The sequence below is a fragment of the Bacillus cereus group sp. BfR-BA-01309 genome, from assembly GCF_022664315.1.
Lineage (GTDB): Bacteria > Bacillota > Bacilli > Bacillales > Bacillaceae_G > Bacillus_A > Bacillus_A mobilis.
The window spans coordinates 57,672-115,342 of the sequence record NZ_JAKUHE010000001.1 but is presented as its reverse complement, the minus strand read 5'-3'; the positions used below and the strand labels follow the sequence as shown (position 1 = coordinate 115,342).

Sequence of the window (57,671 nt, the reverse complement as noted above, 5' to 3'; positions counted from 1 at the left end):
GTCGCATTCACTGCATCAATTGTTTTACGCTGATTTGTTAATGCTAGCTGAATAGCAGCTGAAACTGTTACAACGTTTTGCGTCATTGTAATGGCATTACGAATTGCCTCTGTTAACTTTTCATTATTTTTCTTAATAATATCTACAGATGCGATAGATTGTAATAAAACACTTTTCGCTTGCTGCATATTACGTGTACGCACTAGAATCTTTTCTAATGCATCGTTAATTAATGGAATATCTCTTTGACGTTCTGGATTTTGTTTCTCAGCTTCCAGCATGCCAGCAAGTTTTCTACCTAAGTATACTTGCTTATCTAGAGCGTGAATTTTATCGTGCGATTGCTCTTTAAGCATTTCAAGACCAACTGTATCTTCTTGTAAGTTGTCACGACCAATTAGAAGGGATCTTATAATCTCCTCAATTTGCTTATCTATAGATTGATATTTATGCACGTATGTTTCAAGTGGATTTTTCTTGAATACTTTAAACATAATTTTCTTCATACCACTTGCTTTTAAGGAATTCGGATCAAGTTCTGATACCACTTTTCGTAATTCTAACAATGTATTTGGAATTTCTTCGTTCTTTCCATTCATCATCGCTGTTACAGGACGTTTTAATGCTGACAACGTTTGTCCTGCTGCTTGTTGCTCTTTATCTCCTAAATCTCCTAGCTGAGACAATACTTTTGATAAATCTGTATTTTGCTCGCTATTTAACTTTTGTACATAAAGATCAGCTTCTTTATTCAGTTCCTCTAATTCTGCATCTTTTATAACTGTATCAACCACTACTTCTACATTATTATCTTTCACAATCGATACAGGTTCTTTTTTCTCGAGTTCAGTCAACAAAATCGCTCCTTTATTTATATGTGCGAATTTATATGCACTATATTTCATCTCATTCATCGAATTCCACTTGTTTGAAACCGATTTTTCAAGAAATACCTGCATATGCAGTCATTCCCTGTTTCTTACTATAAGTATACCTGTTCTCAACATTATTTTCCTCAGACTTAAGACCTAGAGAACAACATGCTGAAGGCGGATTCTTCATATATTACGTATATAAATTATGTTCTTCTTATCCTACTGTACGCAATCTTTTGACATACACCCTTTTTCAATGTGATAATTAAATTGCGCTCACTCCTATTTCTTCTTGCGCGCTACGAATGCTCCATTTTGAAATGCTAATAACACCGTTTCAAACATTTCATCTTCTTCAATCATGTTTATAAACTCGGCTAACTCACTCGCATGAGAAGTAGCATTATCAACAACAAGAAAGCCCTTTGGTTGTAAAATTCGTTTTATATGCTCAAGCCACCACATGTATTGCGTACGCTCTGAATCTAGGAAAATAAAATCAAATGAATGATTTAGCTGTGAATCTAAAAATGCCCCTGCTTCTTGATTATGAACATCAATCCTTTGCAAAAGGTTTACCTTTTCAAAATTGACAAGTGCCTCTCCAACTCGTTCCGAAGAAAGCTCTACAGTCGTTACACTTCCATTTGTTTCTTCTACCGCGTTAGCTAACCACAATGTAGAATAGCCATTAGAAGTTCCAATTTCTAAAATGTTTTTTGCACTACATCCTTTTACTAAAATTGATAAAAATTGCCCCATTTCACGAGAAATATTTCGTAATTTTTCTTCCCGTGTTTTTTTATTTCGATCATGCTCTTCTCCATATTGTTCAAGTTGAAATAATAATGAATCTAACGTATCCATTTTTTTCATCGCCTTTCCAAAGCAATATGATGAAAAAGCTCTTGCTGCCCGTCTACTTTCATTATATGCGAAACGAAAATCTTTTTCTCGTTATACGATAAAGATTTAAATTTTTTTATAGCATATTGTTTCGTTTTTTGGTAAAGTTAATTTCTACGTGCAATTATTCCATTCATACTATTTTTAATTCAATTGCAGTTGTTAAATCATATAAACCCCAATTAAATGAATCGGTATTTCAAATTCAATTAAGCGCCCTTTCCGGACGCATTTTCTTTTGTTTATATATTTCTAGAAGAAAGGATGCTTACAATGAACGTGATTAGCTTAGATGCTGCTCGAAAACGAAAACAGCATAAAAAATTAATGATTACTATACCGATTATTTCACGTATTTATGAAGAAGATGGGGAAATTAAATTTGAGGTAGCCGGCGAAAAAGATGTACCTCTTGAAATGTTAGAGAAATAAAAAAAAGACGCACTTCTAAAGAAATGCGTCTTTTTTTATACTGTTGCATTTAAGTGCATAAGTTTTTCAGGATTAACCATCATATAAATGTTTGAGATTTTCTCATTCTCAAATGTAAATGAAAGCACATAAGTCACTTTATTATTTACTTTAACAATAACGCCTGGGGCACCATTTACTATTTTATAATCAACATTATACTCTTCCGGAAACTTTTTCCCAATTCCAAAGAATAAACGTATAATTCTATCTGCAGAATAGATTGGATGGATTGCAGTTGTAGCTTTACCACCACCATCAGCTTTTAGTATCGCATCTGTTTTTAATACTTCTAACATGCCTTGCGCATCCCCACACTGCAATGATGATACAAATTTCTCCACATAAGCAGCTATCTTTTTCGTACTTAATGTTGACTGCTTCGGCTTTTCCGAAATACTTTTTCGTGCACGTTGAAAAATTTTTCGGCAGTTCACACTACTCTTATCAACAATTGAAGCGATTTCTTCGTAAGAATAACTAAAAACCTCTTTTAATATGAAAACAACTCTCTCTACCTCAGTCAGTTGTTGTAAAAGTAATAAATATGCTGTAGAAATTGATTCTTTCATTACAAATGACTCTGATGGATCATTAATCTCTTCCACAAATGGTTCTGGCAACCACATTCCGACATATACGTTACGTTTATGTGCTGCCGAACGTAATTTATCAATTGAGCGGTTTGTTACCATTTTACATAAATAGGCTCTCATATTTTCTATAACTTGAACGTCCTCCATATTATTAAGCGATATAAATACGTCATGGACGATATCTTCGGCATCCATAACACTCCCAAGGATTCTGTATGCTAACGAAAATAATAATGATTGATACGTTTCATATAATTGCTCCGCTTCCATGATGAACTGCCTCACTTTCGAATTGCGTTAAAATGTGTAACGCTGCACGTTTTCCGCTTGCTACCGCAGCATCAGCTAATATTTCATCATGCCCAACCCAATCTCCTGCAACATAAACACCTGGCATTTCAGGTATATTAGGGCCAGGGTTTTCAACACGGTCAATATGAGGAAAATCATGTACTACCGATATTTTCGGTAAATATTGCTGTGCAACAACTTCTCTTTTCCAATTCGGATGTAACAATTCCATTGTATTTTTTAACTGTTCTTTATCTTCTTGAATATGATTCAGCTCTAGCACAGGATTGTGATACTTAATTAGACTCACTGCAATTGATCCATCTTCACTTAATTTAGCTGCTCTCGATTGATTTGTGAAAAATATAGGCTGATCTAATCCCAATGCAAAATGATGTAAAGGATTCGGTAAATGTTTTAAACCAATATCTAATGCTGACGCGGTCACTTGTATAGATTGTTCACTCCATTTTTGCAAACTTGTTCCCTCTGCACCTTTTATAATTTTACAAGCTTCTTTCGGTGGAGTTGTTACAATGACCGCACCTGCTTCAAATACTTCATCGTCAAAACATTGTATTCTTTGTTTCCCTTCACAATACTCTATTTTCAACACATTCTTTTTAGCTAGAAATTGCACACCACTAGTACTTGCAATACCCCTTAAATTTGTTATTATCGTCTCCCAACCACCATCTACATAAAGTACTCCTTCTTTCATTGAAAGCTGTATTTGTTTTAATACTGAAGATGCTAATTGTATTGTAGGAGCATACGTATATGTTGTTGTTCGGCATAATGCATAAAATATATTTCGAACCATTGGATCTTTAATTTCATTTTCTGCCCATGTAGTTAGGCTCATTTTCGGAACTTTTCCTACATCTAATTTTCCTAAATGAATCATAAGACGAGAGAACTGTACTTTTGCAGACCATGAAAGTAACGGTGTTGATAAAATTGAGCGAAAATCTGTTGGGATGGTAAAAATATCCCCTTTCCATATTCCATGTGCTTTTGTAGATGGGGTTCCACCTGGAAGATTTACACCTAGCTCATTAAAAATTATAAACGCTTCTCCACCTCTATATAAAGCATGTGCACCAAGATTCATACAAATGCCATTATTATTTTTAGTCATCCCTCGACCACCGAAGTGACTGGACTTTTCTAATACAATAACTTTCCTTCCAGCTTTCGCTAAATATATAGATGCTGTTAATCCAGCAAGCCCACCACCAACAATTACTACATCCAAATTTTTCATAACAAAATCCCTCCTTATCTGTTCTACATACAAGACGAACGATTAACGAGGGATGTGACATTCAGTGATACATAATTTATTTTCTAATCCATTACATGCTGGTGCCAAATTTCACTTTCTTCTTCACTCATCCCTCCTATTATTTTTGAAAAATCTATTTTCCTATCAAATGAGTCTTTTAACTTATAAAATTGTTCAAACGATCCTGTAAATATTTCTAATGAATGAGAACAACAAATTGTTTCAAGGTTATCAATTGTCGCGCCATCTAATTCCAATTCCTTTAGTCCTTTCATTTTACCTAATGCCGCTCCATCCTTTACCTCTGTATCTGTCAATTTTATATTTTGAATTGACGCATTGTGTTGAAAGCAATATAAATTAGCGATGATGCTATTTTCAAATTCAATTGTGATTAACTTATTTAAATTTTGCAAAACAAGTAAATCCAATTCACTAACATTCTCTAAACCTAAAATGTATAATTGCTTTAAATTATCTACTTTCGAAATCGCATCGAGTTGCTCACGATTTGAAATATGTACAGATAGCGATTCTAATTTTTGAAACTGCGGTAGCAACGAAAAATCTTGAATACCAGTATGTGAAATATCTAATTTTTTTAATGATGACATTTCTACAAGTGCCGATAAATTATTTATCTTCGTATTCTTTATATTCATTTCTTGTAAGTGTTGTAGATGTATGATTGGTATTAAATCTTGGACCGGATTATTAACTAAATATAACTTCTTTAAAGCATTCATTCGTTCTAATCCTGTTAAATCATGAATTTTATTTCCAGATAAAATTAGTTCTCTCACTTCTGTACACATCTGTAATGGACTAATATCTACTAACCCTTTTCCACTTAGATATAATCTCTTCTCTCTAATAAACCTTTCTGCTCGTTCAGATTCACCCACTATATTTCTCCAATTCTCATCTAAACTATCGTACCAATTCTTAACGTTATTTTCAGATTGAAACATAAATTGAGGATGTAAAACAGGTAATTCAATATTAAATAAAGCGTCTAAAAAATGTATATTATCGTTAGCACCATAACTCCAATATACATAGTTTTCTTCTTCGTGAATGGTGAAATTTTTATTTTTTAGCGTTTGTAAAATAAATAGTAACAAGTCTGAAATTCTATTCGCAATTACATATTTTACTTCTTCATCTCGTCCAAAATTAATAACTTGCCCCACTTTTCCCTTTTCATCTGGATCAACATCTATTCCTATATTGTTACCGCCATAATCTTTACTAATAGGTATCCAATTGTGATTCACATATCTTTCCTTTATACATTCTGTTGGTATTGAAAATGCATCAGAATTTAAAAAATCATCCTCTTCAATTCTTTTCCATATTCTCCACTCATCCAAAACTTGATCTAATGAGAGAAATGGCAAACCAAAAAACACCCCTGGTCCTGATTTATCCTCTCCGTTATGCGCAAGATAAAGATTACGTAATTCATCTGGAAACGCAATTCCCATTTCATTTTCAACATCTTGAATTTCTTCTATTGTTGCAGGTGCATTCAAAAACGGTTGAAAGTAATTTTTCAATTCAACTTCCAACTCTTTTAAAATAGTATGATTCATTTTCTGCACTCTCCTTGTAATTCAAATTTAAAGAGCGCCATTATTTACATTAATTGTAATTAACAGCACCTTTTTTCACAATGAAACTATTGTAATTATATTGCGTACAAACGAACAATTTTATCACTTTATAAACCAAGAGCAGCACCGCTTTCACATTTCAATAACTAGACTCATATCCTAAATTCAAATTGCATGAAAATATAAGAAAGGCGGGTAATACAAATGACTTCTAGTATCGACTACACTTCCCCTTCAACTAATTTCACCCATGATTTAAGTAAAAGTAATTTTTTTCAGAAAGATGCCCAAAATTATATAAACGTACTTGGCGTGAAACAATTAAATACGTTAGAAAATTCTTCTTTATTAGATATTTATTTAAGTACAGGAAATGTTATAGAGCCGCATATTCATCAAAATGCAGCTGAACTTGTTTACTGTATTTCAGGATCTGCGGTTGTTTCTTTACTGAATCCTTTTACAAACCAAATATTAAACTTACCGATAAAACCAGGGCAAGTTGCCAACATTCCAAAAGCGTGGTGGCATTATGAAATTGCTACAACAGATAGTACTCATTTATTAGCTATTTTCGACGCCCCAACCCCAGAAGTTATTTTTGGTTCTGATATTTTAAGATTAACTCCCGCTAATATAATGGCTCATACTTACTGTCTCGATGAACAACAATGGAAACAAGCGGTAGCCCCTATTCAATCCACTACAGTAATTGGTCCGTCAGCAAACTGTAATCAAAACCGTGGAATGATAAACCCACCAACTCAGCCTCCTAGTCCACAACAAAATTTATATTACCAAGATTCATATTATTTTCCTCTCTACTGGGGATATTAATCTATATCATGAAGAGACCATCATAATCTCCTCGGAAAATACGTAGGAGATTTTTTATTGTATACCCTCCATTGCTATTTTTTATCGTAACAATTAATAGAGTACATACATATAATATTTATATATTTAATTGGAGGTGATAGTACTATGAGTAATTATAACTATCGAAAAAACTACTCTCATAATAAAAATAGTAGTTCATCAACATCCTCTCAGTCTTCGAATTCTCAATCTTCCAATTCCCAATCACAAAGAGATTTAGCCGAGCAAGGATATGTAAAGAAAAAAGGATGTAACTGCAATAAAAACAAATAGTTTATTACTAATTTGAGCTATAACATTTCAACCCTCACGATAAATATCTTACTTCACTTGTATACCGTTTATGAAATGGATGAATTCTATTTTTAATAGAATTCATCTTTTTTATTTATAGGTAATTTTTCAAACCATAAAACTTATTTCATAAACAATAAAGTGTAAATCATACATTTTGATTTTCCTTTTACCCCAACTTAACAAAGAGGAATTTTCCAATTGATTTATGAGCTATCTTCCCATAAAATATAGCCCACCCTAATAAAATTAGGATGGGCTATATACAAACGCCAGTTCAAATTTCAAACAGACTTTGTAACAAATTAGACGATATTAATACCTGCACTTACAAATCCAGCTACTGCAGCTATTGGACTTGCTGCTGTTAACGAAACATATAATAATATTTTATCCCCAGCTGTTACTGGTATAGCTTCAGCAATGATTCCTGATGATGTAGAACCGATCGCTATTGCGGCAAATGCTGGTGTTAATAATAAAGGTGCTCCCTGTACTGTAAACGTATTACTTGCTGGAGGTGCAGTTAATATTTGTATTTGCACTTGAACAGGTGATAATGGAGCTAATGCAGCTGTTGCACTAAAGAAACCTGCTAATGATGTAATAACTCCATCACGCGGTGCTACAAATGCATAATCACCTATACCTAATGCTAATGTGATACTTGTTCCACCTGTTAATGCTATACCAGGCTGACTAAATCCAAATCCAAGAAGAGTTCCTGTATTAGCTATTAACGCGTTAACTAACGCAGATGGTGTTGTACCTGAAGCAAATGGAATAATAGCTCCGCCACCTGTTGCTCCTGTTGCTCCTGTTAATCCTGTTGCTCCCGTTGCTCCTGTTGGACCTGTGTCTCCCGTTGGACCTGTTGGACCTGTTGGACCTGTTGCTCCTGTTGGGCCTGTGTCTCCTGTTGGGCCTGTCGCTCCTGTTGCTCCTGTGTCTCCCGTTGGACCTGTTGGGCCTGTCGCTCCTGTTGCTCCCGTTGGGCCTGTTACTCCTGCTCCTGTTGCTCCTGTCGGGCCTGTTGCTCCTGTCGCTCCTGTTGCTCCTGTTGCTCCCGTTGCTCCTGTTGCTCCTGTTGCTCCCGCTCCTGGAGTAGCGCCAATTAATTGAGTTAATAAATTTAATAGAAGTTGTAAACTTGCAGGATCAATAATTAAAGAGAAGAAGAATGGTGCAAGAGCACTGTAGAATTGTTGTAATAAAGAAAGCAATTCGCTTATGTCTGGATTAGGAGATTGGAGTACATTGATAATACTTTGAATTAATTGTTTTAAATAATTTCCTTCTGGAGAAGGTGCTAATTCATTTAGTAAGTTCAAGAGCTGAGTAAACAAATTGAGTAAAGCTAATCTGTTTGCATCACTTGGATTTGCAAAAAACGCTGCAATAGCCGAAATTAAAGAGTTTAGTAAAGTAATTAATCTACCTAATTGCTCGCTAGTAATGGGAACTGTTTGTGGATTGTTACAACATTCTGGTGTAAAAACTATCGGATTGCAGTTATTGTGACCAAAACAATTGTTATGTGACATTTATTTCCTCCTGACTTGTCTTATAGTTGAGTGTTTTCCTATTCTAAGAACTATAAAATTTTGCATAGATTTAATTCACTTAAAATAGGAAACATGAATTATAATTAAACTTTAAAACGTTATTTAATTATGTTCATGACTCACATATTAATTATATGTTTTTAATAATTGACTGCTTAGATTAAACACCTAAACTGAAGAGTTTATTTTATTTTTCCACGTTTATCTCTTAGGTCCAAAAGCACATTTTAGTTTAAATATTAAAACTAAGCATTAGAATATAACCAATAACTAACAAGTAATAACACCACCTTTTCAAATAAATAACAATAATACCTTTACTTAAATTGTGTTCCCTCTATTATCATAAAGCCGTTTCTATTATCAAAAGCTCTCATACAATATAGTGGACAAGTTATTGTATACTTCGTTCCAAAAAACAATTTAGGGAGTGAGAATTAATTGCCTATTATTCAGCCATTTATGGCATCTAGAAGATTCACCTCTACGCTAGGAGCTGGAACTGGAACTGGAGCAGCTTTCGCAATTGCTGCTACAGCTTGTTTAAACGATGCTGGTACTACTGCAACCACTTTTCCGACTTTTACGTATTACAACTTATATGTTAATGGCATTCTTCAACCTAGTGTGAACTCCAGTGTTACTACTGGACCTACTGGTGCTATTACAATTCCTGGCGGAGATGCATTAGACGGCGGAATTCCAATTACAATCGAATTTATCGTCACTTAGTGTTATCTACTTTAAAGTAAAACAAAAAGACAGATTCTTTTTATTTAAGAATCTGTCTTTTTTAATTAATAATGATAAATTGCAAAATAATTGATGAACCTTGTGATGGTGGTTGATCATCCAATAAAGTTAACTGACCAGTACTAACCTGATAAAATGGTTGTGGTTGAAGTATTCCATTAATAAACAAGTTAATATATGAAACCTCATCAGCAGCTAATATGTGAGTTGTACCATATTGAGCGATCCCATCTGCATCTGTATATATAAGTTTCTCTCCATCTGAAAAAGTGTAAAATAATAAATTAGTTGTTGTTATGGGACCAATAACTCCAGTTGGACCTGTTGCTCCGGTAGTTCCTGTTAAACCAGTCGGTCCCGTTAATCCCGTTGCTCCTGTTAATCCCGTCGGTCCTGTTAAGCCTGTTGCTCCTGTTAAACCCGTCGGTCCTGTTAAGCCTGTTGCTCCTGTTAAACCCGTCAGTCCTGTTAAACCTGTTGCTCCTGTTAAGCCCGTTGCTCCTGTTAAACCAGTCGGTCCTGTTAAACCAGTCGGTCCTGTTAAACCTGTTGCTCCTGTTAAACCCGTCGGTCCTGTTAAACCTGTTGCTCCTGTTAAACCCGTCGGTCCTGTTAAACCTGTTGCTCCTGTTAAACCCGTCGGTCCTGTTAAGCCTGTTGCTCCTGTTAATCCGGTCGGTCCTGTTAAACCTGTTGCTCCTGTTAATCCGGTCGGTCCTGTTAAACCTGTTGCTCCTGTTAATCCGGTCGATCCCGTTGGAATATAAATTGGTGGAAGAACCGGAAAGGTAGGTCCAATATTTTCAGGTCCTATCATACCTTTATTCAAGGATAATTTATCATTGTGGTTCACTTGAATACCTCATTCCACATGTTTTTTTATTCATTCAAATCATTAAAATCTATTATTAAAGAATAACTTAATAACTATCCTTTTTTTTTCAAATGACTAACCTATTAAACATTTTACCATTGTTATAACTACTACTAAAAACTCTCACTTCCCGGCTTTATTTTTTATTCCACAATATCCACCTCACCGGATCTCCCTCTAACAATTATACAAAATGATTAAAAAATGATTCATACTTTTTATAAGTCACTTTCTTACATACTTAAGTAATAAAGCGAAAGTTTAATCAGTAGGAATTTTATCCGTCCCCACTAATAATTATTTAAACCAATCGGTCGTTTATGTGAAGCCCGAACCCCACTTAAGATCTTTGCTCCAGCTGAAATTTGAGGTGGGAGTTTTACTGCCCGTTAATATGGGATAATAAATACATTACACTATATTCATAGTAGAAATTATCTATACTAAATTTTCCGTATATACATTATCAATTTACACTTCTACCTGCAGATGTTACATTGAATAAGAAGACAGTTTCTCAAATGCGAACCATCTCAATACGTTTTTTGAGAAATATACTCCAATCCTATACGCGAGAGCAATACTATGTTGACACTCAAACGAGTGTCTTTTTTTATGAATTAATAAAATAAAACCATCTCTTATAGATGGTTTATCAACACACATTGCTTTTTATTCTTGATATAATTACAAGTTTATGTAGCTGGATAATAAATGGTCATACTTAACCGAGTTAGCGTACGTCCAGAATTATGATAAGAGTGCTGTCTATCTGCCTTAAAGCGAATTGAATCTCCGCTATTTAATGTATATTGACAATCTTTTATTTCCATTGTCAATTCCCCTTCAAACACCGTTATAAACTCTTCTGTACCTTCTTTATGACCTTCTGAAATTAATTTTCCTTCTGTTTCAATTTCAACAGTATAGATTTCAAAGTTCCTATCACCTTGAAAAGGAAAAGAAGGATACACTTTATATCTCCCACTGTCTTCTGATAATATTTGAACATCATTTCGTAACACAATTTTTGTATCCGGTTGCGGATTATTGATTAAAGTAGTAAAAGACACTTTCAAACCATTAGCAATTTTCCATATCGTAGTTAATGTCGGGCTTGACTCTCCTCTTTCAATTTGTCCAATCATCGTTTTACTCACACCTGTTAATTGAGAGACCTTTTCTAAACTCATTTTCTCTTTTTCACGTATAGTTTTTAAATTTTTTGCTAAAATAAGTTGAATTTCTTCCATAAGAAACACCCCTACACTATATACAATATAACGACCGTTATGTATAATAAAAAGCACACGTTATATTGTTCTTTTCGGTCATTATAACACACACCAAATAATTAGGGGGTTTTGAAATGCCTATATTTTCTTTTTTATTATTTGTTTTTATAAGTAGCTTCACACCCGGACCTAACAATTTTTTAGCTATGACATATGCCAATCAACATGGTTTGAAACGGAGTATGCAATTTTGCTTTGGGGTAGCTTTCGGATTTTTCATCCTCACTTCCTTATGTAGCTTCTTTAATATTGTACTAATTAATATCCTACCTATAATCGAATTCCCTTTAAAAATTTTAGGTGTAATATATATGCTATATTTAGCCTTTAAAATACTCACTAGTAAAACTAGTGCAGATCCAGATGAAAAACATAATAAAAACTTATTTACAGTCGGGATTTTTCTTCAATTTGTTAATCCTAAAGGGATACTATTTGGGCTGACTGTAGTGTCAACTTTTATTCTCCCTTACTATAATTCATATTCAAGTTTTCTATTTTTCTCATTATTTCTAGGTATAGTTGGGTTAATGAGTACATTTAGTTGGAGCTTATTTGGTTCCATGTTCCAAAAACTTTTATTAAAACATACGAAATCATTTAACATCATTATGGCCGTTTTATTAGTTTTCAGTGCTATTTCAATTGTAATTAATTAAATTCAACTTCTAAACTTCTTTTCTTTTTAAAAGTATGTTTTACAAATATAGCTGATATCTTAATGAACCTCCCACTAACATATAGCACTTATTAAGTTTTAAGGCGGGAGTCTCCTGTATCTAATTATATTTATACGAAATAATATTATAAAAAGAGGATTACTCATAATAAGTAATCCTCTTTTTACAGCATATTTTTTAAAAATATGCTGTTCTATTAAACTAATACCTTTACTTAACTTCGTACCACCAACCTTTACGATCAAGGTAATCCGTCATTCCTTTAAGTTGAGCGTCTGAAGTTGGTTCAGAAATAAAATATGTTAGACCATCCGATTGTAAGATAAAGTTAGCTGTCATTTTTAAGGACGTTAGCGCCCCCATAACATCAGGTGTTTCATACGGTGAAAAAGCTCCTGATTGAATGATATTTTGTTTGGCTGGTGGAGTTGTCCCACCAGATTGCCCAGTTAATGCATATACAATTGAATTAGCAATCTTATCTGGATCCCATTTTGCCATATCTGCTTCATTATCGATAAATCCAAGTTCAATTAAGATTGCAGGTGCTTTCGTATTCGATAACACATAAAGGTCTTTTCGTTCCTTCGCACCACGATTTGACCAACCAATATCTTTTGAAAGTTGCGCTGCTATCTTTGCTGATAAAGCTTGTTGGTCATAGTACAGAACTTCAACACCATTAGCTTTCGTATCATATGAGTTTAAGTGAAATGAAACTACTAAATCTACATCATGTGAGTTTGTTTTTGATACAATGTTATTTAAATTTTGTGCTTGCGTTGTCCCTACTTCATCAGTATCATCATAAACTGTATGCCCTAATGCTCTTAATTTAGCAACAACCGCATCCTTAACTTGGCGATCCATAATGTGTTCTTTCCGATTTCCATAATTCGCACCCTGTACAATACTATTGTGCCCTGCATGTAAACTATATCTAGCCATTGTTCCACATCCCTTTTTTATTACTATATTCAAAGCTCGTCTTATTGTCCGGTCAAATATCCTGTACATCTCCAGCAAACAAAATTTAGACACTAATCTAGTTTTAAATTTTTAATTCTAGATTATCTATTTTCTAAAACAAAGGACTCATAAATAAAAACCACAACTAAAATTTTCAAGTTGCGGTTTTTACGCATTTAAACTGTTAATTTCAAAATCTTTTTATTATAATACAAAATACGTTATAATATAAGCTACTGTTCTTTAGGAGGGGTTTAATGGCTGATAAATATAAATTTTTGATTCTCTTTGTTACAGCATTTTTTTCTTTCTTTTCCTTAATAAAAGATTTCCGTAACATTTCAAAAAGTTTCTTTTGGGGGAGCTTTGCAATCCTAACAAGCTTTATATTATTATTAACTCATGTTTTAGAGTTAACTCCAATACTTCTCTATTCAGCTCAGATGGCTCTTGAGATTATTACAATACCACGTAAATTACTTCTTCCATCTGGCACTGAAGTTGCTATTTTTTGCTAACCATTCGCATATCTAAAAATTTCAAGTCTATATTTCTAATTAACTTTATAAATATAAAAATGCGGTTTCTCCTTCCTAGAGAAACCGCACTATATTAAATTTAAAACTGACTAGTATACTAATCTCAAACATCGCTGTTTTTTCGTTCATTGATTCCATTTGTTTTGTGTAAAAGAAAAAGCACCCAAATGGTTACTTTTTACCGAATCATCTATTTCTATATCTTTTTCTTCTGCTTCTTTTTACTTCCTTTATTTCTCCTTGCTTAACTAGTTTTTCAAAGTATAAACGTACTAGCTTATAAATACTCTCTTTCCGCTGATTTCCCTGCCCTTCCTGTTCTTCTTGATTCTTCATACGGGTGCACAATGCTTTGTAGTTTTTCAGCTCTTTCACCACAAGTCATCGTATCTTTTTTTATCGATGTCTTCGAAAAAATGACAATTGATTGATTCATACTATACGGCTCCCCTCCGTTCGATCTGCTCTGCTGAACTTTTACTTCATCCCATTTAGAGAGCAGTTAGCTTTTGCTAGCTGTTTTTTTATTTGTAACCCTGTTAGACAAGCTTTCATATAATATAGTCATTCCTTTCTTAAAAATTAAGCTAGTCACTGTAGTTATGAAAATAGGATTAAATCCTATAACCTTTTCAGAAATCATTCATATTTTATTTCTGAAAAAGTGCTTTGTTTTATAAAAAGGTGGTTGCGGAAACAACCGCCTTCTTGTTTATGAAAAAAAGTTTATTTTGTTGAGTTTTATTTTCATGAATAAATTCACAATATTCATATATTGTTTTAAATTTGTTACCTCCGTCATATAATAAAAGGTGAATTTCATATTTTTCGAATTTGATTAACAGAGCAGGAGGAAAACTCAATGAACAGTCTTTACGACAGAAGACCTATTAGCACTTTAACTGTAATTATTGGTATCTTTTTAATTCTTACTGCTTACGTAGGTTTGGTTTATGCTAGTCTACCATTCAGTTTTACATTTATAGCCCTTGCTGGTGTCATTGCCCTATATTTAAACTATGGTACATACGGAATTAAGTCAGCGTTTAGTCCCCTCCAAAAAGGAGCAATTAAATTTATTTTAATTGGTTATATATGGAATGCAGTCCAAAGCTCACTTGTTGCAGTAGTAATCACATATGGTTTTGACTTTCCGGTTGCTGCTAACGGAGCGACTAATATTTTCGTAGACAACACACCTGCACAATTCATCTATAACGCTATAGATATTATATTTAGTTTAATCGGTGAAGAATGTTTCGTTTTAATTCCATCTATACTAGCGATTTACTTTTTGAAAAAACATAGAGTAAATGAGAAACGATCAATGATTATTGTTACAATTATTGGAGCATTCTTTTTTGGTTTGGCACATTATTCTACATATAACGGTAACCTCGTTCAAATTTTCTTTGTTATTGGTTTAGCTAGATTGCCACTTAACTGGGTTGCATTTAAAGCTAATTCATTATGGGCCAGTTCTATCACACATATCTTATTTGATTTCACACCATTCATAGCAGCATTACTATTTTCCGTCCTACGCTAAAATAATGATTCAGGATCACTTTTCAAAATTGCTCTTTTCACACCCCTATAAAATAACGCTTTTATTCCAAAGTTATATTGTTTTAAATTATCTATTCTACTTCCCTTCTTTTATTCATATACCGAGTTGTTTATTCATAAATTAAAAATAATTGACATAACTGAATGGAGGCTAACTATGTCTTTTGCAAATATTATTAAATACGGACGCGTTCCGCACTTTAACTCTAACTTCCCATTGATTTTATTTTGGAGTCAGAAAAGTGGATGTACTTCACTTGCACATTGGTTTTTTTATCAAATAAATTTATTTAAACAAGCCATAAAATACGATTCCTTCATCCATAATTATGAAAATGAAATATATAAAAACTCCTCCGACTACTTTATTGAACTAGCTGCGGCTTTATATATAAATGGAAAGGATTCCTATAAATTAGTGAGAAACCCTTATACAAGAGCTGTAAGTTCATTCTTTTCACTAATTGCCCCCCCTCACATAGAAAACCCAGCATGGAATCCTATTCGGCATTTTTATTATGGTAATGAATTTTGTAATAAGCCTATTTCATTTAAAATCTTTCTCTACTATTTAAAAGCGCAAATGATAGATTTAGAACAAGTAGATCCACATTTAATGCAGCAATATGAACCAGCTGAAGAGGAGTTTGTCACAAAATATATCTACCTTGAAAATTTCTCTACTGAAATTGTGCGCTTAGAACAAACATATCAATTAAAAACTTCTCCTTTACACATACTAACTAAATCATGGCATCATCAGAAGGACAGGGCGATTTTTAGGGGTGATTTTGCAGATGCTGATATTACCGACCCTTTATTCCCACGTCTCCCAACATACGATAGTTTTTATGATCATGAAACTATCCAATTAGTACAGGATATTTTTAATAAAGATTTTAGCACGTACAATTACCCATTAACTCCTTTAAAAAATAAGTGATTTTCTAATTGTAGTTTCATATATTATAGAGAAACTTAAATTCATCTATTTAAGTTTCCTCATAAAACTCTCGTAGTAAGTTGTGGCACTGGAAACAGTGTCTTTTTTTAATGAAATTCAAATTGTATTATTTATTAAATCATTAAAACGTATAAATATAACATAAAACACTCATTAAGGTTGTCTCCATGCGTTCTATTTGTTCCACTGCCGTTGTATAATCAAAGTTCCATTATTTCACTATTAAATACAAAAACTTCAATTTCCAAACGATTAGCCTCAATTGATGAAAAAACAATTGAAGCATTATAATAATATAAAAATTATAAGACACACTGATAAAGCAATAGTAGGTCAAGCGTATTACTGACTGTGATTTAGTTGTTAGCATCAAAAAAGCTACATGGGATTGTCGTAATGGACTTCATGATATTTTTAAGGCTTATTTAATTAACTCCGAATTTTTAAAATTCAATTTCATAGTTTATGTCATACTCATGCAACACTTTTTGGAACAATTTGTATATCCAAAAATTACAAGTGGACATTTGGGTCAAAAAAGTGTTTTTATAACCTTACGCATGTTTTACCTTGGATGCAAAAAATACGCAGTTAAAATATTTAGTGAACAACTATTTGGATAATAATGTTTACAAATATAAAAATGCGGTCTCTCCTTCCTGGAGAAACCGCACCATATTAACGTTTTTATTAGATCTTAAACTGACTCGTATACAGATCAAAGTAAAACCCTCTATCTTCCATAAGAGATTCGTGATTCCCTCTTTCAAAAATACTTCCATCTTTTATAACAAGGATTTGATCTGCTTTTTCAATCGTTTTCAGTCGATGAGCGATTACAAAACTAGTTCGACCTTTCATTAAATTATTTAGTCCTTCTTGAATTTGCAATTCTGTTCTCGTATCAATATTTGAAGTTGCTTCATCGAGAATTAATATATCTGCATCCGCTAAAATTGCTCTCGCAATCGCAAGAAGTTGTTTTTGACCTTGACTTAAATTCGATCCTTCTGAAGCGATTTTTGTTTCATATTGATTCGGTAAATGCTTTATAAAAGAATGTGCAGATGCTGCCTTAGCTGCATTGATTACCTCTTCGTCACTTGCATCTAGTCGACCATAACGGATATTATCCATAATCGTCCCAGCAAATAAATACGTGTCTTGTAAAACTACCCCTATTTTACTTCGCAACGAATTCATATCATAATCTTTTATACTTTTTCCATCGATATGAATTTCCCCTTGCTGTATATCATAAAAGCGTGTTAACAAATTAATAATTGTTGTTTTACCCGATCCAGTGGGACCAACCAAAGCAATTGTCTCCCCTGGCCGCGCCTTTAGACTTACTTCTTTTAAAATCGTTTTATTTTCCTCATACCCAAATGAAACATTCTCAAGTGCAACATGCCCTTGTAAATTTTGTACAACGAACGCATCTTTTTTATTTTGAATTTCCGGTACTTCATCCATAATTTCAAAGACACGTTCTCCACCAGCAACTGCTGCTTGAATCGTGTTCATTAAAGTTGCGAATTGACTGAGTGGTCTTGAGAATTGACGGGAATAATTAATAAAAGCCGCAATGACACCTACTGTTGTCATTCCATTTAAAACCATAATTGATCCAGTTCCAATTACAAGTCCCATACCTAAGTTATTAATAAAGTTCATACTTGGAAAAATAAAAGCTGAAAATGTATCTGCCTTCGTAGCTGAGATTCTTAGTTGTTCATTAATTTTATTGAAATTTTGTACAGTTTCTTTTTCTTTCCCGTATAACGTTGTAACATCCGCTCCTGTTATAGCTTCCTCGATAAAACCATTTAATTCTCCTAAATCTTTTTGACGCTTTGCAAAGTTTTTACCACTATAAGCAACCAGTTTTTTTGTAACGAAAAACATAATAGGAACTGTAATTAAAGTAACAATCGCTAATATCCAATCTAATGCGAACATCGCAATCGTCACACCTATAAATGTTAATGCAGATGAAATAATTTGCACCACACTTTGTGTCAACGCTTGATTCAAATTATCTATATCATTTGTCACACGACTCATTAAATCCCCTTGCGAACGTACATCAAAAAACCGTAAAGAAAGTGTTTGGATTTTCACGAAAATATCTTGTCGTATTTTTTGTATCGTTTTTAATGCAACGTTAACCATGACAAATGTTTGTAACCATGTTAACAATACTGTTACACCGTAAATTGCAATAAGTAACAAACACATTCTCGCCGTACCGCTTAAATCTTTCGGTACAATATATTGATCTATAATTACTCCCATTAAATACGGACCTAATAATCCAAGTAAAGTCGTAACAAATACTAAAAATATAACGAACGTAAGAGCAGCCTTTTGGTACCCCATATAGTTCCATACTCTCATTACAGTTCCTTTCGTATTTTTAGCTTTACCCATCTTAGGCGCGTTACGCCCACCTTTATTAGCAAATTGCCCTTGAAAATTACGCATGTTCTTCCCCACCTTTTTTATGTAAATTACCACCTTGGGAAAGATAAATTTCTTGATATACATCACATTGTTCTAACAGTTCTTCATGTGTACCATCGCCAACTAATTCACCGTTATCTAAAACGAGAATTTTATCAGCATCTATTATAGATGAGATTTTAGATGCGATTAATAATGTTGTTGTTCCTTTATATTCTGTTCTTAACGCCGATTGAATGTTAGATTCTGATTTCGCATCAACTGCTGATGTAGAATCATCTAATATAAGAATGGATGGCTTTCTCACAAGTGCCCTTGCAATGGATACACGTTGTTTTTGTCCACCTGATAAATTCGTCGCACCTTGTGTTAAATGATGTTGATATGAATCTTCCAGCTTGTTAATAAACTCAGTCGCACAAGCTGATGCAGCTGCTACTTCCAGTTCGTCATTCGTTGCATCTTCTTTACCATAACGTAAGTTCTCTTCTATGCTACCTGAAAACAACAATGCCTTTTGAGGTACAAACCCGATTGAAGCACGAAGTTTTTGTAAATCGTATGATCTAACATTGATTCCATCAATGCATATTTCACCTTGATCAACATCGTATAAACGCGGTAATAGTTTTGCTAAAGTAGTTTTACCACTTCCTGTAGAACCGATAATTCCTACTTTTTCACCTTTACATATGTTAAATGAAATATCTTTTAAAACATATTCATTATTTTTCGTGTAACTATAACTAACATTTTTAAAGTCAATTTGTCCCTCGACTTGCTTAGGTGCAACTGCATTTGTTTCGGTCGTAATATCAACCTCAGTATTTAAAACTTGCTGTACACGATCCGCAGATGGAAATGCTCGCGCGATTTGCATAAATACCATACTTATAGACATAAGTGACATTAAAATAATATTCAAATAGTTTATAAACGCTAAAATAGCTCCTACTTGAAGCGTTCCATCAAATACTTTTTCTCCACCAATCCATAATGTTGCGACAATCCCGCCGCTTACCACTAACATAATGATTGGCATCATTATAGAAATAAGCTGCACCGCTCGAATATTTATCTTCGTTAAATCTGTATTCACTTTGCCAAACTGAGTGATTTCATATTTTTGTCTTACATACGCTTTAATAACACGTACTCCAGATAAATTTTCTTGTAACTTTGTATTCACTTTATCTAATGCTTCTTGCACTTTTTTGAACGTCCCACTCGCTTTACTTGCAATGAATATAATCGCAAGTAATAAAATTGGAACAACTACAAGTAATATAGGAAATAACTCGCGTGCTGTTACAAAAACAATTATTATACTTCCGATAAATAACAAAGGACCACGAACAAGAACACGTAATGTCATCGTCATCGCTGTTTGAATAGAAGTAATATCATTTGTCACAATCGTTAATAACTTTCCAGTTCCGAACGAATCACGATTTTCGCTAGAAAATGTTTCTATTTTCGCAAACACATCTTTTCGTATGTCAGTAGCGAAATTAACAGCTGCTTTTGTAGAATACATCATACACCCAAGTCCTCCAACTAAACCGAGTGCTGCTGCTCCTATCATTAGAAGCCCCATTTTTATTACATAATTCAAATCCCGATTTGCTATCCCAACGTCAATAATATGTTGCATAATAGTCGGTTGTATTAAGTCCATCGCAACCTCAAGTACCATAAATAGCGGTCCAATTATAGCGAAGAACATGTATGGTTTTAAATACTGTAATAACTTACGAAATGATTTCATACATAATCTCCTTTTCCCATGAAATTACCACTGAATAATTCATATCCCTCCCTATTTAAGCGATGTATTTTGTAATTTCTTTCTTATTCCTATTATATTATGTAAATTAATATTTAACATTATTAAATGATACGTATTAATGACTTTTCGGTCAATAAATGTGCTTTATATTACGCAATTAAAAAAACCGTATTCTTAAATTGAAAAAATACGGTTTTCATCTATATAAGTTAAACTACAAAATTTATTCTCAAATTCATTTTTTCAGGTGGACTTCACAAGTATAAACCTATTTAAATAGTATTTATACTTATATACTCCCCATCAAAAATATCTATATAAACAATTAGAACTCTGTTAATACTGGGAATTTATAACCTTTAAAATCTAACTCTTTATTACTTCGCACCATTAAATACTTACTAGACTGAAATTCTGTAAACTGTACATCCTCAATCCCTAATTGATCTGGAGAGAAATAAAATTCGATTTCTGTAAATCTTTCAGAAATTCCCTCGCAAATTTCATCTAAAACTGGAATTACTGGTGCAAACACTCCATATAATTTCAACTTTTCATTATCTACTTCATACACAATTAGAGCATCTAGCTTCTCTGAATAATACAATTTCTCATTCCATTCTGAGTCATACATATTCAAATAAAATGAAGGATGGAAGTTTAATGTTGAAAAATTATTTGAAAGTCTTTGACTACTATCAATAGTTTCATGTATTAACTTTCTATCCTCTTCCATATAATAATCTAACTTTCTAAGTAAGGAATCTTTATTCTTCTTTTTATCATATGGAATAGTCATCAAATACTCCTGCACAACTTTAAACCCAAATGATTCATATAGTTCAGGTTTTTCTGTAAACAATAATGTACATTCACATTTCTTATCGATTTCTTCTATCATTTTATTCATTAATTGTGTCATGAATCCTTGTCTACGAAAATTAGGGTGAGTCATTACCGATTGAATTCCCGCTGCATTTATTCTTTCACCATTTACTAGCAATGGTAACGAAAATGCCGCAACATTTGCAATCGCTTTATCGTCATGTGAAAATGATAAAGCTTTGTATGTATCATCCCAATAACCTCTCTCCGAAAAATCATTCAATGTTTGAATTGTAATCCCAAACACTTCTTCAAATAAAGGAAATAACTGCTCTCTTTTCGGTTCTTCTAAAAGAAGTTTTTCAAAATTTTCAACATTCCCCATGTTGTCCCTCCATACGTTAATTCCATCAAATTAGATATAGTTGTAGAACCTGCTCTTAAAGTAATAGGTCTTACCAATCAATATACTATCATAAAATATAAAAAAAAAGTCTAATTAATTTTATGTTTCGACTATTCGAATATAAGTCGAATAAAACAATATTAGGATTTTTGAATATTAATAAGTTTATTATATAAAAATAGTGCTTTCTAAGTCGTTTTTACTAATAGAAATGCACCATTTATAAAAAATATTTTTTTATTATTTTTTTCCTTCTAATCTCTCCTGCGTGTTAATTTCTTCTCCCCTCATTCGCTTTTCAAACGTTAGTCTCCAACTTGTAGAAAGTGCATGAACATCTAAGATCCTTTTTAATCCTTCTATATTTTGTTTTTCCTTATGCATGATACGATTAGCAAATGCCACTGTTACACCTTTCGGATCAGACTTCAGTAACTTTAACGTATCAACAGGTGATACCCATCCTTCTTTTAATACGCGAAAATAAAATCCTGTATATCCTGTTTCTTGAAAATACAGTGGTAACTTTGGAATATTGTATTTCTTAGCTAATTTAAAACAAGGTTGCCTTGGCTGTGTTACTTGTACAGTTGCTTCTCCAATTTGAAATGTATCACCAATACAAACATCCTCTTCACGCATATCACTAATTGTTATATTTTCTCCAAATGCTCCATACACAAGGTCTTGATTCAATTCTTTTTCCCAATATCCATAATGTTCTCCCGAATATACGCACACCGCTTTATCTACTCCGCCATGATGAACTAAATCCGCCTGGCCATCCCCATTAAATTTTACAAAGGATAAAAACACTGCTTCCTTTACTTGTTTCTTATTTATACCTGTATGAATTACCTTTCCCCCGTACGTAACTTCTTTTGGTAATCCTATATTTAAAGATAATAATTGATATTCATTAGCCATTCTATTTCCTCCTTTAAAGGTGTTACATGAATTTTCTCACTCAATTTATTTTCGCAACTATCTCTGTTATATAAAGATGATTATAAAACCCGAAAAATCATTGTTCAATCCTATTATTTATATAATAATGATAGGTATAGCCTATCATTAAACTTGAGGTGATCCCAATCGAATTACGACAACTTGAATACTTTTTAGCTGTTTCAAAAGAATTACATTTCACAAAAGCAGCTGAGAAATTAAATATTTCACAGCCTTCTCTAAGTCAGCAAATACGTGCATTAGAACATGAAATAGGAATGCCGCTTTTCGATCGCATTGGTAAAAAGATATCTTTAACTGACGCAGGAAGGATTTTATTATTACATAGTAAAACCATTTTTCATGAAGTTGAACAAGCTCGTTCCGCCATTCAAGACTTAAACGGATTACAGCAAGGCTCCTTAACAATAGGGGCTTTGTTAACCGTCGTAAATTACTTACTACCATCAGCTATTTTTAATTTTAATCATTTATATCCAAATATAGAGCTTTCTGTATTAGGGCTTCGTACAGGAGATATTCGCGAAAAATTATTACAAAACGAACTAGATATTGGCATTACATTTCTCCCGGTGCAAGATAAAGAAATTATTTCTATCCCGCTATACAAAAGCGAACTTACATTAGTCGTACCAACCGGTCATCAATTAGCTGAATGTAATCATATATCTATTGCTGAATTACAGAACTATCCTTTAATTCTTTTACCTAAAAATTTCTTTTTAACCGAATTAATTTCATCTCATTGTCAAAAATTCAACTTTAAACCAAAACCAATTTTAGAAATTAGTACGATGGAATCTTTAATCCAAATGGTTTCAAAAGGAATGGGAATTACCGTATTACCAAAACCGTATATAGACTTTTTACAAAATAAAAACATTCAAGCTATTAAAATAGAAAATCCTACTCCAACTATAGAAATAGGGCTTATTTATAGAAAAGATAAATATATGTGTGCTGCAACTCGAGAATTTATTGAGCAACTAAAAATAACAGTACGTTCTTTACAAAGCTAAACGAACAAAAGAGATTATCCTATAAAACCGTTTCACAACGCTCTAGTAGAATAATCTCTTTTCAAAACAAAATACAATATAACTTTTAAACTCAAATAAATTTCAATGTACCTTTTTAGATATTGGAATATATTTCGTAAAATATGCCCCCACTAGTAATAAAACAATTGAAATTAACCAAATAAAAATACCGCCAAAGTTAAACCAATATGCAAGCAAATTTAAGATTGCTAGTGTAAAGCAACAAATTGAAGTTAACGCACTTTTCAATCCTTTTACCCCTGCTTTTTTTCTTTTTTCATAAGTAATATACATTGAAACGGCAATAAATAAGATAAGAACAATCGGTAACATAACTTTTAGCAATGGCAATCCCTCCAGTATATATACCTTTCTATCACCATTTTATCCCATTTAATCTTTTGAAATCAATTCATTATGCTCTTCTCTCCAAAATTCAGCATACGTTGTATTTTTAAATTTCACATTCACCTCAGAAAAAGATAGACTTTCTCCAACTTTCAATGAGTACCAGTCGTTGAAAAGTGGAGATCCAAAACAAATATTCATTGTGCGATTATGCAAATCAAATAAGACAGAATGCAAAGTTCCAAACCATTCTTCATAATTATGTACTGTCAGCCCAGTAGGATACTCTTTTTCTACTAAACCTTTTAAAGATTCCATACTCACTTATTCATTTCGGTTTAAATGATCATACAATGTGTGATATCTGTTTGTAGATTGTTCTAATCTTCTATTATTCAATTTTTGAATAGGCACACTAATCGCATGGTTTGTTGATACGATAAAATCATGACTTTCCTCCTCAATTGTGGTTATTGATTTATATCCGTCAAATATTTCAATACGCGCTGCGTCTAGAGGATCCGCTACAATTAGATTGACATTACTTGCAATTGGCATTTCAACTATTAGTAATTTCGCCTCCTGCACATTTTTACATTTCTCCAATAACACTCGAATTACCGCAAAACATTGTAAACCATTTAACACTGGCTTTCGTAAGCCTTCAATATTTCCTACTGGTTGACCACATGCTGAAAATGTAACAGCTAACCCATGCTCGTTAACTCCTTCTGTTCGTCCGAAATATTGAGTAGAAAAGCCACTATGCACATATGCACCTTCAACATGTGTTGAGCAAAAACGCATATCATCTATTTTTGGCGACAAATCATAATTTCTTAATACATATGTGTGCTTTGAATCTGTCTTTTTAGGTAATACGACACAATGACTACATCCTGCTTTTAATAGTGTTTGGTAATAATACATCATATGTTTAGAAGGAATTTTCAACACTTCACAAAAACCTTCAATTTCTTCATTAATCCCAGGACAATATTGATGTAATATATTTCTAGATTCCGTCCAATAGTTTTCTGATACTAAATGTTCTTGTTGTATAAATTGTGGAATGAGATACGGATGACTTTTCACAAACTCTCCTTGTTGCTTTCCGATATCATAATGACTTCCTTTTAATGATGAAAAGTACCCCTTTACTTCATACATCACATTTCCCCCTCACATTGAATATATCCATATCATATTAAAAGGATTTTATTCATTCTTGATGTTTTTTACTGTTTTTCAAATCAAATTTGGCTGGAATAAAGAAAACAATTATAAAATAAAAATTAGGAAACTGTAATCATTAACAGTTTCCTAATTTACCTATACTATATTATCCCCTCTTCCACCAACGTTTCTGCAATTTGAACAGAGTTCCAAGCGGCACCTTTTAATAAATTATCGGCAACGATCCAAAGATGGAAACCATTTGGTGTATCAGGGTCTTTTCTAATTCTCCCGACAAATGTATCTATTTTTCCTTCTGCATTCAATGGCATTGGATACAACTGTTCACTAGGGTTATCTTGTAATATAACACCTGATGCATCCAGCAACACTGCTCTTATTTCTGCGACAGTTGCTTCTTTTTCAAGTTCAATATAAACCGATTCTGAATGCCCTGAAACAACTGGAACACGCACACAAGTAGCTGCCATTTTTAAATTGGGATCTTCTAAAATTTTCTTCGTCTCTTGAATCATTTTTACTTCTTCAAATGTGAAATCATTATCTGTGAATATATCTACTTGTGGCAGTACATTAAATGCAATTGGATAATGTATTTTATCTTTTTTCACGGGCAGTATAGTACTTTCCACTTCTTCACCTGCAAGCATTGACTTAGCCTGTTCTGTCAATTCATGAATCGCGTGAACTCCTGAGCCTGATACAGCTTGATATGTTGAAACAATAATTCGTTCTATACCAAATGATTTTCGTATTGGCTGAAGAGCTGTCACCATCTGTAATGCTGAACAATTCGGAACTGCAATGATACCGTTATGTTCCTTTAAAGTGTGCGCATTTACTTCTGGAACAACGAGCGGTACATCGTGAGCCATTCGGTATTCACTCGTGTTGTCAATTACGATTGCACCACTAGAGACTGCATGATTAACAAATCGTTTGGAGACTTCTCCTCCAGCGCTAAAAAAGGCAATATCTACCCCTTCAAAACTAGTTGTTTTTGCCTCTTGTATCATTATCTCTCGTCCTTGAAACTGCACTACCTTACCAGCGGATCGTTTTGACGAAAGCAATGTAACTTCAACTATTTTAAATTTAGTTTCTTTCTCTAACAGTTCAATAATTTTCTGTCCAACTGCACCTGTAGCCCCCACAACAGCTACATGATAGCCCTTTTCAATCATCTTTTCTCCTCCAATACCACTTAAATAAATATTTCTACAATTTCATTTTATAAAGAATTTAACCATTTGGAAAATTGAAATACGTGATATAATCATTCACAAATCATGATAATAAAAGAGGGATCGCTTATGGAAATGAGACATGTTAAAACATTTTGTGCCATCGTTAAGTATGGTAGTTTTTCTAAAGCTGCTCAAACGTTAAGGTATGCGCAATCTACTGTAACAGCACATATGAAAGCATTAGAGAACGATTTACATCTCCCTCTTTTTGATCGATTAGGGAAAAAAGTTCTTCTTACAAAAGCAGGTCATCAATTTCACCCTTATGCTCTAGAATTACTTGCTATTTATGAAAAAGCACAAGAAATCCCTCAAAATAGTGATAATTTAGAGGGAACATTAAGTATTACATCTAACGAATCATTAGCAGTGTACCGATTACCACAATTATTACGTACTTACAAACAGGAAAATCCGAAAGTAAATATAATACTGGAAACAAATACAAACGAACATGCAATGAATAAGCTACGTGAAGGAGAAACAGATGTTATTTTCATAATTGGAGAAAGTATGGAGCATAATGATTTTATTACGCGTACTTTTTGTAATGAATCATTTGGATGGATTTTACCTTCCCACTACTCTACGCACTCTAATCCATTTTGTTTATTAAAGGATACCCAGTTTATCTTTACAGAGCAAAGCTGTGGCTATAGACAAATGGTAGATCGTTTTTTACGTCAAAGCGGGAATATTCCAGCTAAAACATTTGAAACTTCCAACGTTGAAGTCATTAAACAATCTGTCATGTGTGAGTTAGGAATTTCAATTCTTCCTTACATCGTTGTACAAGAAAGTTGTGAAAAAGAGCAACTCTGTTTTCAGCCCATCGAAACGCCAGCAGTTATTCAAAGCCACGTAATCTATCATAAATCTAGATGGATTTCACCCGTTTTACAATCGTTTCTTTCCTTACTAGAGAAAGACTAAAAGGTGCACACAAAAAAGAGTAACTGCCTAATAAGCACTTACTCTCTTCCAATGTTATCTTATTTATTAGTCTGTCCCCCGCCTGCAATTAATTTACTGCCTGAATATGTACCTTTTTGCATAAACAATTGATTGATTAATTCTTTTTGTTCCGCTTCTGACAGTACTCCTTTCCCTTCGCCTAAATTGCCGCTTTGTAATTTCCAAATCTTATTGTGATCCGCGTCCATCTTTTCATATTTCCCTTGTTTCCATCTCTCTAAAATGTCTGCATATGTATTTCCTTGTACTAGATCATTACTCTTTACAATATCAAGTAAACTTTCAATACGTTCTTGTGTGATAAAAATATAACCCCACTTTTGATCAGCTTTCGTTTTTTGATGTGCCATTTCATGTAAAGCTGTCTGTATGTTCTCATCTGTCCACTTGAAATTTTTATTAAAACCGCTATTTGGTAATGAATGATTGCCATTTTCTAAAAGCTTTGCATCTTCAGCTTTTACATTACTATCCGCTAGTACTTCTGCCGCTGGAGCAGCTGGTGATGCCTTTTTCGCAGCTGGTTTACTATTATTCAAATAATACAGCATACCATATGTTACACCTACTCCGATTACCGCCATACCAGCTATTATACCTATTATTTTTAATAATGTTTTCATCTTGCTTGTTTCCTCCCGTATATCCCATTCATAATATCTATTTACAAAAAACAGATGCAGCATCTCTTTTTTCGCTGCTTACTACAATTTTTTTCATACTAGTTAACATAAACATAACTTTTACTTTCTAGAAATGTAGCAACTCCATCCTCATCGTTACTTTTAGCAATAAATTTAGCGACTGCCTTTAATTCCTCAACAGCGTTGCTCATCGCTACACCAAACCCACAATTCTCTATCATTTCCATATCATTGTAGTCATCGCCAAAGGCAATAACTTCAGATACACCTCGATTTAAGTACTGTAAAACATATTGAATACTATTCCATTTTGAAACTTCTGCATGCATAATTTGACACAATGTCCCGTCATCTGTAATGACTGCCTTGCATTCATCAGGCAATTCTTTAATAAATTTCTGGTTTATAGAGCCTTTCGTACAAATAATTGCTTTAGAAGCTTTTTCAAAGTCTAAATCTCTTACATCCATAATTTCACATGGTATATTACCAAAATAATCAGTAACATCAAAATTTGAATACAACTTATCACCTATTTCAAGACAAATTTCATAAAGATTATACTTGTTTGCTATTTCTATGATTTCTAAAATATTATTTTTAGAAATCTTCATTTCATATAAAATATCATTCCCTTTAAGAACTAGAGCCCCGTTATAACAAATGATAATCTCACTCTTTAACACGTCGGGAATATACTGTTTTATAGCTCTTGGCGGCCTTGCCGTAGCAAAAATCAATTCGTCTCCATTATTTTTACATTCTCTTAAAACATTAATAGATTTCTCTGAAATTGTTTTATCACTTTTTAATAAAGTCCCATCGAGATCTGAAATTATAATTTTTTTCATACTTACATTTATTCTCCTTTCGCAAATAATAACTCGAAATATTGATTATTTGTTGAATCAACTGAGTTTTGGTAAGTAGTTAATCTTTATCTACTTTTTTCAAGTCTCATTTTCATTTATTACATAGTCTCTATTTCCTGAATCACATATACATTTCCTTATATTATATTTCTTTCCTTTATAAATTGAAAGATTATTCTGTAAAAATAACCCATCTATTTCAAATGCAAATCCACCTCTAAGCATTTCATTTTTACTTTATAAAAATATATGCTAGCCTACATATAAAGGAGATGAATAAATATGAGTTACAAATTGGGATCAAGGACATATGAAACTCTCTACACTTTTAAAATATATTCACGCTCTTATTAGGAATAAAAATGTCTATGGTATTGATATTTGCGGTGAACTACCGGTTTATCCTTCTCATCTCTTTCTAGCTACATATACAAATGCCATTAAGAAAAATGAAGAAGCAAACTTACAAATTTTAAAATCAATTTATAATAGATAAAAAAAACAACGAGCACCTTATAAGGCACTCGTTGTTTTTATGCACGTTGTTCTTTTAACCACTTCGTAATCGTATCTAACCTCGAAATATCAAAACGGCTCCCTTCAGACACATTTAAATTGTTTAAACTTTTCACAATTGCTAATTCATTCGATTTTACACTTTTCGCATCAATCATTTTGCAATACCCGTCTGTAACAGCATTTAAATTTTCATAATAACGTTGAAACGATTTTGATATTTGTAAATGTTTTTCAAAGTTTCTTCTTCTTTTTGTCTCGTCAGATTCTTTCCGTTTTCTAAGTTCTTCATCATTCGTATATAAATAAAAATATTGATCAGGAAAACCAATTTCCCTATGTATCAGCTTTTCTTTATAAAAGTTTTCTATTAAAGATAACGGCTGATTAAATACCTCAAAATGGAAACACCAATTATAACTAATTGGCTGATAAATATCACCATCAAGTATTACTAATTCATACTGCTCTGACTTCTGCACTGCTATTTCCCAGCGCTCTACTTGTTTTTCAAAATACCAGGTTGTATGCTCATTTTTTGGTCTTTCAAATAAAAAATTCACTTCAGGTATAATATAAGCACCATAATTTTTTTCTAACTCACGACAAGTGCTGCTCTTACCAACAGCACTTGCTCCCTCAAACGCTATAATCCCCATTGTTTCTCCCACTTTCATTAACTTAAATCTCTTTGCCTCGCTTTTTTCCCCCATAACTGTCTCCATAATACAATTGAAGAGATAGAAAGCATGATTGTTGTTATGATACTCCCCTCAATTCCAAACGACCCTCCATGAAGGAATTCCGATCCGCTTGTTACAGGTTTAAAGAGTGGTGTAGAATACATCGTCATTCCACTTACTGCAAAGCCATAAATATTAAACTGTGCCCAATTCCACAACGAATGCCACGCGCATATCCCCCAAAGACTACTGTCCTTCAGAACATAAAAAGCTGCAAATACACCAACTAATATTATATTCGAAATTGAAAGAATTGTAATACCTGGATTTAGTAAATGAAGAAAGCCAAATAAAAAAGAAGTTACAACAACTCCGATCCATATACGGCTTCTAACAGAAAGGACTGGAAATAACCAACCTCGAACAACTATTTCTTCTGTTGCACCTTGTATTAAAAAAGCAACTAAAGACCCCACAATTCCAAATATAGCGGTTGGTGTAATTTGTTGCATTTGTAGTTGTACATTTCCTGTTAATAAAAGTAGCATGACTGGTATTGAAATGAAAACAAAACCTATTAATGCACCTCTCAAATATTTTCTCATCCACTCGTTTCTCCAAAAGCCAATGGATGAAATTGATCTTTTTTCTACGAATCTAATCCATAAAAAAACAAAAAATATAGCACCTCCAAACGTCAATACCATCTCAATATCGCTATAAATTGCCTTCATTAAAAGTGTTTCTGCTTTCGGTAAAAACAACATAAATAACATGAACAATTCACCTAAAGTTAAAAATACAATTGCAAGTATAACAGCGAATATTGGATGAACTTTTTTTCTTCCCTCTTTGGCTGCTTCAATTGTTTTAAATTGCAATATTCTCGCCTCCTTAACAAATATATCAACACTATTCTTATACTATATATCGTTTTCCTAACACAAATTTCCAATAAAAATATTCAATGTTTAGCATAAACCCAAATTTGGAATAATATATAAATAAAAGAGATGACTTTGTGCGTTTTACTATTATCACCAAGATTATTCGCTGGTATTACCAGCACTTGCTATTTCCCACCATTTGTTGTAAGATAGTAATTAAGGTCAATTTAACACTATATTTTCTTTGCATATTATCAAGTATCAATCTGGAACATTTTGTACTCCTTATGGGTTTTTGATAATATGTGAACTTTTATTTTTCATTCAAATAAGGCCGATCATATTGTAATCTTTTTAAATTTTAGGAGGCATTACCATGACATTAACAGGTAAAGTAAAATGGTTTAACAGCGAAAAAGGTTTCGGTTTCATCGAAGTTGCAGACGGTAACGACGTATTCGTTCACTTCTCAGCTATCACTGGCGACGGCTTCAAATCTCTTGACGAAGGTCAAGAAGTTAGCTTCGAAGTTGAAGACGGTAACCGTGGACCTCAAGCTAAAAACGTTGTAAAGCTATAATTCAAACAATAAAAAGGTTGTTACCAGCTCGGTTAACAACCTTTTTAATATATAACTAAAATTTTTTACATAAAAGGAGTGGTTATATGTATCGCAATCGAAAGAACGATGTAGCAGAGGTACCACCAGAACAAACGCCTGTTTGGGAATGTGAAGCAGATGATTGTTTAGGGTGGATGAGAAAGAACTTTTCATTTGAAGAAGAGCCTAAATGCCCTTTATGTAAAAGTAGCATGAAAAGCGGAGAACGTTTATTACCTAAATTAGGTTAATTTTTACTTAACCCCTCTTTTATAAGAGGGGTTTTTTATTATAAATTTATATTCTCTACATCCGTTCGAACTATAGAATACAATAGCGCATCATGTTGCTTATTTCCTTGATGAATGTATCCACGTAATAACCCTTCCTTATGAAAGCCTATTTTAGATAACATTTTACAAGAAGTAACATTTTCAGGATATGTAATAGCTCCAATTCTAAATAAGCCTAAATCTTGAAATCCATAATGAATAATTTCTTGAGCCGCTTCTGACGCATAACCATTCCCCCAATAACGAGGATGTAAGTCATATCCAATTTCAGATCGTTTACTCCATAGCTGTAAATTATTTAATCCTATTGTACCTACTAAAGTATTTGTTTCTTTTAATACAATCCCCCATCGTATTGCCTTTTTCTCGAAGTAATTTTTTGAAAAAGATTCAATCATACGTGAAGCTTGTCCAAACTCTGTAAAAGAATTCATACCGTAATAACATGTTACTTCATCCAATGAAAAAATTTCATATATTTTTTGACAATAAGATTGTTCTATTTCAACTAAACGTAAACGTTCTGTTTCTAATATAGGAAATGCCACAGGATCACTCCTTTCTTTCTACACATTCATTATAGCAGAAAAAGTATTTATAATTAGGAAAGTCCTCAATGTCCCATTAATCAAATATTTCTAGAGAAGCTTATCCTCTTAATTCAATACGAACTAAGAGTAACCCTTCTTACTATTGCATGAATAGAAAAAATAAAGAGATGATCAAAGTACTATGATCATCTCTTTATTCTCTATTTTTAAAATGAATTTTTTCATTTCCATCACTCCACTCAAAATAATATGTCTAATAATTTCGATTCCGTACTCACTTTTCCCTTCTAAAACAACACCCTTCCCCATACATTTATGGTAAAATATAGTTAATGTCATATTTTATTGTGGAGGTGTAAATGTTCTATGTATATATTCATCGGCTTGTCCCTCTTACTCATATTACTCATTTTTTTATTCGCAAAAAAGTTCGCTCCAAACTCATTTATGATGACTAGTTTTAAAGGCAATAGCTTTAAAACTTTTTCAATCGGCATTTTAATTGCAGCCACTCTTTCTCTTTCATATGGAATCTATCACGCAGCAACATATCAACCTAAACATTTAGATATCACACTACAAAATCAAAACTTTACTGTTTTCGGTAATGTTGGAGAGGTTGGATATTTCTCAGAAGAATTACTAAAAAAAGATACAGAAGTTGAACTATATTTCGCCTCTTGGAAACCAATGCAATTAAATAACCCAGAAATAATAGTAAACTATCCTTCCGGTAAACAGGAAACATGGAAACCGAACATAACATTAATTCCTGCCAATAAATTAAAAGAACAACATAATATAAAAGAACTCTATCAACTCTCATCATATTCATTTAAAGAATCCGGGAACATAACCTTAACAATTACTGAGAATAATACAACAAATAAAAAGGTCTCAATTCAAGTAAAATAAATAAAATGTCCCTCCAACATAACGGAGGGACATTTTATTTATATATGTATTATTAATTTGACGGTTCATGCAATGTTGCCATTATTTCATTTGCAGTGTTCTTTCCATTTCCAATACATGCGCCAATTCCGACACCGTAATATGACGCACCAGCTAAGTATACATTAGGATAAAGATCCGTCATTTTTTCTTGTAATGTTTGAACCGCTTGATTATGTTCTAAATGATATTTCGGCATTAAATCTTTCCAATTTGTAACTTCAACTACTTCTGGTTCACCTTTAATTCCGAGACTCTTTTCAATATCATATAAAGCGACTCTTACTAATTCTTCTTCACTATAGTTTTGAATCGTTTCATATACTGGATTGGTACTCTTATAAAACATTCTTACTAATAGCTTTTGTTTTCCAGATGTATGTTTCCACTTCCGGCTTGTCCATGTACAAGCATCACAATGTAAATCACTATTTTCCGTTACGATAAATCCTGTGCCGTCCGCCGGTAATTGTTCATCTAATATGTCAAATCCTAAGTAAATACTAATAAGAGATGAGTTTTTAAATGTATGAAACTGCTCGTTTAACTCATTAGACTGTAATAAAGATTCTGCGATATTATGCGGAGCTGCTACAACAACATAATCAGCTTGGATTGATTCGTGATTTGCAAAGGAGATTTCATAGCGATTACCTTGTTTCCTTACAGCTGTCGTTACAACACCTTTCTTAACAACAGTCTCAGTTAGCACTTCTTCTAAACGATCAATAATCGTAGATAGTCCACCTTTAAATGATACGAACTTTTTGTTTCCTGCTGATTGAAACTGTTTTTTATTCTCTTCAAAACCTTTAATAATACTTCCATATTTATTTTTATAATCCAGTAAATACGGTAATGTCGATGCCATAGTAAGTTCATTCAATTTACCGGAATATACACCTGAAAGCACTGGGGCAATTTGTCTTTCCACTAATTCTTTCCCTAAAAAGCTTTCTAAAAATACAGCAAGTGAAGTATCTTTTGTAAACTCTTTATTTTTCGTTATGAAATCTTTTAAAGCAACAATTTTCCCTTTCGTTGATACTAGCGTACTGCTGAACAATGACTCGACACTCATCGGTATCCCAAATATAGTGTCAGAAGGAATTGGATGTAAAGTATTATCAGAATATATGTAAGAAATACCTGTTTCGTTATATACCATTTGTTCTTCTAAATTTAAATCTTTTACAAGTGGCATAACATGTTCATTACGAGCAACGATAGAATCTGCCCCTGATTCCATAATAAAATCTTTTTCTTCTACACTATGGATTTTACCGCCTAAATACTTTTCTTTTTCTACAAGGATTAAATTTAAATCAACATTATAATCCTTTTTTAATTTTTCTAAATAAAACATAGTAGAAAGTCCCGTTATACCTCCACCGATAACAACAACTGTTTTCATATGTGCTGCGCTCCTAACCGATACAATTAATAATTCCTTTATTATTATACCCAAAAGTCCTTATATTCGACTAGCAGCTTGTGCATTCTGTAAGAAATTAGACAATATATTCGAATAGATTTCCGGTTGATCATTATGCACTAAATGACCAGCAAACGGAATTACAGCAATATGTATATTGTCGTTTAATTGTTTGAAGGTTGTGGCAGCTACAACTTCATCTTCTGAATCTCCCCCAGCAATACAAAGTGTAGGAACTTGAAGATTACCTACATCGCCAGCTTCATCGAATGGATACCAATCTTTAACTTGCCACGATTCAAGCAATGCTTTCCAATCACTTTTTTCATGAATTTGATTCATATAAGTTACAACTTCTTCATTTTCCATCAATTGCTGATGACACTTCGCTTCATACTCTTGAGACTCCTCCCAATTTTCTCTCTTAAGCGGAAAGATACCTGAAAAAGTTAATGTTCTCACTCTATCTGGATAGTTTTTTGCAAATAATAATGCGACTAATCCTCCTAGGGAAACACCAGCTATATGACATCTATCAATTTGTAAATGTACTAACGTATCATTTATATCCTTTACAGAACGTAGGAAATAATTCTCTAATGTCCCCCCTGACTTTCCATGCCCTCTTAAATCAGGACGAATGACTTGATAATTTTCTTCTTGAAAGAATGCTACCTGCTCTTCAAATTCTACTAAACCTGTCGTACCACCAGAATGTAACAGCATAATTGGCTCCCCTTCACCTGAAATATGCGTATATAAAATCATATATGCCCCTCCTTCCAAATTGAATATTCTATTAATTAACAGTATATAGAATATTTATCTGAATTTCCAAATAAAAAAGAACTATAACATTTTCACATCATGTCATAGTTCTTTTTATTTTAAAAACATAAAGTAATTAATCAATTTGTCTATTTCTTGGCTTAATGCCAGTACTTTTTCATGTTGAATTCCATAATCCGATACTAAATATAACAACTCTTCTTTTTTAATTTCTATTACTTTCTCTAATTTCACTAATTCCATGTCGTTTTACTTCTCTCTCCAATACTAAAATGTATGTATTTTAGTATAGCCTATTTACATAATTAGTAAAAGTAAAATACGTATGTAAAATCTTACAAATTTTAAAATAATAGACTAACTACAAAGAAATTTTAAATTTACCCCCTTTATATAGATCATTAGACTCCATTACATATTAATAATAAATCGAAATTTCTCTAATGTTATTTCTTTATATTTTGGAGCTCTCTTTATATGATCAAAATAACTATATGAGAATTTAAAGACATGTCCGAAATTCCAATCAAATGTACTATAGTCTTTTAACCAAAATTGATTTTCTGTTGGTAATATATGAGCACGTTTAGATTCGATTAAAGGTAAACGGTCTATTGGTGAGTGCAAGTTTATTTCAGTATTCGGCATAAGATTTTGACTAGCACGTAACACGTATACTAGCTTTAACAGTGGTCGCATCGCTCGATGGAATATATCTCTATGCCCTAAGTCATACATAATATTAATTGCATGAGAAAAAGTAAGTAAATGACCCATTAAATCATGGTGTGCTTCCGCTCTATAAATAATATTAAATTGCGAGAGCTCCTTCAAAATAAATGTAGATAATTGTTTCGGATTTCTTAATTCATTTACTATCTCATCTTTTATATGTAATTGTTTTACTTCCTTTGTTGTAAAACCAATCCACGATCTACCAGGAATTGTTTTACGAAACGAAAATATAAGGTTAGTAATCCCTTCAATCTCTTGATTATCGCCCCATTTTTGTAACTCTTTCATAGCTAATAAACTTAATGCAGCATAAATGACATTATGCCCCACCCAATGAAGTTCATCAATTGTATGTTCCAATGATTCTATAATCATTTTTTCAGCACTTTGAAAATCAATTTCTTCTTTATTATTGATGATTCCACCTAGATTTTGCTTGTTCAGCATCCTTTTTGTTTGGGAAAAGATATTACGAGTTATTTCTTCTTCCATATTGTTATCTTTTATGAAAAAATAACTAGCAATTGCAGCTGCTCCGAAATGTGCATGCCAAATATCATTTGTTTGTCTTTTACATTGAGCAATAATTGAAAGGCCACTTTTTAGAACAGTTTTATTTTCCATCTTTTTATCCCCCATAATAAAAATTACTTTATACTCATCCTAAAGATGGCGTCAATACAAATAAAATATGATTGGATTCATCACTTTTATTCAAAAAACGATGTTTCACATTTGGCGGAATACGTACAACATCGCCTTCTTCTAAAAAATATTCTTTTCCTTCTAACTCCACATACACTTCTCCTTTCATGACAACAGCAATCTCTTCCTTATCTTCATGTGAATAATGACTTTCCGTTGTTTTTGCTTGTTTATTTAAATCCATCATTAACATTTCAATACGAGCTTTCATAAAATCCGGTGTTAATACATCATACACAATGTGATCATTGTTTTCCCTATATACTTTTTTCCGATCTTTTTTCTTAGAAATGAGTGAATCTGTATCGATTTCATTAATAAAAAGTGTAAATAATGGTACATTTAATGCTTTCGCAATTAATTCCAATACACTTAAAGAAGGATTCGCATGTCCTCTTTCAATTTGACTAATTAATGACGTGCTAATCCCTGCATAATCAGCAAATTCACGAATTGTCATATTATTTTTCTTACGATAACTTAATACAGTTTGTCCGAGTCTATCATGGATCATAGTAAAAACTTCCTTTCGTCCATCATATTGCAGCTTTCGCTGTCTTTGTGCTGACATAGTAAACAAAGGCAAATAATCCTTTCCTATCATCTCAGTGACTTATATACTTACCTTTGTACATTATATCGTATTAAGTTCATTATAATAAACATTGTATCGGAGGAACAAACTGTGAAATCACCTATTCTCTCATATTGCATCTTATTTTTTGGCGTATTCGCCCTATCAACTTCAGCAATTTTTGTCAAATTAGCAGACGCTCCTGCGGCTATCGTTGCTTTTTATCGATTATTCTTTGCTGGACTGATTCTGTTACCGTTATTACTATTTAATAAAAATAATCGAAGTGAGCTAAAAACATTAACAAGAAGACAATGGGGATTCGGATTCCTATCGGGGTTATTTTTGGCCGCACATTATGTACTTTGGTTTGAATCCTTACAATATACTTCTGTAGCAAGCTCTACAGTTATCGTAACGTTACAACCTTTATTTTCAATGATTGGTGGTTACTTTTTATTTAAGGAGAGATTTACGAAAGGAGCAGTTATTGGTTGCCTAATCGCCATTTCTGGAAGTAGCGTTATCGGATGGCAAGATTTCCAAATTAGCGGAGAAGCTTTATACGGGGACATTTTAGCGTTTATTGCAGCTGGAATTATTACCGCATACTTTTTCATTAGCCAACATGTTCGTAAAGATTTATCACTTATACCGTATTCGGTAATTAGTTATGGAAGTAGCGCCTGTTTTCTTGGTATATTTGCTTACATGCAAAACGAAGCTTTCATCCATTATTCTACACAAACTTGGGTATGCTTTATTGGCTTAGCTTTCATTGCAACGATTTTAGGGCAAACAATTTTTAATTGGTTATTAAAATGGATGAGTGCTACTGTAATATCTATGAGTATTTTAGGAGAAACAATTGGGACTTGTATACTAGCGTACTTTATATTAAATGAGACCATTTCTATACAACAAGGACTAGGCATTACAGTTATTTTTATTGGCTTAGCATTATTTTTATTGCAACCAAAACTGCCTAACAACAACTAACAAATAAAAAGCATGACAGTATACTGTCATGCTTTTCACTATTCATTATGTACGATTAAACCATCAGGTCTAAAACGACTCATCATTATTTCATTAATAAACTTTCCGTGAGCCTTCAAATTCCCTATCTTTACTCCCTCTTCTACAAATCCGAATTTTTCATATAGTGACTTCGCTTTAGGATTCGTTTCTAAAACACCAAGCTCTACTCGCTCTAACATTAACCAATTATCAGCTAAATCAAGCATTTTTGTAAGAAGTGCTTTCCCAATACCTTTATTATGATATTCACTATCTACCCCTATAAATAAATCACCCGAATGAGATCTACGGCCTGGACTTTGAGTTAACCCAACAAATCCAACAACTTCCCCGTCACACTCTGCAACAAATTCAAATTGATTTAGCGCTAAATTTCGAATTCTATTTTCCATTGCATCTACACGCATACTAGGCAAGAAAACCATATAAGGTAAAACATCATCTTGTATACATATACGATGAATAGCTCTAGCATCTTGAATTTCTACCGCTCTTACTTTGATCCCCATATCTTTTCTCCTCCATATCCATAACAATTCATATTCATTCTAGAACCATGGGTGAAAGCCCTTCTCTTCTATATTTCTTTATGTTATTTTTACATAATTATTTCAGTATAGCATCCGATTTACGAAAACCTTATCTACACCGAATTACAGGTTAACTTTTTACTTTATTATATAACTCAAGTAGATTTTCAATTGGAATACCATTTATTTTCATACCAGTTATATCACAATTTTCTATTTCAATATTTTTCAGATTACTATTACTTATCGTACTACCTTCTAAATCACATCTATTAAATAAAATAGGATTTTTATCTTCTCCAAGACTTGTATCTGTAAATTGAACTCCACCTAAAGTCACAAAAGAAAATTTACTACCAGAAAGATTTAAATCTGCATATGAAGAACTTCTAAAATTTATATTTCTAAATTTTGATTGACTTACATTACAATTACTCATATTCATATGCATTATATTACTCCCAACAAATGAAATGTTTTTTGCATTCACTTGATAATACTCTGTATTTGCTAGATTACAGTTTTCGTATTGGCTATTTTTCATGTCTTTATTCTTCATTAGGTTCCCTTCAACCGACTCTACAGTTATTCTTTTTACATAACAATACTCATCTTCAGATTTAAAAATTATTTCATAGCCCATTTTTTTATAAAAATGATGATTATTACGTTGTCTACTAGATGTTTCGAGATCCCAAATCCTTATGCTTGGATATTCCTCTTCTATTAATTTAATAACTTTTGATCCAATTCCTTTTCCTTGATAAACAGGCTCTACAAAAATACGATCAATTCGGCCATATGACTTGCCTGAGATCGTAACTATAATTCCCCCGATTATTTTCCCATCTATTATCACTTTGTAACAATCCAATTCTTCAATCGAATATTTCATCATTTCAACTGAAGAATAACCTGGTGGTTGGATGTTATAGTCAATTACATCCCCTTGACCGCATAGCCATCGTTTTGCTTCTTCATCAAATGTTTTTGTCATTATTTCTGTTAACTTTACAGCATCTAAAATTGTAGCTTTTTCTATATAAATTATCGTCATTTTATTTTCCCCTTCATTGCTACAAACCAATAACTTTTGTGAACGAAATAGTTATTCATTTACTTTTATTTTTAAATTTTTGCCCATGATTACATATGGAACATCATTTTTACTTGGATGAAATGGCTCTAATACATCCACCCAATCTAATCTTTCATATAACGAACGCGCCTTTTGATTGTTTATTTGTGTTGTTAAAACGCTCGTTCTATTTGAAATCCCTTCTAATAATTCATTATGTAATCTTGTTCCAAGTCCTTCATTTCCATATTGCGGGTCCACTGCTAACTCTACAAATTCAAAACAATCTTCTAACCATTGCTCTACTTGTCCACAATTTAATGATTTTCTCATTAATTGATTAAAGTACTGTCCTTCTAATGAGCGATAACCATAAGTAAAACCAATAACTTCATTTTCATCATTTAGGGCTATCACGCCTTTAAAATCTGTATACCCCATGTGTCTTGTAATTCGTTCTACCATTTCATCAAAATTTTTTTATCAAATACTTTACAATATAGTTTTGCCATATTCATAATTATGGCTTGATCTTTTCCTATAGGTAATATTCTCATTTTTTGCCTCCTATTTTTAGTAATTATATTTCAAAGTTTTTATAAATAATCTTAAAATAAAGAATATTAAAACTACATACATATCTTTATATTACTAAATACAATAAACCTACACAATAAAAAGCTCTAGAGCATATTCAAAGAAATTCACGCTTTAGAGCTTTTTTTGTATTTCATTTTCTTCATTCGTTAAGCACTTTTCGTACCATAGTCTTCAATCGTCAGCTTAACATTATATTTGATTGGTGTCTTACTAAACACCTTATCCCAATTCTTTTCAACTTTCTTCCATACTTCTGGATACTCGATTTTCAAACTAGTGCTGAAACCAGCAACGTCAGTTTTATATTCCTTTTGAATCTTTTGTAATGTATGATGTACCAATCGCTTCACTTCTTGTTCCGTTGTTTGCTCTGCTCTTTTGAGAAATGCATTTTTAAATGCCGCATCAGACGCCCAACTTTCAGATATTCGCCCTACAGACTGAACATTTACATCAAAAGAAATTTTATCTCCTTTTACATGGGATTTAATTTTACCTTTTATAGATTTTATTTCATACATAACAGGTTTTTTCGTCTTTTTATCATAACTTTTCACTAAACCACCTTTTCCATTTGCAGTTATCCACGTTAAACCTTCTAATTCACTTTCATTCAAACAGCCACGGAGTTTTTTTGTACTTCCTTTAATTACGGCAGCACCAACGTACTTCACTTCTCCGTTTATAGAAATTACATTCGGCAAAAGAAAACTCCCGCCAGATTTCACCTTCCCTGGTAGTTTAGCAAGCGACACAGGTGCTAATAATCGTGAGGTTCGATACCGATTATCCTCAATTTCCAGTAAGCGGAACGCTGGAATTTCTCCTGGTTCTTTTGATTTTAACGCATCTCTAGCAAGCCCTTTACTAACTATAACAAGACAACTAGGTCGCATCTCATTATCACGAATAAAGAAATCCATCAACTGTGTTATGTTATATGTTCGAACAATGTCTTCACTTACTACTATTACTTTCGTATGATCAAAAATGATAGGCCTTTGTCTTCTTAATGCTACTTCACGAATAGATTGATGAAGTGAATCACCTGTTTCTGAAACATTCATATAAGCTTTTTGTTGCGCTACTCCACCTTTTCCTCCATTTGATGATGATTGTGCTCTAACAAATTGATAGGTGGTTGTTATTGCGTGCTTCTTATTTTTATAACCACCGCCCTCTTCTTCGATTTCTTTCTCAATCTTTGTTTCTTGTTCTTTATCTATTGCTAAACCCATTGCAAAACCCAATTCCTCAATTTCACGACCGCTCCAGCACCCTGTTAGTAATAAAGGAAAAACAATTAGCGTTAATCTTATAATGATTTTTCTAATTTTAAGATTTTGAGTCATAACTTTGCTTCCTCCACTTCGAAATCATAAGAAGTAGAAAAGGAATAATACCAAATAATATTATTGCTCCGTTACTAATCATATTTCCAAGTTCAAATAATTCATTAATATTTTTTGGAAGTCCTGCAATGATATATATTATTGGAAGTAATCCATACAAAAAGGAATGAATATTCTTATTAAATATCTGTGCTAATCCTAACGCAGCTGCGTAATAACAAATTGTATACGTTGCAAAAATTTGCATAGTCCATATCACTAGTAACAAAGATTCAAATCGTTCAAAAACTAAACCTTGAATCTCAAAACTTCTCATAAGATCAATTGTAGGCCATGTTCTCACTAATACCCCATCGATAGAAAATGCACCTATAACCATCACCACTGTAATGACATAAAAAAAAATCGGAATCGTAGTACCAATTATAATAACCTTGACAGCTTGAGATGGCTTCTTCATAAATGCTAAAAGGAATAACATGATTTCTGCACCCGTATATGCCGTTGTTGTTGTTTTTAGGCCTTTTAGTGCTGGAAGAATCCCTAATCCCAATACAGGACGGAGGTTATTAAATTCGAATATTCCGACACTCATAAACGATGTCACTAAAAAAATAAGAACTGTAATTGGAAAAATAATTTCAAATATACGTGCTATCGCATTTATTCCTCCTAAGTTTAAATAAAGACTTATCCACATAAATGGCATAATAATGGCCCAATCAGGCGTACCTTCTAATAGAAAGAAACTCGTTATCCCTGTTAACGTTCTCAGTTGAAATGAAGCGGATGAAAAAAAATAACAGATAATCGACAAGCTAATTAATACTCCAAGCCATTTCCCTACAATTTCCTGGCTATATTGATAAAATGTTTTTTCAGGAAATTGTTGACTTAATTTCACGATAATTATTCCTGCAATTATCGCGATTACCCCTCCTAAAATAACAGTTATCCAAACATCAGGTGTATGTATTTTCTCAGCTGCTGTTCTAGGTAAAGTGAGAATGCCGATAGCAAGTATAGTATTAATCAGAATAACAATTGCTTGTGACGTTGGAATTTTATCTTTTGAATTGATTATCATTCCTTTTCCTTTCCTTTCCTTACATAGTCTTTTAAATTCAACATTTTTGGACGCCGTTTCATCATCTGAATTGGCATTCGAAACATAAAATCCTTCCAATCAGAAAATTGATATAAAACAGCTGGACTAGCATAAGGTACACCAAAACTTTTAAGCCTTGCAATATGACTACATATAAAGAGGAAAAATAGTACAACTCCATATAAACCAAATATCGCTGCGAAAAACATTGCGACAAAGCGAAGAATGCGTAATGGGATTGCCGTACTATAATGGGAAAGAGCAAAAGAAGAAATAGCTGTGGACGCTACAACAATTACCATTATTGGACTCACAATTCCAGCTGATACGGCAGCTTGTCCAATGATTAATCCTCCTACAATTCCCATCGCTGACCCAATCGGCTTAGGCAGTCTTAATCCTGCTTCTCGTAAAATTTCGATTGCAATTTCCATAAACAAAGCCTCTATAATCGCAGGGAATGGAACACCTTCTCGTCCTCCTATAATTGAAATTGCCAATTTAGTCGGAATCAATCCAGGATGAAATGATATAAATGAAATGTACAGAGCTGGAGCAAATAATGAAATAAAAGCCGTTACAAAGCGTAATAACCGAATCAACGTACCGGGTATCCAGCGCTCATAATAATCTTCAGGTGATTGCATCATCATACTAAATGTAACCGGAACGATTAACGCAAAAGGTGTTCCATCTAATAAAATTGCAACCCTCCCCTCCATTAATGCCGCAATCACTTTATCAGGCCGTTCCGTACTCTGCACTTGTGGGAAGGGACTAAGATAATTGTCTTCAATTAGTTGTTCTACATAACCTGATTCCGGTACATTATCAATATTAATTTTCTGAATCCTCTTCTTAACTTCTTCTACTAATTCTAAATCAGCTATTTCTTTCATAAAGGCGACAACCAACTCTTTCTTTGCCCGTTCTCCTACTTGTAATTTTATTAAAGATAACCCTTCATTTTCGCCGTGTAAACGTAACAAGGCCGTATTATCAGACAAAACTTCTGTGAAACCTACCCGCGGCCCTCTAACTGATCCCTCTGATATTGGTTCTTCAACATTACGCGTTTTTCCCTTTTTTGTATTTAGTATTAATACATCTGAAAACCCATCAATTAATAATGCCGTTGAACCCATTAACACTTTTGGCATCATTTTTTGTATAGATTGTACTTCATCAATTCCACTAACAGGAAGAACACGGTTTTTAATAAATTCTTTTGAAATGCTCTCTTTTACATTAAATGATTCACCTTTATACGTATCATAAAAATTACACATCAGTGATTTCAAAATATGCATATCAATAAGATCTAAATTAGACAGCCCTTCAATAAAGACAATAACAGCTCGAATGCTAGTCCCGCCGATGTTAAACTCTCGACAATAAACATCCGAGTTATAAATTATCTCTTTTTGTATAGCCTCCAAATCTGAATTAAAATTACCTGTAAAAAAATACTCAGAAACTTTAGTAGGATTATCCCTATTTGTTTTAGCCTGTCCTTGACTTTGATTAACCATTGAATCCTGTTCTTTCACCTTCATCACTCTTTCTTACAAAGCTTCAAGTACATTCGAACCTGTTAACCTCCTTCCCTAGTTCTCGCCTTCTCCAAATGTCCATATTCTTCTTCAATTGAATCTAACATTAATTCCAAATTAGTTTGTTGGATTATTCTTTTTCTAATTGACGAATCCAACTAAAGAACTTTGAAACAACATATGGAATTACAAATACAATAAAAGCTTGTAAAAAAATTTTCCACTTCGGAAAATAAACGATAATTGTTTCCCACATTTTAATCATCCTATAACAACATATAATATAGAAAATTTCTCACTGAATGGAATTTCTTACAAATTATTATGTCTGATAAGAAAATTTCAATTCATTTAACAATTCAGCAGCCATAGTCTTCATCGTTTATACTGAAAATAACTATGATTAATCCTTCCAACGTATAAAAAAGGTTGCTGATAAAATCAGTTTTACTGACTTTGTCGGCAACCTTCTTTTTTATAAAGTATCTCTATTTCTTAATTGCTTCTCTTCTCCCTAATGATTTCCAGGCCAAAAAGCAAAGGACCTAAAACAACTGTAATTGCTGGTACAATACCAAATTGAACGAGAACTTGAATTGGAAGTGTACCTAATTTTGCAAAAGTTCCTGCTAAGATTAATCCTGCTGATGTAATGACACTACCTGTTTGTAAACCAACGAATTCATTTTCCTTATTCATTGCTACTATACCTTTAAAACCTGTATATTCTATATGTCTATTTATTCGTTCAATCATTTCATTGAAACTTGTTTTCTCAAATGCTCTACAATACAATTTTTCCATATTATGAATTAGGATTTCATCTTTTCAATTCTCACGTAATTCCCTTTATTTCGTCCCCTACTAAAATATTCGAACTCTTCACCAGTTGTAAAATAAAGGAGATTAAAACTTTTATATCTATTTACTATTAGACCACAAATGAAGCTATATTTCCTATAAATACTTATTTATATTTTAAAAGGCTAACTCCCTGGTTTTTATCATAACTATTTATTCCTTTTCGTTTAAGATTTTCATTTTATATCTACAAAATATCCATTCACATATTTCTAGAAATACATCCACATACTATAAATAAATCAAATGAAATTCGGAGGATGCATACATGAATAACAAAAATGTAAATAAAAAAGAAAATGTTACCAAAAATGCTACACCTATTCAAAATAATAATAATGCAAATCTCAATATCGAAGAACAAGCAATGAACGGCTTATATGGAATGCCAGAAACCGCTATTGAAGATGCTGAACACGGTGAAGCTGAAGATTTGACTTAAAAAAAATTAATAAACAATATAGAAAAAAGCCAAGGAAAATATCCTTGGCTTTTTCAACTATGCATCCACTTTTTGTATCTCTTCACTCTTTCTTGAAAGCTTTCCTGGCCAAAAAGCAAAGCGTCCTAGAACAACTGTAATTGCTGGTACAAGTAACGGTCTTACGATAAACGTATCTAGTAATACTCCAATTGCAGTTACAATACCAAATTGAACAAGAACTTGAATTGGCAGTGTACCTAATACTGCAAAAGTTCCTGCTAAAATTAAACCTGCGGATGTAATGACACTACCTGTTTGTATAACGCCATTTTTTACTGCATCCAGGTGATTTTGTGTCTTTCTGTTTTTCCATATTTCTGAAACCATAAAAATATTATAATCTTCACCTAAAGCAACTAGAAATACGAATGCATACAACGGTATCGCACCTTGAATGGCCGGCGCTCCCATACCGAAGTGAAGTAATATCCATCCTGCGCCTAATGCTGAGAAGAATGATAAAACAACAGTTACAATTAAATAAATCATCGCGACAATTGATCGTAAGTAAACAAGTAATAATAAAGCTATAATACTAATCATTACTGGAATGATAACTGCTTCATCACGTTCTGTAATTTGCTTTGTATCGTATAATGACGCCGTTTCTCCGCCAATCCACAATTGATCTTCAGCATTACTAATCTCTGCATTTTTTAATACTTTTTCTACACTGTTTTTCAATTTAGGGATTTGATCTAACGCTTCAATTGAGTATGGATTTTCAGCTAAAGAAACCTCATACATTTGTATTTGCTTATTTTCTTTACCCTCTTTTGGGTCTTTCACAGTTTTTACGAAAGAAAATTTCTCTAGTTCTTCTTTAATAGGAAGCTCTTTTCCCTTCGAATCAACAACAACTTTTACTGGCGCTAGTTCACCCGCTGAGAAATGATCACTAATTAACGTAAATCCTTCGCGGGAAGGCATATCTTTAGGAAACGATTCTAGTAAGTCATATGTGTATTGAATACGTGGTACAAATGAAGCCAATCCACCTAATACAAATACAGTGAGCATAATTATTGTCCACGGTCTTCGTACTACAACATCTCCAAGTTTTTTACTAAAGGCACCTTTTGATTTTTTAACTTTTACGACTTTCTTTTTCTTTCTTGCAAATTCTTCATTCATTGAAGCTGTTCTCGGTATAAATGGGAAGAATGCAGTTCTACCGAAAATTAATAATAACGCTGGTAAAATTGTTAAAGCAGCAATTCCCATTATGAATACAGCAACACTAAATGGCACTGCAAACCGATGAAAGGCACCATAATGAGCAAGTAATAATGTTCCTAATCCAAGTACAACAGTTAACGCACTCATTATAATTGCTCCGCCAGAAGCTTTCATTGCAAATTGCAGCGCCTTATATTTACTTTCTTCTTCTAACAAGTACTCTCGATATCTCGAAATTAAAAATAGACAATAATCCGTTCCAGCACCAAACAATAATACTGTCATAATTGATATCGCTTGGGCATCTACTTTAATCCATCCGTGATCAGCTAAAAAACCAAGTGTAGGACTAATAATACCGTATGCAAAACCAACAACAAGTAAAGGTAAAATTGCTAAAATCGGTGAACGATACAATAAAATTAATAAGACTAATACTAGTAGTACAGTAGCAACTAACAATTTCACATCTGCTTGACTAAATAAACTAACTGCATCCGTTTGAATCCCTACAGGTCCAGATAATCGAATATGTAAACCAGAGTCACTTATTTTTCGTTTAAATGGATCTTCATCGACCTTACTATTCACTATGTTTCTTAAATCATCAAGATTTCCTTTTAATATATCTGTTCCAGCCGTCTTGTTAAAGAATACTGGTGTAACAAATGATGTACCATCTTTTGATGCACTTTTTGATAATACTTGTTCCGGAATTGTATCAAATGGCGGTAATGTTGATTGTTCCTTTAAAGGACTGGCCTTTAATTCCTTATAAACGTCTTGTATAAGTTTATAATCCTGTGACTGTAATCCACCATCTCTATACCATACTACTAACAATGGGTTTCCTGCATTATTCGGAAACTCTTTGTTCATAAGCGCTTCCGCTTGCTGCGACATAGCTGTTTCAGGTAAATTTTTCGGATTCGGTTCTTTCGTACTATTTACTTGTGGTAACGTAAATGAAAGTAATAATGTAATAAGAATCCATAACGTTAAAGTTATCCATTGTGTATGCTTCCCTGCTACAAGCCTTCCTAACATATGTAACGGGTGCTTTTTCATAAAACCCCACCTTCCTTTTCTCCTCCAATATTAATTATATATACCGGTCGGTTAATTAATCAAGAATGAATAAAAATTTGTGTTATAATTATCTCAACAATACATGTCAGGAGCGAATGGATTTGGAACAAAAACAACGTCCTCTCGGGAGGCCTCGTCGAAATAAAAATACAAAATCTAAAAAAGAAATGATTTTAGAAGTTGCAACTCGGTTATTTCTTACTCAAAATTATCAAGTTGTTTCAATGGATGAAGTTGCAAAAGTTTGTGGTGTTACGAAAGCAACCGTCTACTATTACTATTCAACAAAAGCCGATTTATTTACCGCTACAATGCTTCAAATGATGATACGTATACGAGAGAATATGCACCAAATACTCTCTACAAATAAAAACTTGGAAGAAAGACTATTGGACTTCGCTAAAGTCTATTTACACGCAACGATGGATATTGATATGAAAAATTTTATGAAAGATGCAAAACTATCATTATCTGAAGAACAATTGAAAGAATTAAAAGACGCTGAAGATAGCATGTATGATGTATTGGAAAAAGCACTCAATAATGCAATGCAAATTGGAGAAATCCCGAAAGGAAACGCTACATTTGCTGCTCATGCTTTCATATCTTTATTATCAATTGGGAATTTTAAAGATGAAAATCACAATCCTATTCTTGCAAATATAGATGAATTAGCACAAGAAATTGTTTCTTTTTATTGGAACGGTTTAGGCCGTTAATCTTAATTAGATTTCATTTAATAAAAGAGCATGTTTGAATTTTTTCAAACATGCTCTTTTATTAAAAAAAATATAAGTAAACCAAAAAGAAGAAGCCCCACTATCTTATTATTTGTTTTGTCATTCCAACAGAAAATGCCTCAAATCCTATAGATTCATAATAAGATTGCAATTTTTCCACACACATAAGTTGTGGTATAACCTTGTTTTGTTCACAGTGCCGGATTAATCGTTTTACTATTTCTTTTCCGATACCTATGGACTGATACTCTGGCAATACACAAACACCACAAATAACACCCGTAATTACACCATCCGATATAATACGCCCCATCCCTACTAATTTCTTATCATCAAAAGCATACATTGCATACCAACTTCGTTTACACATTTGTTCTAACTCGTTAACCGTTAATTGAAGCGAATTCCATCCTAAAGATTCATATAACGCTAATAATCCATTGAAATCTGTCGGGTGTTCCATTGTGTAATTAATACTATTATTCATGTGAATACTCCTTATTCTGTCGTTTGTTTGTACTTCATAAAATTAGTCTTAATATGAAATTAGCTTAAACAAACTTCCATAAGAACAATATTATTCCTTCTCAACATAAAATAAAAAGAAGTTAACCTCAGCTCAGTTAACTTCTTTTATATAAATCTATCATTATTTTATCAACCAAAAATCATACAGCTACAGACGATCAAAACAAACAAAACTAATAAACCATTTGAAAAATAACCCATAGAATACTACCCCTTTATTTCATTATGTAAAAGATTTTAACATAAAATTATTTACAACATAATAACTGAAAAAGACATTGCATGCATTAGTTATTCGTATTTAGTAATATTTCCTTTCCGGTCATACTCTCCTCTCCTAAAAGCATCTCTCATACTCTTCTATTTCAATTCATATAATTTTATAAAAAATATAGTAAACATTAATTTACTATAATAGATTAAATTATTTGATTTAAAATTAAAATAGTAATAAAATAATTACTAAACGCATAAAGGAAGCGAAAATGATGACCCAAAACGAATTATTAAACGAATACATGAATTTGTTATTAAATATGTCAGGTACTTTCAAATTATTATCGGAAAAATCATCTGAATTTACACATATAGAGCAACACGTAGTGGAATATATCGCACAACAAAAGGTGCCTGTAAATTTAAAAATGATTGCTAGTTATTTAAATATACCTAAACAGCAATTAAGCGTGACAGTTCGCAATTTAGAACTAAACGGATATATTATAAAAAAACAAGATACGGTAGACAAAAGAGCTATACTCATTTCTCTGACAGAAAAAGCTGAAAAGGTACATTATGAGAGATGGAAACAAATATATAATAATTTCACTCATAATCTTGAGAAACTAAGTGAAGAAGATCAACGTGATTTAACTTACGGATTGTATAAAACAAATAAAATGCTTTCAAAAATGTTAAATAACGATTAAAAATACAAATAATTTTTTATTACACGGAGGATGTTTCATGGTTAAAGAAATAGATATACATTCAGTACAAGGTACGATGCTTATTCCGCTATGGGGACGTGCGTATGGCAGTGAGAACAATAAAGGTATTTTAGATGATACAGAGGCTATTCGTATTATTAAAGAATGTGATTTTGACTTCTCCTCAATAGCAAATACATTTGGTGAATACGGATGCATCACATACATTACTCGCGCACGAAAAATTGATGATACGATAAAAAAATTCATTATAAAACATCCAAATGCTACTATTGTAAATATCGGTTCTGGACTAGACACTACTTTTTCTAGAATTGATAACGGTACGATACATTGGTATAATCTTGATTTGCCCGATGCTATTTCATTTCGAAAAGCATTAATTGAAGATACACCAAGGAATATTAGTATAGCTAAATCATTTTTTGATACTTCTTGGTTTGACGATATAAAATATAATCCAGACGATGGGATTCTTTTTATATCAGCTGGCGTGTTTTATTACTTTAAAGAAGAGGATTTGAAGAAAATCATAGTCGCTATGTCAAAACGTTTCCCTGGAGGCGAATTATACTTTGACGCTGAATCAAAATTCGCACTGAATCTTTCAAATGCTACAGTCAAAAAATCAGGTAATAATGGCGCCCTAATGTATTTTTATATAAATAATCCAAAGACTCTAGAAAAATGGTCTTCAAACATAAAAGTATTAAGCTGCTCTCCTTTCTTTAAACATATACCTACAAATAAAGATTGGGATGGTAGTACACGTATAATGATGCGAATTGTAAACTTAATAAAGATGTTGAAGTTTGTTCATGTGCGGTTCAATAGAAAATAAGTAAAGGAGACCTTAAGTTTTCAAGGTCTTCTTCACTTATTTTTCAACCGCTTTAGTTACTGACTTATAATTGTATTGTATAGATATAAACTCTTCACAAAAATATATTCACTACTTCTTACCCTCCTCTATAAGAATAGCTTTTTTACTCGAAAATAGATTTTTAAAAATCCCTATCCCCATAATTAATAGACCTATCCCAACTAATTTATTAATTTGTAATGGAATGCTCTCTATTCCAAATAATCCGAATGTATCAATACATAATGCAACAACTAATTGAGTAATAAGACTAATGAGCACCGTATACGCTGGACCTAAACTCTTTATTGCACCCATTATACAAATAATTAACCCAATGCCAAACAATCCACTTACATAAAACAAATAATTTGTAGTATACACTTTAATGCTAATACTGTTTTCTGTAATGATATAAAATAGAATAGAACTTATGAGACCTATTCCAAGAACACATGAAGTTGTTAACCACTGTCCTACACTTTCATTTACCTTTGCATTAAAAACAGATTGCAAGCTAATGAATACACCTGCTACTATAGCTAAACTAAATCCAATCATACTCCCTCTCCCCTTTTCATTGCTCATATATATTATTTTTAGCAATTTCCTTCATTCTCAAAAAATCTTTAATTACAATAACTCCATTGTTCTTTTCAATTAATTTCTCTTTATAAAATTTTTGTAACACCCGAATTACGTGCCTATAACTTACTCCTATAAAATCCGCAATACTTGACACTGAAGTTGCATCCAAATCTTCTTTATACATATTTCCGTTACTATCAGTGAAAATAGAAAGTAAATAACTAGCTACACGTACTTCTACCGGATAAAGTAAATTAAGAGCTGTAAAACGTGTCGATATTTTTAATGTGTTCGCAATGTTTGCAAGTAAGAAGTTCATAAATATAGGATCATGTAATAACTTGTTTCTAATAATCGTATGAGAAATGGAGATTGCTATAACCTCTGAACAAGTTTCAACAGCATTATGCGCTTTGCTATTTTGTATGAATTCAATATCACCAACAACCGCCAATGGATTGATAAAACGAAGGATCAGTTTCTTTCCCTCTGGTGTAATCGTATAAACTTTTACTTTACCTTTAACAACAAAAAATAAATGATCCATTTCGTCATCTATATTGCAAAGAAGCTCGCCTTTTTCAAAATAATTCACTTGAAAATAAGCTGTATCTATTTCTGAAAAAATTTCAAGCATTTTATTAATTTCTAAATAATGTGTAATTAAATCTGATTTATTCTCCACTTTCATTTCCTCCTTTCATTTACATATTAAATACAACGATACCTATAATCATTACTATTGTTCCCACAATATGATATCTCTCCATCTGTATCTTTTTCATTTGAAATAATCCTTTCATCTCAATAAAAGTTGCTGTTAACAATTGAGCAACCATAAGTGTCCCAGCTGTTAATGTAACTCCCATTGAATGTATCGCTATTGTTTCTGCACAAATAATTAACCCGCCAAGTGCACCAGCTACTAAATATATTTTTTTCACATCCTTCAATTCCGCTATTTTCTCTTCTTTCTTTAACAAAAATATTGTTGTTGCAATAAGGAATCCAATGAAATGCGTAATAATACTCGTCGACCATATACCAATATGTGAACTAAGTTTCGCATTAAATGTGCCTTGAAGTGTAATAAATACGCCAGCTAAAACAGCAAATACAATACCTTTCAAAAAATCATCTCCTAATCTTCTATTTCTGACTTAATTAAACGCTATAATCCTATAAAGGCAAAAGGACAAATGTCACATCAGTATGAAAATAACTGCGAATGAACATAAAAAAATGCACCTCAAATATTTGAGATACATTTTCATTTTTATATCAATATATATAATTTAAATAATTATAACTACGCTACATTAACAGATTTCTTCTTCAAAACATACTTTACAAATATGAAACGCACAAGTGGTCCCATAATAATTAATTGTAATGGATACGCCATAATGAAATTTTTAATAAAAATTGAAAAATACATCGAAATAAACGAGTCTCCTTGTAGTCCACCATGTAAATACATCATAGCCATTCCGTAAAAAGACATAAAGAAAACCATTCCAATTACCATAGCTGTCGCCATCGCAATAATCATATTTACTTTTTTCGATTTGTCAAACGGTAACGCGAATACAATTTTTTTCGCACAAGGTCCAACGATACATATTTCAATTAACAGTGCAATAATGAATCCAATTACTAGTTCTAATGCGATCTCCTTAATATGAATTGGTCCCCCCGTTCCATTCATCAATAAATTATAAAACGTCATTACAATAACCATCCCAAGGCACATCATCATACCAAACTGGAGACTTTCCTTTCTTGTAGTTGGCAATTTCTATCATCCTTTCTGTTTAAGTCTTTGTCATTATATCGATTTTGGAAATCTCTTCGTAAGTGAACATTTTGTGAACAAATTTAAAGCGTTATTATATATCCTTTCCTTTCCGCTGAAATTTTTACTTTTTATTTATAAAGGTTATGCATATATCAATATTGAATTATTTAATTTAACTTTGTAATACCTGATATTTACTACTAGGAGGATAACCATGAATGAACAAGAGTTTTACGCATATCACATCGTAACAAGGAAAAAGATGAAGACGGGACAAATCATTGATTTCGATAAAAATCAAACGAATACCCTCTTTCATTTCTTTTTTGAAAGAGAACATTTAAATTCTAACGGTGAAGATACTATGCAAATTTTAAAAGAACATTATACAAATGAAGAATTACATATAAAGAATGAAAATGCTAAAGTAGTTATGAATTATATGGATCAAACAATTAGAGCAGTTAGAGAAACGATTGTAGAAATGGTAAGACTACAAGAATTCCCTGAATACCCTTCCCGATTATCTTGTTTGTATGCTGCAAAGAGCTATGAAGATGCTTTAAAATGGAAAGCATTATTTGATTCTTACAATCGAGAAGTTTTGCAGATTGTTAAACTACGAGTAATTGGACATTGTTTTGAAGGTGACGGAAATCTTTTACCGAAAGAAGATGGTATTCCTTTTTCTCAAAAAATTGAACAAGCTAGAGAGTATTGGAAAGGAACTGTAAATAATGAACTTCCTGAGTTACTAATCAATGGAAAAATTGAAGTGGTGGAAATTATTGATGATTTTTCTGCAATTCATATTTAATTCCTAACTAAATCATATAGGATGGAGATTAACAAAGATGAAAAAAGTGTACTTCAATCATGATGGTGGTGTAGATGATTTAATTTCACTATTTTTATTACTACAGATGGATAATGTCGAGCTAACAGGTGTTTCAATTATCCCTGCAGATTGCTATTTAGAACCCGCAATGTCTGCAAGTCGTAAAATTATTGATCGTTTCAGCAAAGGAAATATTGAAGTAGCTGCATCAAATTCCCGTGCGAAAAATCCATTTCCAAAAGACTGGCGGATGCATGCATTTTATGTAGATGCTTTACCCATTTTAAATGAGTCTGGAAAAGTTGTAACACCTATAGCGGCAAAACCTGCACATCACCACTTAATTGAAAGCCTACTACAAACTGAAGAGAAAACAACTTTATTATTTACAGGGCCGCTTACCGATTTAGCGCGTGCACTATATGAAGCACCTATAATCGAAGAAAAAATTGAGCGCCTGATTTGGATGGGAGGAACATTTCGTACTGCCGGCAATGTACATGAACCAGAACATGATGGAACAGCTGAGTGGAATTCATTTTGGGACCCTGAAGCAGTAGCTCGTGTTTGGGGATCAAAAATCAAAATTGACTTAGTGACACTAGAAAGTACAAACCAAGTCCCATTAACTATAGACATACGTGAACGTTGGGCAAAAGAGAGAAAATATATTGGTATTGATTTCCTTGGTCAATGTTATGCAATGGTCCCTCCTCTCGTTCATTTCTCAACGAACTCTACTTACTATTTGTGGGATGTATTAACTGCTGCACTTGTCGGGAAATCTGACCTTGCAAAATCACAAACAATTAATAGTATTGTTCATACATATGGACCTAGTCAGGGGCGTACAGTGGAATTTGATGGTGGGCGACCTGTAAATGTCGTTTATGATGTAAAACGTGATGTATTCTTTGAATATATTACTAAATTAGCAAAAAAAGTTGCTACTTAAAACCTCAATTTTACGAAAAATAACTTTTAAGATTACAATACATATATTCTAAGAAATCACTTCTAAAAGTTAGAAACCCAAACGAAAAATATATTAAGAATGATATACTTTAATTAATATAACATGGGGTGATAAGATGGATTACGAGTTACTAAAAGAAAGAATAGAAATAATAACTTCTAGAATTAAAGAAATAGGCGGTGAAGTTCAAGAAGTTTGTATAGATGAACCATCTTCTCTTGAAAAGATAATCCAAGTAGAAGAAAAACTTGGTGTTATATTACCAAATAGTTTCAAAAAAGTACTTTTAGAGTTCTCAGGAAATTTTAGCTTACGCTGGTTTTTACCTGACGATATGGAGATACCAAATGAATTCAGTGAAATTTTTTGTGGAACACCCCACTGGAGTTTAGAAAATCTTTTTGAGTTTGAAAAAGAACGAAAAGATTGGATTGACACAGTTTTTCCAAATCCTGAAGATGAATATGATGTAGTATGGCATAACAAATTAGCATTTTGTGAAGTGGGAAATGGAGATTATTTAGCATTTGATATGAAAAATGATATAGATGCACCGGTAATTTATCTAAGTCACGACAATGGGGAAGGACATGGATATAAAATCGCGAATAATTTCATTGAATTTATTGATAATTGGTCAAGAGTAGCTTTTGTGGGATGTGAGGATTGGCAGTGGTTACCTTTCACTACCCGTTTTGATAGTGGTATAAATTCAGATGATGAGCCCGCCAAAAAATTTAGAAATTGGTTAAAACTTAATATTTAACTATTGAAAAGAGTATTGAATCAACTTTCAATACTCTTTTTATGCAGTTTAATTATATTTGATTTATATAGTGTCTTACTGATTATTCATTTCATAACCATTTACAAAAAACGTTATTGTTTCTAATTCATCTTCATTTAATTCTCTATCTATGTCTAGTTTATACGCTGCCTTTATTCTCTCTTCATCGCCTTTATGAATTTCTGTATAAGTTCCCACCGTTTTTAACAAATGCATTTCTTGTAAAAACTCAGCCCGACTTATAGCTGTCCCATGAGAAAGAATATAGGTTTCAGCATCAAATGCCTCCAACTCTTCGATTAATTTAAACGTTCGTTTCGTCGTATAGTTCCATTTTGAAGAAAAGATATCTGCATATATACAGTCTCCTAAAAATAATATCTTTTCTTCTTTCACGTAAATAACAACTGAATCATGCGCATGATCTCCGCCGACATGTTTTAACACGCATGTCACTTCACCAAGGTCTAATTCAATTTGATTCTGGAACGTTAAGGTTGGAGGAATAATTTTAATATTTCTCGCTTTTTCTTCAAACTCTTTTTTGATGCAATCCGCACAAAATGCAATTTCAGTACCCTCTTTTACGCGTGCGTCCAACGCTTCATCTGTCCATTCATAAGATACTAGTGATTGCATTTCTTTTTTCGTTTCAGTATGCGCAATAGTTAATGCATCTTGTAGTATAGGCAATCCAAAAATATGATCCCAGTGCCAATGCGTTAATGCTACGAAATCCGGACTTGATACATTTTGTTCTTGTAGCATTTCTAGAAATAATTGTGCATGTTCTTCTGAATTCCC

At 32.6% G+C, this 57,671-nt stretch carries 59 protein-coding genes and 5 pseudogenes (2 of these 64 cut by a window edge); 21 read left to right on the top strand and 43 right to left on the bottom strand.

The window, feature by feature from the left end; genetic code table 11:
* Both MR115_RS00555 and MR115_RS00550 read right to left on the bottom strand, forming a co-directional pair.
* Nucleotides 1–854, bottom strand: the 5' portion of a protein-coding gene (locus tag MR115_RS00555; protein ID WP_000137398.1) for a toxic anion resistance protein. It extends 259 nt beyond the left edge of the window; only the first 854 of its 1,113 coding nucleotides appear in the window; its start codon is at nt 852–854; its stop codon lies off the left edge, out of view.
* A gap of 303 nt (nt 855–1,157) precedes the next feature.
* A complete protein-coding gene (locus MR115_RS00550; RefSeq protein ID WP_063261056.1) occupies nt 1,158–1,751 on the bottom strand; it encodes an O-methyltransferase in 594 nt (197 codons plus the stop codon).
* A gap of 303 nt (nt 1,752–2,054) precedes the next feature.
* On the opposite strand from MR115_RS00550, the gene MR115_RS00545 reads away from it, so the two are divergent.
* Nucleotides 2,055–2,213 carry a hypothetical protein gene (locus MR115_RS00545; protein WP_001100983.1) on the top strand — a complete coding sequence of 53 codons (159 nt, stop codon included), beginning with the start codon at nt 2,055–2,057 and terminating at the stop codon, nt 2,211–2,213.
* Between the two features lie 35 nt (nt 2,214–2,248).
* Here the strand turns inward: MR115_RS00545 and MR115_RS00540 are convergent, their stop codons facing one another.
* From MR115_RS00540 to MR115_RS00530, 3 genes are all read right to left on the bottom strand, one after another.
* Nucleotides 2,249–3,118: a sigma-70 family RNA polymerase sigma factor gene (locus MR115_RS00540; RefSeq protein ID WP_144534297.1), complete on the bottom strand. Its 870-nt coding sequence runs from the start codon at nt 3,116–3,118 to the stop codon at nt 2,249–2,251.
* On the bottom strand, nt 3,096–4,406 hold the full coding sequence (locus MR115_RS00535) for a phytoene desaturase family protein (protein ID WP_242239248.1): 1,311 nt from the start codon (nt 4,404–4,406) through the stop codon (nt 3,096–3,098). Before MR115_RS00535 ends, MR115_RS00540 begins: the two co-directional genes overlap by 23 nt.
* An 83-nt stretch (nt 4,407–4,489) precedes the next feature.
* Entirely contained in the window at nt 4,490–6,022 is a 1,533-nt protein-coding gene (locus MR115_RS00530) for an SMI1/KNR4 family protein (RefSeq protein WP_242239247.1), read from the bottom strand.
* Nucleotides 6,023–6,247: 225 nt separating this feature from the next.
* Between MR115_RS00530 and MR115_RS00525 the strand changes: the two genes are divergently transcribed.
* Nucleotides 6,248–6,880 (top strand): cupin domain-containing protein, encoded by a 633-nt coding sequence (locus tag MR115_RS00525; protein ID WP_242239245.1) that lies wholly within the window; start codon nt 6,248–6,250, stop codon nt 6,878–6,880.
* Between the two features lie 641 nt (nt 6,881–7,521).
* Here the strand turns inward: MR115_RS00525 and MR115_RS00520 are convergent.
* Nucleotides 7,522–8,760, bottom strand: a complete 1,239-nt coding sequence (locus MR115_RS00520; protein WP_242239243.1) for an exosporium glycoprotein BclB-related protein — start codon at nt 8,758–8,760, stop codon at nt 7,522–7,524.
* A 462-nt stretch (nt 8,761–9,222) separates the two neighbouring features.
* On the opposite strand from MR115_RS00520, the gene MR115_RS00515 reads away from it, so the two are divergent.
* Nucleotides 9,223–9,513 (top strand): DUF4183 domain-containing protein, encoded by a 291-nt coding sequence (locus tag MR115_RS00515; protein WP_242239241.1) that lies wholly within the window; start codon nt 9,223–9,225, stop codon nt 9,511–9,513.
* Nucleotides 9,514–9,574: 61 nt separating this feature from the next.
* On the opposite strand, the gene MR115_RS30315 is transcribed toward MR115_RS00515, so the two are convergent.
* Both MR115_RS30315 and MR115_RS00505 read right to left on the bottom strand, forming a co-directional pair.
* On the bottom strand, nt 9,575–10,387 hold the full coding sequence (locus MR115_RS30315; protein ID WP_242239239.1) for a DUF4183 domain-containing protein: 813 nt from the start codon (nt 10,385–10,387) through the stop codon (nt 9,575–9,577).
* Nucleotides 10,388–11,103: 716 nt separating this feature from the next.
* Entirely contained in the window at nt 11,104–11,718 is a 615-nt protein-coding gene (locus tag MR115_RS00505; RefSeq protein WP_242239237.1) for a helix-turn-helix domain-containing protein, read from the bottom strand.
* A gap of 59 nt (nt 11,719–11,777) precedes the next feature.
* Here MR115_RS00505 and MR115_RS00500 point away from each other — a divergent pair, with 59 nt between their 5' ends.
* Entirely contained in the window at nt 11,778–12,362 is a 585-nt protein-coding gene (locus MR115_RS00500) for a LysE family transporter (RefSeq protein WP_242239235.1), read from the top strand.
* Nucleotides 12,363–12,593: 231 nt separating this feature from the next.
* On the opposite strand, the gene MR115_RS00495 is transcribed toward MR115_RS00500, so the two are convergent.
* Nucleotides 12,594–13,331, bottom strand: coding sequence for an N-acetylmuramoyl-L-alanine amidase (locus MR115_RS00495; RefSeq protein ID WP_242239233.1), 738 nt, complete (start codon nt 13,329–13,331; stop codon nt 12,594–12,596).
* A gap of 278 nt (nt 13,332–13,609) precedes the next feature.
* Between MR115_RS00495 and MR115_RS00490 the strand changes: the two genes are divergently transcribed.
* Complete coding sequence (locus MR115_RS00490; RefSeq protein WP_242239231.1) at nt 13,610–13,870, top strand: hypothetical protein; 261 nt, start codon at nt 13,610–13,612, stop codon at nt 13,868–13,870.
* A gap of 298 nt (nt 13,871–14,168) precedes the next feature.
* Here MR115_RS00490 and MR115_RS00485 read toward each other — a convergent pair whose 3' ends face one another.
* A complete protein-coding gene (locus tag MR115_RS00485; RefSeq protein ID WP_242239992.1) occupies nt 14,169–14,327 on the bottom strand; it encodes a hypothetical protein in 159 nt (52 codons plus the stop codon).
* Between the two features lie 426 nt (nt 14,328–14,753).
* Here MR115_RS00485 and MR115_RS00480 point away from each other — a divergent pair, with 426 nt between their 5' ends.
* Nucleotides 14,754–15,440 (top strand): CPBP family glutamic-type intramembrane protease, encoded by a 687-nt coding sequence (locus MR115_RS00480; RefSeq protein ID WP_242239228.1) that lies wholly within the window; start codon nt 14,754–14,756, stop codon nt 15,438–15,440.
* 177 nt (nt 15,441–15,617) lie between these two features.
* A complete protein-coding gene (locus MR115_RS00475; RefSeq protein ID WP_098871096.1) occupies nt 15,618–16,403 on the top strand; it encodes a sulfotransferase family 2 domain-containing protein in 786 nt (261 codons plus the stop codon).
* Between the two features lie 711 nt (nt 16,404–17,114).
* On the opposite strand, the gene MR115_RS00470 is transcribed toward MR115_RS00475, so the two are convergent.
* The 4 genes from MR115_RS00470 to MR115_RS00455 form a co-directional block, all read right to left on the bottom strand.
* A complete protein-coding gene (locus MR115_RS00470) occupies nt 17,115–18,911 on the bottom strand; it encodes an ABC transporter ATP-binding protein (RefSeq protein ID WP_242239227.1) in 1,797 nt (598 codons plus the stop codon).
* Nucleotides 18,904–20,658, bottom strand: a complete 1,755-nt coding sequence (locus MR115_RS00465) for an ABC transporter ATP-binding protein (RefSeq protein WP_061679253.1) — start codon at nt 20,656–20,658, stop codon at nt 18,904–18,906. Before MR115_RS00465 ends, MR115_RS00470 begins: the two co-directional genes overlap by 8 nt.
* A gap of 346 nt (nt 20,659–21,004) precedes the next feature.
* Nucleotides 21,005–21,889 carry a GNAT family N-acetyltransferase gene (locus MR115_RS00460; RefSeq protein ID WP_242239226.1) on the bottom strand — a complete coding sequence of 295 codons (885 nt, stop codon included), beginning with the start codon at nt 21,887–21,889 and terminating at the stop codon, nt 21,005–21,007.
* Nucleotides 21,890–22,150: 261 nt separating this feature from the next.
* Nucleotides 22,151–22,837, bottom strand: coding sequence for an MOSC domain-containing protein (locus MR115_RS00455; protein ID WP_242239225.1), 687 nt, complete (start codon nt 22,835–22,837; stop codon nt 22,151–22,153).
* Between the two features lie 158 nt (nt 22,838–22,995).
* Here MR115_RS00455 and MR115_RS00450 point away from each other — a divergent pair, with 158 nt between their 5' ends.
* Nucleotides 22,996–23,898, top strand: coding sequence for a LysR family transcriptional regulator (locus MR115_RS00450; RefSeq protein ID WP_242239224.1), 903 nt, complete (start codon nt 22,996–22,998; stop codon nt 23,896–23,898).
* Between the two features lie 102 nt (nt 23,899–24,000).
* On the opposite strand, the gene MR115_RS00445 is transcribed toward MR115_RS00450, so the two are convergent.
* The 3 genes and pseudogenes from MR115_RS00445 to MR115_RS00435 form a co-directional block, all read right to left on the bottom strand.
* Entirely contained in the window at nt 24,001–24,264 is a 264-nt protein-coding gene (locus MR115_RS00445; protein ID WP_242239223.1) for a hypothetical protein, read from the bottom strand.
* 48 nt (nt 24,265–24,312) lie between these two features.
* Nucleotides 24,313–25,437, bottom strand: a pseudogene (locus MR115_RS00440) (C45 family autoproteolytic acyltransferase/hydolase).
* A 167-nt stretch (nt 25,438–25,604) separates the two neighbouring features.
* Nucleotides 25,605–26,648 (bottom strand): aspartate-semialdehyde dehydrogenase, encoded by a 1,044-nt coding sequence (locus MR115_RS00435; protein WP_242239222.1) that lies wholly within the window; start codon nt 26,646–26,648, stop codon nt 25,605–25,607.
* A gap of 105 nt (nt 26,649–26,753) precedes the next feature.
* Between MR115_RS00435 and MR115_RS00430 the strand changes: the two genes are divergently transcribed.
* Nucleotides 26,754–27,644 (top strand): LysR family transcriptional regulator, encoded by an 891-nt coding sequence (locus MR115_RS00430; RefSeq protein ID WP_242239221.1) that lies wholly within the window; start codon nt 26,754–26,756, stop codon nt 27,642–27,644.
* A 59-nt stretch (nt 27,645–27,703) separates the two neighbouring features.
* On the opposite strand, the gene MR115_RS00425 is transcribed toward MR115_RS00430, so the two are convergent.
* Both MR115_RS00425 and MR115_RS00420 read right to left on the bottom strand, forming a co-directional pair.
* Nucleotides 27,704–28,309: a PRK06770 family protein gene (locus MR115_RS00425; protein WP_242239220.1), complete on the bottom strand. Its 606-nt coding sequence runs from the start codon at nt 28,307–28,309 to the stop codon at nt 27,704–27,706.
* A 98-nt stretch (nt 28,310–28,407) separates the two neighbouring features.
* A complete protein-coding gene (locus MR115_RS00420; protein WP_242239219.1) occupies nt 28,408–29,181 on the bottom strand; it encodes an HAD family hydrolase in 774 nt (257 codons plus the stop codon).
* 307 nt (nt 29,182–29,488) lie between these two features.
* Between MR115_RS00420 and MR115_RS00415 the strand changes: the two are divergent.
* Nucleotides 29,489–29,698: pseudogene (locus MR115_RS00415) on the top strand (arginase family protein); the annotation flags it as partial.
* A 37-nt stretch (nt 29,699–29,735) separates the two neighbouring features.
* On the opposite strand, the gene MR115_RS00410 reads toward MR115_RS00415, so the two are convergent.
* Complete coding sequence (locus MR115_RS00410; RefSeq protein WP_242239963.1) at nt 29,736–30,377, bottom strand: DEAD/DEAH box helicase family protein; 642 nt, start codon at nt 30,375–30,377, stop codon at nt 29,736–29,738.
* A gap of 17 nt (nt 30,378–30,394) precedes the next feature.
* On the bottom strand, nt 30,395–31,282 hold the full coding sequence (locus MR115_RS00405) for a CPBP family intramembrane glutamic endopeptidase (RefSeq protein WP_242239218.1): 888 nt from the start codon (nt 31,280–31,282) through the stop codon (nt 30,395–30,397).
* 382 nt (nt 31,283–31,664) lie between these two features.
* Here MR115_RS00405 and cspD point away from each other — a divergent pair, with 382 nt between their 5' ends.
* Nucleotides 31,665–31,868 carry a cold-shock protein CspD gene (gene cspD, locus MR115_RS00400; protein ID WP_000176365.1) on the top strand — a complete coding sequence of 68 codons (204 nt, stop codon included), beginning with the start codon at nt 31,665–31,667 and terminating at the stop codon, nt 31,866–31,868.
* A gap of 86 nt (nt 31,869–31,954) precedes the next feature.
* Entirely contained in the window at nt 31,955–32,140 is a 186-nt protein-coding gene (locus MR115_RS00395; RefSeq protein ID WP_061679056.1) for a cold-shock protein, read from the top strand.
* Nucleotides 32,141–32,178: 38 nt separating this feature from the next.
* On the opposite strand, the gene MR115_RS00390 is transcribed toward MR115_RS00395, so the two are convergent.
* A complete protein-coding gene (locus MR115_RS00390) occupies nt 32,179–32,730 on the bottom strand; it encodes a GNAT family N-acetyltransferase (RefSeq protein ID WP_061679057.1) in 552 nt (183 codons plus the stop codon).
* 369 nt (nt 32,731–33,099) lie between these two features.
* On the opposite strand from MR115_RS00390, the gene MR115_RS00385 reads away from it, so the two are divergent.
* Nucleotides 33,100–33,648 carry a hypothetical protein gene (locus MR115_RS00385; protein ID WP_242239217.1) on the top strand — a complete coding sequence of 183 codons (549 nt, stop codon included), beginning with the start codon at nt 33,100–33,102 and terminating at the stop codon, nt 33,646–33,648.
* A 52-nt stretch (nt 33,649–33,700) separates the two neighbouring features.
* Here the strand turns inward: MR115_RS00385 and MR115_RS00380 are convergent, their stop codons facing one another.
* The 5 genes from MR115_RS00380 to MR115_RS00360 form a co-directional block, all read right to left on the bottom strand.
* Complete coding sequence (locus MR115_RS00380) at nt 33,701–35,101, bottom strand: protoporphyrinogen oxidase (RefSeq protein ID WP_242239216.1); 1,401 nt, start codon at nt 35,099–35,101, stop codon at nt 33,701–33,703.
* A gap of 60 nt (nt 35,102–35,161) precedes the next feature.
* Nucleotides 35,162–35,890, bottom strand: coding sequence for an alpha/beta fold hydrolase (locus MR115_RS00375; protein ID WP_242239215.1), 729 nt, complete (start codon nt 35,888–35,890; stop codon nt 35,162–35,164).
* 114 nt (nt 35,891–36,004) lie between these two features.
* A complete protein-coding gene (locus MR115_RS00370) occupies nt 36,005–36,154 on the bottom strand; it encodes an aspartyl-phosphate phosphatase Spo0E family protein (RefSeq protein WP_000424361.1) in 150 nt (49 codons plus the stop codon).
* A gap of 168 nt (nt 36,155–36,322) precedes the next feature.
* Nucleotides 36,323–37,270: a hypothetical protein gene (locus tag MR115_RS00365; protein ID WP_242239214.1), complete on the bottom strand. Its 948-nt coding sequence runs from the start codon at nt 37,268–37,270 to the stop codon at nt 36,323–36,325.
* A gap of 34 nt (nt 37,271–37,304) precedes the next feature.
* On the bottom strand, nt 37,305–37,865 hold the full coding sequence (locus MR115_RS00360) for a helix-turn-helix domain-containing protein (RefSeq protein ID WP_063261085.1): 561 nt from the start codon (nt 37,863–37,865) through the stop codon (nt 37,305–37,307).
* Between the two features lie 171 nt (nt 37,866–38,036).
* Between MR115_RS00360 and MR115_RS00355 the strand changes: the two genes are divergently transcribed.
* Nucleotides 38,037–38,924 carry a DMT family transporter gene (locus tag MR115_RS00355; protein ID WP_097864290.1) on the top strand — a complete coding sequence of 296 codons (888 nt, stop codon included), beginning with the start codon at nt 38,037–38,039 and terminating at the stop codon, nt 38,922–38,924.
* A gap of 38 nt (nt 38,925–38,962) precedes the next feature.
* Here MR115_RS00355 and MR115_RS00350 read toward each other — a convergent pair whose 3' ends face one another.
* The 9 genes and pseudogenes from MR115_RS00350 to MR115_RS00315 form a co-directional block, all read right to left on the bottom strand.
* Nucleotides 38,963–39,475, bottom strand: coding sequence for a GNAT family N-acetyltransferase (locus MR115_RS00350; RefSeq protein WP_242239213.1), 513 nt, complete (start codon nt 39,473–39,475; stop codon nt 38,963–38,965).
* Nucleotides 39,476–39,626: 151 nt separating this feature from the next.
* On the bottom strand, nt 39,627–40,553 hold the full coding sequence (locus tag MR115_RS00345; protein ID WP_242239212.1) for a GNAT family N-acetyltransferase: 927 nt from the start codon (nt 40,551–40,553) through the stop codon (nt 39,627–39,629).
* A 51-nt stretch (nt 40,554–40,604) separates the two neighbouring features.
* Nucleotides 40,605–41,131 (bottom strand): annotated as a pseudogene (locus MR115_RS00340) (GNAT family N-acetyltransferase).
* Between the two features lie 189 nt (nt 41,132–41,320).
* Nucleotides 41,321–42,526, bottom strand: coding sequence for a Ger(x)C family spore germination protein (locus tag MR115_RS00335; RefSeq protein WP_242239211.1), 1,206 nt, complete (start codon nt 42,524–42,526; stop codon nt 41,321–41,323).
* Nucleotides 42,510–43,613: a spore germination protein gene (locus MR115_RS00330; RefSeq protein ID WP_242239210.1), complete on the bottom strand. Its 1,104-nt coding sequence runs from the start codon at nt 43,611–43,613 to the stop codon at nt 42,510–42,512. Before MR115_RS00330 ends, MR115_RS00335 begins: the two co-directional genes overlap by 17 nt.
* Nucleotides 43,610–45,190, bottom strand: coding sequence for a spore germination protein (locus MR115_RS00325; RefSeq protein ID WP_242239209.1), 1,581 nt, complete (start codon nt 45,188–45,190; stop codon nt 43,610–43,612). The genes MR115_RS00330 and MR115_RS00325 overlap by 4 nt, the downstream gene beginning before the upstream one ends.
* A 127-nt stretch (nt 45,191–45,317) precedes the next feature.
* Nucleotides 45,318–45,443 (bottom strand): hypothetical protein, encoded by a 126-nt coding sequence (locus MR115_RS29790; RefSeq protein ID WP_255290239.1) that lies wholly within the window; start codon nt 45,441–45,443, stop codon nt 45,318–45,320.
* Between the two features lie 258 nt (nt 45,444–45,701).
* Nucleotides 45,702–45,859 (bottom strand): annotated as a pseudogene (locus MR115_RS00320) (MMPL family transporter); the annotation flags it as partial.
* Nucleotides 45,848–45,991: pseudogene (locus MR115_RS00315) on the bottom strand (GNAT family N-acetyltransferase); the annotation flags it as partial. The pseudogenes MR115_RS00315 and MR115_RS00320, both read right to left, overlap by 12 nt.
* Before the next feature lie 325 nt (nt 45,992–46,316).
* Here MR115_RS00315 and MR115_RS00310 point away from each other — a divergent pair.
* Nucleotides 46,317–46,490 (top strand): DUF4021 domain-containing protein, encoded by a 174-nt coding sequence (locus MR115_RS00310; RefSeq protein WP_098587002.1) that lies wholly within the window; start codon nt 46,317–46,319, stop codon nt 46,488–46,490.
* Between the two features lie 57 nt (nt 46,491–46,547).
* On the opposite strand, the gene MR115_RS00305 is transcribed toward MR115_RS00310, so the two are convergent.
* Nucleotides 46,548–48,779, bottom strand: coding sequence for an MMPL family transporter (locus tag MR115_RS00305; RefSeq protein WP_242239208.1), 2,232 nt, complete (start codon nt 48,777–48,779; stop codon nt 46,548–46,550).
* 122 nt (nt 48,780–48,901) lie between these two features.
* Between MR115_RS00305 and MR115_RS00300 the strand changes: the two genes are divergently transcribed.
* Nucleotides 48,902–49,519: a TetR/AcrR family transcriptional regulator gene (locus MR115_RS00300; RefSeq protein WP_242239207.1), complete on the top strand. Its 618-nt coding sequence runs from the start codon at nt 48,902–48,904 to the stop codon at nt 49,517–49,519.
* A 100-nt stretch (nt 49,520–49,619) separates the two neighbouring features.
* Here MR115_RS00300 and MR115_RS00295 read toward each other — a convergent pair whose 3' ends face one another.
* A complete protein-coding gene (locus MR115_RS00295) occupies nt 49,620–50,027 on the bottom strand; it encodes a GNAT family N-acetyltransferase (RefSeq protein WP_242239206.1) in 408 nt (135 codons plus the stop codon).
* Nucleotides 50,028–50,556: 529 nt separating this feature from the next.
* Between MR115_RS00295 and MR115_RS00290 the strand changes: the two genes are divergently transcribed.
* Nucleotides 50,557–50,997, top strand: coding sequence for a MarR family winged helix-turn-helix transcriptional regulator (locus tag MR115_RS00290; RefSeq protein WP_242239959.1), 441 nt, complete (start codon nt 50,557–50,559; stop codon nt 50,995–50,997).
* A gap of 37 nt (nt 50,998–51,034) precedes the next feature.
* Nucleotides 51,035–51,859: a class I SAM-dependent methyltransferase gene (locus MR115_RS00285; RefSeq protein ID WP_242239205.1), complete on the top strand. Its 825-nt coding sequence runs from the start codon at nt 51,035–51,037 to the stop codon at nt 51,857–51,859.
* Nucleotides 51,860–51,970: 111 nt separating this feature from the next.
* Here the strand turns inward: MR115_RS00285 and MR115_RS00280 are convergent, their stop codons facing one another.
* From MR115_RS00280 to MR115_RS00265, 4 genes are all read right to left on the bottom strand, one after another.
* Nucleotides 51,971–52,441, bottom strand: coding sequence for a DMT family transporter (locus MR115_RS00280; protein ID WP_098374817.1), 471 nt, complete (start codon nt 52,439–52,441; stop codon nt 51,971–51,973).
* Nucleotides 52,442–52,457: 16 nt separating this feature from the next.
* Nucleotides 52,458–53,153, bottom strand: a complete 696-nt coding sequence (locus MR115_RS00275) for a Crp/Fnr family transcriptional regulator (protein WP_242239203.1) — start codon at nt 53,151–53,153, stop codon at nt 52,458–52,460.
* A gap of 19 nt (nt 53,154–53,172) precedes the next feature.
* A complete protein-coding gene (locus MR115_RS00270; protein ID WP_063261099.1) occupies nt 53,173–53,598 on the bottom strand; it encodes a DMT family transporter in 426 nt (141 codons plus the stop codon).
* Between the two features lie 179 nt (nt 53,599–53,777).
* Nucleotides 53,778–54,263 carry a DUF2798 domain-containing protein gene (locus MR115_RS00265; protein ID WP_242239201.1) on the bottom strand — a complete coding sequence of 162 codons (486 nt, stop codon included), beginning with the start codon at nt 54,261–54,263 and terminating at the stop codon, nt 53,778–53,780.
* A gap of 217 nt (nt 54,264–54,480) precedes the next feature.
* On the opposite strand from MR115_RS00265, the gene MR115_RS00260 reads away from it, so the two are divergent.
* From MR115_RS00260 to MR115_RS00250, 3 genes are all read left to right on the top strand, one after another.
* On the top strand, nt 54,481–55,083 hold the full coding sequence (locus tag MR115_RS00260; protein WP_242239199.1) for a DUF2441 domain-containing protein: 603 nt from the start codon (nt 54,481–54,483) through the stop codon (nt 55,081–55,083).
* A 37-nt stretch (nt 55,084–55,120) separates the two neighbouring features.
* A complete protein-coding gene (locus MR115_RS00255; protein ID WP_242239196.1) occupies nt 55,121–56,059 on the top strand; it encodes a nucleoside hydrolase in 939 nt (312 codons plus the stop codon).
* 136 nt (nt 56,060–56,195) lie between these two features.
* Nucleotides 56,196–56,846: an SMI1/KNR4 family protein gene (locus MR115_RS00250; protein ID WP_098122508.1), complete on the top strand. Its 651-nt coding sequence runs from the start codon at nt 56,196–56,198 to the stop codon at nt 56,844–56,846.
* A 75-nt stretch (nt 56,847–56,921) separates the two neighbouring features.
* Here MR115_RS00250 and MR115_RS00245 read toward each other — a convergent pair whose 3' ends face one another.
* Nucleotides 56,922–57,671, bottom strand: partial view of an MBL fold metallo-hydrolase gene (locus MR115_RS00245; RefSeq protein ID WP_242239194.1) — the 3' portion only. 117 nt of this gene lie beyond the right edge of the window; 750 of the gene's 867 nt are visible here — the last part of the coding sequence; its start codon lies beyond the right edge, outside the window; it ends in the stop codon at nt 56,922–56,924.

Bases quoted from the DNA above. Each gene is read 5' to 3' on its own strand.
- MR115_RS00410 (WP_242239963.1), bottom strand. From the start codon at position 30,377: ATGGGGATTATAGCGTTTGAGGGAGCAAGTGCTGTTGGTAAGAGCAGC.
- MR115_RS00360 (WP_063261085.1), bottom strand. From the start codon at position 37,865: ATGATCCATGATAGACTCGGACAAACTGTATTAAGTTATCGTAAGAAA.
- MR115_RS00285 (WP_242239205.1), top strand. From the start codon at position 51,035: ATGGTTAAAGAAATAGATATACATTCAGTACAAGGTACGATGCTTATT.
- MR115_RS00335 (WP_242239211.1), bottom strand. From the start codon at position 42,526: ATGACTCAAAATCTTAAAATTAGAAAAATCATTATAAGATTAACGCTA.
- MR115_RS00255 (WP_242239196.1), top strand. From the start codon at position 55,121: ATGAAAAAAGTGTACTTCAATCATGATGGTGGTGTAGATGATTTAATT.
- MR115_RS00425 (WP_242239220.1), bottom strand. From the start codon at position 28,309: ATGAAAACATTATTAAAAATAATAGGTATAATAGCTGGTATGGCGGTA.
- MR115_RS00430 (WP_242239221.1), top strand. From the start codon at position 26,754: ATGATAATAAAAGAGGGATCGCTTATGGAAATGAGACATGTTAAAACA.
- MR115_RS00540 (WP_144534297.1), bottom strand. From the start codon at position 3,118: ATGGAAGCGGAGCAATTATATGAAACGTATCAATCATTATTATTTTCG.
- MR115_RS00530 (WP_242239247.1), bottom strand. From the start codon at position 6,022: ATGAATCATACTATTTTAAAAGAGTTGGAAGTTGAATTGAAAAATTAC.
- MR115_RS00500 (WP_242239235.1), top strand. From the start codon at position 11,778: ATGCCTATATTTTCTTTTTTATTATTTGTTTTTATAAGTAGCTTCACA.
- MR115_RS00535 (WP_242239248.1), bottom strand. From the start codon at position 4,406: ATGAAAAATTTGGATGTAGTAATTGTTGGTGGTGGGCTTGCTGGATTA.
- MR115_RS00455 (WP_242239225.1), bottom strand. From the start codon at position 22,837: ATGGCTAATGAATATCAATTATTATCTTTAAATATAGGATTACCAAAA.
- MR115_RS00470 (WP_242239227.1), bottom strand. From the start codon at position 18,911: ATGCGTAATTTTCAAGGGCAATTTGCTAATAAAGGTGGGCGTAACGCG.
- MR115_RS29790 (WP_255290239.1), bottom strand. From the start codon at position 45,443: ATGTGGGAAACAATTATCGTTTATTTTCCGAAGTGGAAAATTTTTTTA.
- MR115_RS00485 (WP_242239992.1), bottom strand. From the start codon at position 14,327: ATGAATCAATCAATTGTCATTTTTTCGAAGACATCGATAAAAAAAGAT.
- MR115_RS00375 (WP_242239215.1), bottom strand. From the start codon at position 35,890: ATGATTTTATATACGCATATTTCAGGTGAAGGGGAGCCAATTATGCTG.
- MR115_RS00550 (WP_063261056.1), bottom strand. From the start codon at position 1,751: ATGAAAAAAATGGATACGTTAGATTCATTATTATTTCAACTTGAACAA.
- MR115_RS00330 (WP_242239210.1), bottom strand. From the start codon at position 43,613: ATGATAATCAATTCAAAAGATAAAATTCCAACGTCACAAGCAATTGTT.
- MR115_RS00435 (WP_242239222.1), bottom strand. From the start codon at position 26,648: ATGATTGAAAAGGGCTATCATGTAGCTGTTGTGGGGGCTACAGGTGCA.
- MR115_RS00475 (WP_098871096.1), top strand. From the start codon at position 15,618: ATGTCTTTTGCAAATATTATTAAATACGGACGCGTTCCGCACTTTAAC.
- MR115_RS00295 (WP_242239206.1), bottom strand. From the start codon at position 50,027: ATGAATAATAGTATTAATTACACAATGGAACACCCGACAGATTTCAAT.
- MR115_RS00325 (WP_242239209.1), bottom strand. From the start codon at position 45,190: ATGAAGGTGAAAGAACAGGATTCAATGGTTAATCAAAGTCAAGGACAG.
- MR115_RS00345 (WP_242239212.1), bottom strand. From the start codon at position 40,553: ATGACGATAATTTATATAGAAAAAGCTACAATTTTAGATGCTGTAAAG.
- MR115_RS00545 (WP_001100983.1), top strand. From the start codon at position 2,055: ATGAACGTGATTAGCTTAGATGCTGCTCGAAAACGAAAACAGCATAAA.
- MR115_RS00395 (WP_061679056.1), top strand. From the start codon at position 31,955: ATGTATCGCAATCGAAAGAACGATGTAGCAGAGGTACCACCAGAACAA.
- MR115_RS00280 (WP_098374817.1), bottom strand. From the start codon at position 52,441: ATGATTGGATTTAGTTTAGCTATAGTAGCAGGTGTATTCATTAGCTTG.
- MR115_RS00465 (WP_061679253.1), bottom strand. From the start codon at position 20,658: ATGAAATCATTTCGTAAGTTATTACAGTATTTAAAACCATACATGTTC.
- MR115_RS00370 (WP_000424361.1), bottom strand. From the start codon at position 36,154: ATGGAATTAGTGAAATTAGAGAAAGTAATAGAAATTAAAAAAGAAGAG.
- MR115_RS00380 (WP_242239216.1), bottom strand. From the start codon at position 35,101: ATGAAAACAGTTGTTGTTATCGGTGGAGGTATAACGGGACTTTCTACT.
- MR115_RS00525 (WP_242239245.1), top strand. From the start codon at position 6,248: ATGACTTCTAGTATCGACTACACTTCCCCTTCAACTAATTTCACCCAT.
- cspD (WP_000176365.1), top strand. From the start codon at position 31,665: ATGACATTAACAGGTAAAGTAAAATGGTTTAACAGCGAAAAAGGTTTC.
- MR115_RS00365 (WP_242239214.1), bottom strand. From the start codon at position 37,270: ATGGAAAATAAAACTGTTCTAAAAAGTGGCCTTTCAATTATTGCTCAA.
- MR115_RS00385 (WP_242239217.1), top strand. From the start codon at position 33,100: ATGTATATATTCATCGGCTTGTCCCTCTTACTCATATTACTCATTTTT.
- MR115_RS00310 (WP_098587002.1), top strand. From the start codon at position 46,317: ATGAATAACAAAAATGTAAATAAAAAAGAAAATGTTACCAAAAATGCT.
- MR115_RS00250 (WP_098122508.1), top strand. From the start codon at position 56,196: ATGGATTACGAGTTACTAAAAGAAAGAATAGAAATAATAACTTCTAGA.
- MR115_RS00495 (WP_242239233.1), bottom strand. From the start codon at position 13,331: ATGGCTAGATATAGTTTACATGCAGGGCACAATAGTATTGTACAGGGT.
- MR115_RS00350 (WP_242239213.1), bottom strand. From the start codon at position 39,475: ATGGGGATCAAAGTAAGAGCGGTAGAAATTCAAGATGCTAGAGCTATT.
- MR115_RS00290 (WP_242239959.1), top strand. From the start codon at position 50,557: ATGACCCAAAACGAATTATTAAACGAATACATGAATTTGTTATTAAAT.
- MR115_RS00490 (WP_242239231.1), top strand. From the start codon at position 13,610: ATGGCTGATAAATATAAATTTTTGATTCTCTTTGTTACAGCATTTTTT.
- MR115_RS00305 (WP_242239208.1), bottom strand. From the start codon at position 48,779: ATGAAAAAGCACCCGTTACATATGTTAGGAAGGCTTGTAGCAGGGAAG.
- MR115_RS00520 (WP_242239243.1), bottom strand. From the start codon at position 8,760: ATGTCACATAACAATTGTTTTGGTCACAATAACTGCAATCCGATAGTT.
- MR115_RS00480 (WP_242239228.1), top strand. From the start codon at position 14,754: ATGAACAGTCTTTACGACAGAAGACCTATTAGCACTTTAACTGTAATT.
- MR115_RS00260 (WP_242239199.1), top strand. From the start codon at position 54,481: ATGAATGAACAAGAGTTTTACGCATATCACATCGTAACAAGGAAAAAG.
- MR115_RS00420 (WP_242239219.1), bottom strand. From the start codon at position 29,181: ATGAAAAAAATTATAATTTCAGATCTCGATGGGACTTTATTAAAAAGT.
- MR115_RS00460 (WP_242239226.1), bottom strand. From the start codon at position 21,889: ATGGGGAATGTTGAAAATTTTGAAAAACTTCTTTTAGAAGAACCGAAA.